Origin of the sequence: Pelagovum sp. HNIBRBA483, from assembly GCF_040931995.1 — a bacterium.
GTDB lineage: Bacteria > Pseudomonadota > Alphaproteobacteria > Rhodobacterales > Rhodobacteraceae > JAEPMR01.
In genome coordinates, this window is the sequence record NZ_CP162412.1 from 395,326 (window position 1) to 450,449 (window position 55,124).

The window sequence follows — 55,124 nt, forward strand, 5'->3', positions numbered from 1 at the left end:
CCAGAAGTCCAGCCCCCTTTCCCGAAAGGCAACATGGCATTCGCGGGGGGTCATGTGCGGGTAAAACGGTGTTTGCGGCGTGGCATTGCGAAAGGGGACGATCGGTTCGTCCGCCCACGGCTCGAAAACGGCGCGGACCGTTTCGGACCCAGTGCGGGGGTTGGAAAAGAGGATCAGGGAATGGCGGTGCGAAATGATCATGACAAAACGCTAGATCGAAATGGTTAATAGCCCGTGCGCAGCGTTAGAAATCAAAGATAAAATCATCGACATCCAATTGGGCGACTTGCAGGGTATCGCCCGCAGCTTCGAGGCGAATGCGCTCGTCGCCCGCGGTGATCAGGACGCCATAGAGCTTTTGCTGAAAATCAAGGGACTCGATTCCCGATATATGTGACATGCCGCTGAGGTCGATGCGGTCCTCGCCAACTGTGAAGTCGGTGATCCTGTCGAGGCGTCTGTCATCTATGAATACAAAGGTATCGGCACCTGCGCCGCCGGTTAGGATGTCGCTCCCCCGCCCGTCGATCAGCCTGTCATCGCCGCCAAGACCTTGCAGGAGGTCATTGCCGTCTTTGCCGTGAATCAGGTCACGCCCATGATGGCCGCGCAGGGTTTCGCCGGTGCGGGTGCCGAGGTGGGTCTGGCCGAGGTTGGTGAAATCGAGGTCAAAACGGGTAAAGCCGGTTTCGGATCCTGCGGCGACGAGCGTCACGGTGCTGCCCGAGGTGGTAGCGGCAATACTGTTGATGTTTCCAAGCGTCGTCTGAACGCTGTCGGCGATTGACTCGATGTGGCTCAGAATGCCGCCTGGTTGGATTTCGAACAGGCTCAGGCCATCATCTGCACCTCCGGCGATGAGGAAGCTGCGACCGGCGACTGAGAAGCTTTCGACTGCTGTTACCCCATCGAACCGAGTGTCTCGGGTGTCGAGATAGGTGGCGACGGGGAACAGACCGCCCCATTTGTTGATTCGCAGTACCGAGAGTGACCCAGAACCCGCGGCACCGAGAATGAGGTAGGATTTACCATCGACCTCGGCAGTTGTGAGCGCGCTGGGGGCATGAACGGGCAGGCCTTCGTCCACACCGAGCGAGTCGCGGGTGCGCATGTTACCCCATTTACCCATCCAGAAGCTGGTAACGCCGTGATCCCCAGCGGAGGCGGTAAAGAGGAAGGTGCGGCCAGAAATCTCGGTGGTGGCGAAGTCGGCCACATCGCGGAGATAGCTGTTGGTTGTATCGGCGCGGTGGATGTGGGTCTTGAGCGTGTCGTCGGCAGTCCATTCCTGAACTGTCGCGCCGGACTTGCCCCAACTGCGGGTGACGAAAAAGCTGTGGCCGTCGACGGTGTAGGCGCAGGTGGATTGCACCATACCGGGTGCCTCTGCCGGCGTGTGGCGGGTGCCGAGGGTGCCGTCGCTCGGCAAGTTATAGAGCGCCATTGCGTCGTCAAATCGGCCCGAGGGCACGAGCAGGCGTTCGCCAGATGGGCTGGTGAGGAGATCAAGGTCGCTCAGGCCCCATGTGCCGCGTTCGGGCCCGCCGGTCATCTGATCGACAAGGGCGGTATAGGTTGCCGCCAAGGTGAAGCTGGAAATCGTGCCGTCGATTTGCGAACCGACGAAGAGAACTGGCAGCATGCCGCTATCGTCGATCACCAGCGTTGTTATCCCGTCCAGATGGGGAAGGGTTGAGATAGTCTCGATATCTTGGAAATAGCCCATCTTTGCCCCCAAAGCGCTGCCAGTTCCGGCGAAGTGCTTTCAGGGTGTGGAGACGATGCGGAGCTGGCGCGACGAGATTGCGTCAGTAGCGGGGAGACTGCCGCGATTTTTAGGAAATCTGTTGGTGTTTAGCGTGGGCCTGTCAGCGCGATACGCAGCAGGGCACGCTCGACAAGCGCTTGTTGTGGCGCGCGCGATGCGGAGCGGAGTTGCAGATCGGTATCAATCAGCGTTTGTAATGCGCGCTCGGTGCTGCGGCGGCCCCAGCGCTCGGCTTGCCGGACCAGCTTGTCACGCCGCGGGCCGAAGAGCGGCGGGCGCATGCGCGACGCGCCGGCAGACGGGCCGCCGGGATCGGAGGCAAGGGTGTGCAATGTGCGGAAGAAGCGTGTTGCGCCGATGCACAGGGTCACAGGGGTGACGCCTTGCGCGTAGAGGCGGCTGAGGACAGGCGCAATTTCCTGTTTGCGGGCCTCTGCGACCACGGAGAACAGATCATCGAGGTCAGCTTCCGTGGAGCGGGGTGCGGATTCGGCGACTTCGTCGGCGCTGAGAGGGGTGTCGTCGCCACGTTTGTAGAGAGCGACTTTCTCGAGCGTCTGGCGGAAATCACCCGGTTCCAGTGCGCGGGAGAGGGCGTTGAGCGCGTCAGTGGCGGCTGGAGAGACATTGCGAAGGCCGGCTTCTGCCAGCATCTGCTCGACTTCCTGCCGTGAGGGGGGATCATCGTAGATGCCTGCTGCATAGGCGGTGCGGTGGCTTTCGAAGGTTTTGCGCAGGGCGGACTTGGCATTGAGCTGGCCGGCCGTGGCGATGATCTGCGCGTCACCGGGTTTCCAGTCTGACAGGGCTGCGCTGAAGATCGGGGCGAGGCCGTCTGTCGCGCCTTCGACATGGACGGCGCGGGGGCCGGGAAAGAAGCCGACAGCTTTGACCGCATCCAGCAAAAGCGCGGGCTCTTTGCGCAAATCGCCGCCGTCGATGCGGCTGAGGCGCATTTCGGCTTCAGCATCAGGACCGACAAGCGCGGTAAGCACCTGCTTGCGGCGTTCGGCGACGCGCATGGCGTCGGCTCCGAAGATCAGAAGCCCTGTCGCCTCTGCATCGGGTTTGCGGAAATAGGCCGCCGCATCGCGGGTGGAAAGCTTCATGGCGCGACCGCTGCGGGATCGGCCAATAGGCGGGTGACAACGAGATCGGCCAAATTGATCATCAATCGTTCCGACGCATCGCGTTGGGCGGCGCGGGTGGCGACGGTTGTTCCGGTTGTCGAGTAGCTGGTGAAGTTGGTCACGGTGCCGGTGGAACGTGTGTTCCCACCGAGATCGGTGAGCGTATAGCTTGCAGAGCCGAGGAGATTGACCCGAGAGGGGGCGTTATCGCTGCCGATGCCGATGAGGCTTTCGCTCACATCGATAGAAACAGCGAGGCGAAAGCGCGTTTCTTCGGTTTGGCCGAGGCGCTCTTCGAAGCGGTTGCGTAAGTGAAAGCCCGAGGGTGTGTCGGGCATATCGTAAGCGATAGAGCCGCGCAGCGTGCTGGCGCTGCTGTCGGTGCCGTAGACCGGCGCGAAACCGCAGCCTGCCAAGACCGACAGCCCAAGCATAACGAGGCTGCGGCGCAACAGGCTGTGGGGGTTTCTAGATGACAAGGTTTACGATCCGACCGGGAACAACGATGACTTTTTTAGGTGTGGCACCATCAAGTGCACGTTGAACAGCCTCCAACGACAGGGCAAGCTTTTCAACCTCTTCTTTCGGCATATCCTTGGCGACGGTGATTTCCGCGCGGCGCTTGCCGTTCACCTGAACGGGCAAGGTGACGGTGTCTTCAACCAGCATCGCCGGATCAGCCACGGGCCAAGGGGCTGTGGCGACGAGGCCTTCCCCGCCCAGAAGCGCCCAAAGCTCCTCGGAGAGGTGCGGCGTCATTGGTGACATCAGCTGTGCCAGAGTGCGGGCGGCGGCTTTCTTGGCCGCGCCGCCTGCCTTGGATTTGGCCAACATGTTGGTGAAGGCGTAGAGCTTGGCGATGGCGGCGTTGAAGCCGAAGCTCTCGACGCCTTTGGTCACATCGTCGATTGCCTTGTGCATGGCGCGAAAGAGATCCTGATCGCCGTCACCGCTGGCATCGTCCATCGTGGCGATGTCATTGGCGATGCGCCAGACGCGGGCGAGGTGCTTGGCCGTTGCCTCGGCGCCGGAGGCTGTCCATTCCACGTCGCGCTCGGGCGGACTGTCGGAGAGGACGAACCAGCGGGCGGTATCGGCGCCGAATTCGGCGATGATGTTCACCGGATCGACGACGTTTTTCTTGGACTTCGACATCTTGGCCGAGGGGATGATCTCGACTTCGGTGCCGTTGGCGAGTTTGCCGTCAGTCACTTCTTCTGGGAGGTGGTAGACGGGGCGACCGCTGGCGTCGCGGGTCTGGTAGATCTCATGTGTGACCATGCCTTGGGTGAAGAGCGCATCGAAAGGCTCGATGGCTTTTTCTGGCAGGTGGCCGCAGATCTCCATCGCGCGGGCGAAGAAGCGTGAATAGAGCAGGTGCAGGATCGCGTGTTCGATACCGCCGATATACTGATCGACGTTCATCCAGTATTCGGCCTCTTCCGCGACCGTTGGGGTGGTGGCGCGTGGCGCGGTGAAGCGGGCATAATACCACGAGGAATCGACGAAAGTATCCATCGTATCGGTTTCGCGGCGGGCTGGTTTGCCACAAGACGGGCAGGCGCAATCGCGCCATGTGGGGTGGCGATCCAGCGGGTTGCCGGGGATATCGAAGCTCACATCATCGGGCAGGGCGATGGGGAGGTTCTCTTTCTTCTCCGGTACCACGCCGCAGCTTTCGCAATGCACAACGGGGATCGGGCAGCCCCAGTAGCGCTGGCGGGAGAGGCCCCAATCGCGCAGGCGGAATTTGGTGACGCCGGTGCCTACGCCGTTGGCCTCGCAATGGTCGATGGCGGCATTGACGGCTTGTTCGCCGGTTTGCTGGCTGTCCCCTGCGAAGCCGCGAACATAGTGCACTTTTTCCGCCTTTGTCGGGACGTAGGCTTCGCTCAGTTCGGCATCGGTGCCGTCTGCTGAGAAGACAGGGATGATCGGCAGGTCATATTTGGTTGCGAAGTCGAAGTCGCGCTGATCATGGGCGGGGCAGCCAAAGATGGCGCCGGTGCCGTAATCCATCAGGATGAAATTGGCGATGTAGACGGGCAGCTCCCAGCTATCATCAAACGGATGCTTGCAGGTCAGGCCGGTGTCGAAGCCGAGCTTTTCGGCCTTTTCCAATGCTTCTTCGGTGGTGCCGCCTTTGCGCGCTTTGGCGCAGAATTCGGCAACATCCGCGCGTTGTGCTTCAAGCTCTTTTGCCAGCGGATGATCGGGGGAAATACCAACAAAGCTCGCGCCCATGAGCGTATCAGGGCGGGTGGTGTAAACCTCGATCTCGCCGCCATCGGTACGGGAGAAGCTGAACTGAAGGCCACGGGATTTGCCGATCCAGTTGGCCTGCATCAGCTTCACTTTGGCGGGCCAGTTATCCAGCCCGTCGATGGCGGAGAGCAGCTCCTCGGAGAAATCGGAGATTTTGAAGAACCATTGGGTGAGTTCGCGGCGCTCCACATCGGCACCGGAGCGCCAGCCTTTGCCGTCGATCACCTGCTCGTTGGCGAGAACGGTCATATCGACCGGATCCCAGTTCACCACGGCGTTTTTGCGGTAGACGAGGCCTTTGTCGAGGAAGTCGATGAAAAGCGCTTGCTGCTGGCCGTAGTATTCGGGGTCGCAGGTGGCGAATTCGCGGGTCCAGTCGAGCGACCAGCCCATCGGTTTCATCTGGGCTTTCATGTCTTCGATGTTCTGGTAGGTCCAGTCTTTCGGGTGGCCGCCGGAGGCCATCGCCGCGTTTTCGGCGGGCATACCGAAGGCGTCCCAGCCCATCGGGTGCAGCACATTATGGCCTATCGCCAGTTTATAACGCGCGATGACGTCGCCCATTGTGTAGTTGCGCACATGGCCCATGTGGATGCGGCCCGAAGGGTAGGGGAACATCTCGAGCACATAGTATTTGGGCTTGTCGGCGGTGCGGGTGGCGCGGAAGACACCGGCCTCTTCCCAAGCGGCTTGCCATTTTGCTTCGATCTCGTTGGCGGCGTAACGGGACATTCTTATTTCCTTGCGCAATCGGACAGAGGGCAGGCGCCGCACGGTGGCGTTGCCCGGGGCGGGTTTAGACCGTTTGTGGCCGGGAATCTATAGGCCGCGATCGGCAATCCGCAGTTGGCGCGCGCGATCGAGGATGGCATCTTCGACGGCTTTGCGGGTTGCTTCGCTGGCGGAGCCGTTACGGGTGGAAAGGGAGACGGAGAGAACGCGGGCTTCGAGTGCGCCGTCAGAGATCACGACAGTCGCGCGGTAGGCGCGGTTGCCGCCCGGGGGTGTGCCATAGCCAAATTCGATGACGCCGGTGAAGGGATCGGCGCTCTCGACTGGCAGGAAGTTCAGGACATCGAGCGCGGCGAACCAGAGGTACTTATTGACCGAGGTTTCTTCGGCGGCGCTATCAGCAGTTGCTGGGCTTGTAACGGGTTCACCACGAGAGAATGGGTTAAGATTGGACAGGGTGTAGCCAATGCCGCCGGAACAGCCCGCGAGCACGAGGCTGGCCGCAAATAGGGCTGCGAGGCGGGTTTTAGATGTGGTGTTTGTCATGGCCTGTCCCCCCTGATGACATGATGCGGTCAGGTGTAGCGAAGCCGTGATTGGGGGGCAAGTTTCCTGCGCTGTTGTTTGACAGGCGTACAAAAAGAAAGAGCGGCGCCGAAGCGCCGCTCAAACTTAAGCTACTTTCAGGTTCGATTAGAACGTGAAGGTAACTGCAACTTCGGTGCCTGTGCCGTAGTCGGCAGCGCCGGAGTCGGTGCCGTCGAGTGCAGCGCCGGTGTTGTTGAAGGAACCGCGGACGGATGCACCGCTGCCGAGATCGTACTCAACACCAACGTAGTAGGTGGAAGCGTTAGCGAACGCACCAGCGTAAGCAACGAGACCGCCGCCGAGGTCGTAGGAACCTTCAACGTCGAAGTCGGTGCCGTCGTAGGAGGTCAGAACCTCAAGAGCGCCAGCTGCATAGTCAGCGGAGATGGTGTATGCGCCGCCGTTTGCGTAGGTGAAGCCCAGAGTGAACGGAGCCATTGCGTAGGTTGCGCCGACTTCCCAAGCGTTGGTGTCGCCGGTGGATGCAGTCAGGTCGATGCCGCCAACGGTGGTGCCAGCAGAAACACCCCAGCTGGAGCCGGAAGCGAAGTTAGCCGTTACGTCGAGGCCAGCTGCTGCGCCGGAAACGTTTACGCCCCAAGCGTTGGTGTCGTTAACGTAGCCAACAGCAACGTCGAAGCCGCTCATTGCGGTCGAAACGCCAACCTGCAGGTTGGTGCCGTCGCCGTTCATGGACGCGCCGAGAGTGAAGCCGGACATGGTCACGGAGCCAGCGATTTCAGCTGCTTCTGCGTCGGTGTGGACGCCAGCAACTTCGGTCTGACCGGTGATTGCGTCAGCAAGATATGCAGCTTCGCCGAGGCCTGTGCCGAAAGTGATGCTTGCGGAGTCGGTTGCCAGCGTGATGTCGCCGGTTGCAACGCCGGTGTCGTCGAGCGTTACGGAAGCAGTGGCGGTGATGCCATTGTTCAGCATTGCGGACGCGGAAGCGGTCAGCTCAGTGGTGGTTGCCAGAGCGCCAGCGTCGGTGTTGTACGTGGCGGTTGCTTCACCTGCCCAAGAGATGGTGCTGTGGCCAGCGGCGGAAGCGGCGCCGGCGAAAGCTACGACAGATGCCGAAGCGAGAAGGATGCTTTTCATGGTTTTTTCCCTCGTGTTTGCATTCCCGAGAATGCCAGTTGGACTAGCATTGAGCATGTCTTTGCTACTTAACCTCCGAACACTCAAGCAATTTGGCCTCCATTTTTTTGACTGCGCCAAAAATGATGCATGAAGGTCACACCGTGGGACAGTGGTTTGGGCGGTGACAAAGGCACGTTCACCAACTATTTGGGGGCGATAAGCGAAAATACCCCTGAAAACAGGAGCCTGACATGTCCTTAAAAGAAATACGCGCTCGCGTTCAGGTTGCCGCGGAAGCGCATGGACGACGCGCGGAAAGTGTAACCTTGATCGCGGTCTCCAAGGTGCAGCCCAATGCGCGGGTCGAGGCGATTCTGGAAGAAGGGCATCGGGTGTTCGGCGAGAACAAGGTGCAGGAGGCGGCAGGGAAGTGGCCGGATTTCCGTGAGCGTTATGAGGGGATCGAACTGCATTTGATCGGTCCTTTGCAAACGAACAAGGCCCGCCAAGCGATGGGATTGGCGCAGGCGATCCATTCATTGGACCGCCCAAAGTTGGCGAACACGATTGCCCGTTTGGCGCAGGAGCTGGGCGCGTGCCCTGACCTTTTCATACAGGTGAATACAGGCGAGGAACCGCAGAAGGCAGGGATTCCGCCATTGGAACTGGACGATTTCGTGGCGGAGTGCCGCAAGATGGATTTGCCAGTGAAAGGGCTGATGTGCATTCCGCCGGTGAATGAGGAGGCGTCGCTGCACTTCGCGCTGCTCGCAAAGATGGCCGCGCGAAACGGGCTTGATGGCTTGTCGATGGGGATGAGCGACGATTTCGAGAAAGCGATTTCGTTCGGGGCGACCCATGTGCGGGTCGGCTCGGCCATTTTTGGTGCGCGGGATTATAGCGCCGCTGGCTAGAGCAGGTGGCCCGACTTTTTCGCCTTGGTCGCAAGGTAGTGGTGGTTGAAGCGGTTCTCGCCAACCTTCAAAGGTACCCGTTCAACGACTTCAATGCCGGTTTCATGCATGCGCGTGACTTTGGCGGGATTGTTCGTCAGCAGCCGGACTGCTGAAAAGCCCATCCGCTTCAGGATTTCAGAACCGATCCGGAAATCGCGCTCGTCGTCTTCAAAGCCGAGGCGGTGGTTTGCCTCGACCGTATCGAAGCCCTGATCCTGAAGTGAATAGGCGCGCATTTTGTTGGCAAGGCCGATGCCGCGCCCTTCCTGATTCAGATACAGAAGAACACCAGACCCTGCGCTGCCCATTTGGGCAAGCGCACCGCGGAGCTGCGGGCCGCAATCGCACTTGAGACTGCCGAGCAGATCGCCGGTGAAGCAGGCCGAGTGGAGGCGTGCGAGCACTGGCGCGCCACGGTCGGGGCGGCCGATTTCGATGGCATAATGCTCCTCTGCGCCATCTTCGGGGCGGAAGATATGCAGGCGGCCTGCTTCGGAGACGTCGAGCGGCAAGCGGGCGGAGATGATCGGGTTGAGTGGCGCGAGGTCTTGGGTCAGCGCGGTTGCGGCATCTGCTATGGTGAGCTGGTTCTCCTCCGCGAAGCGTGCGGGGTCGACAAGCGGCATGACCACAGCCGCGGGCAACAGCCGCGCGGCTTTGGCAAGGGCGATGGCAGCACGGTGCAGATAGGTGTCGCCATCGCGCATAGTCGCAAGCGGGCCTTTCATCGGTGATTGCAGATCGTCAGCGGGATCAGCGATGGAACGTACCCAGTGCAGGGAAGCGTCCGGGGGCAGCTTGAGGCGGGCAATGTCGCCGTCGTAGGCGCGTGCCTTCAGGGTTTCGGCGCGGCGGGCGGTAATCGTGAGCGCGGCGTCGCCATGCATCGCAAGAAGTGCGGCCAATCGCGCGGCGGTGAGCGTTTCAGCCGCGAGTACCAGAGCGCCTTTGGCACCTGACATCAGAACAACGGGCACGCCCATGCGCAGATCCGCGCGGGCGCGGGCGAGGCTTTCGGTGCTGTCAGGGGCGAAGCTCATTATGGGGCTCGGATGCTGTTTCAGGCTGTCAGATAATGCCATCTGCACCCAAAGTGAAACATTTCCCGTCAAATTGACACGAGCGCGTGAGAGAAATGTTGCAGTCCTTGCCTATTCGCCTCCTGCGCCCACATCATGCTGAGGAAGAGGATGGAGATCATGGGACAACTTAAAAGAATCCTTTTGGTGGATGATGACGAGGATCTGCGCGAGGCGCTGGGCGAACAGCTCGTGCTGACCGAGGACTTCGATGTGTTCGAGGCTGGAGATGGTTCTGAAGCGCTCGCGCGGGTCAAAGAAGGGCTGTACGATCTGGTCATTCTGGACGTTGGGTTGCCGGATACAGACGGCCGCGAACTTTGCCGCCTGATGCGCAAGCAGGGCGTGAAAAGCCCGATCCTGATGCTGACGGGGCAGGACTCTGACAGCGACACGATCTTGGGTCTGGATGCGGGCGCGAATGATTATGTGGCGAAGCCATTCAAGTTTCCGGTGCTGTTGGCGCGTATTCGGGCGCAGCTGCGGACGCATGAGCAATCCGAGGATGCGGTGTTCCAGCTGGGGCCATATACGTTCAAGCCTGCGCATAAGGTGCTGCTGACGGAGGATGATCGCAAGATCAGGCTCACCGAGAAGGAAACGAATATCCTCAAGTTCCTTTACCGCTCGTCGGAAGGGGTGGTGGCGCGGGATGTGCTGTTGCACGAGGTCTGGGGATACAATGCGGGTGTCACCACGCACACGCTTGAAACCCATATCTATCGGCTGCGGCAGAAGATTGAGCCTGACCCGTCGAATGCGCAAATTTTGCTGACCGAAAGCGGCGGCTACAAGCTTGCGTCGTGACATAAATCAAATTGGCACAGTGTTTGCTGTGTTATGAAACCCGAGAGACCCCTTGATGGCGGGGTAATGCCATCACCTCCCTGTTGGACTGCCCGGGCTTAGGCCCGGGCTTTTTTTGTGCTAAGTTGTCCGTATGGGGGATTAGGGATGCATGCGGAATTCAGGCAGGAAGAGGTTCTGGAGCTTTGGTTCCCCGATAGCGGGCATCAGGCGACCAACGAGAGCCATGCTGCTTTTTGGCAGGAGCGGATGCAGGGTGGGATGGATGCGCGGATTTGTGAGCGGTTTGCGGATGTGACGCTTGCCGCTGCGCGGGGCGGTTTGGATCATTGGGCGGAAAACCACTATGGGCGGTTGGCGCTGATTTTGGTGCTTGACCAGTTTTCGCGCTCATTGTGGCGGGATAGGTCGGAAGCTTTTGGGCAGGATATCAAAGCGACGCGCTTGGCACTTGAGGGGATCGAGAACGGTCACTATGCCGCGCTCAAGAATGCGTGGGAGAAGCAGTTCTATCTGATTGCGATTTTGCATTGCGAGGGACCGGATCATCTGGCTCGTTCCGAGCGGGCCGTGGCGATGAATGAAGAACTTGTGGAGAAAGATGCGCTGCCGCATCTCGACCGTTACAAGGAACTGGCGGTGGCGCAGAGCAAGCGTATGCGGGATGTAATTGCGCGCTTCGGGCGGCATTCGCACCGCAATCCGATCCTTGGCCGCGTGTCGACCCCCGAGGAAGAGGATTACATCGCTGGGGGCGACTTTCCACATGTGCAAAAAGGTGCACCAGCGCGCGACAGTGCTTGAGGCTGGAGGGGTGGGGCGATAGGGTCCGTCGAACATAAAATTCGCCGGAGCTGCCATGACTTTTCGCCTTGCCACTTGGAACATCAACTCGGTCCGGTTGCGGGCGCCGCTTGTCGCGAAGTTGATGACGGATGAGGCGCCAGATGTTCTGTGCTTGCAGGAATGCAAAAGTCCTGTGGAGAAGATCCCCTGCGAGGTGTTCGAAGCGCTGGGATACCGTCACATGGTTGCGCGGGGGCAGAAGGGATATAACGGCGTTGCGATCCTTTCCAAACTGCCGATTGAGGAAGCCGGATCAGAAGATTTCGCGCAGCTGGGGCATGCTCGTCATATCGCGGCGCGATTGGAAAACGGCGTGACGATCCATAATTTCTATGTGCCTGCGGGCGGTGATGTGCCGGACCGTGAGGTGAACGAGAAATTCGGCCAGAAACTGGATTATCTAACGCAGATGCGGGACTGGTTTCATGCTCAGGCGCCTGAAAAATCCATTCTGGTTGGTGATCTCAATATCGCGCCGCGTGAGGACGATGTGTGGAACCACAAGCAACTATTGAAGATCGTGAGCCATACGCCGGTTGAAGTTGAGCATTTGGCAGAGGTGCAGGAGGCAGGACGCTGGGTCGATGTTACGCGGCAGGACATCCCTGAAGGGCTGCTTTACAGCTGGTGGTCATACCGCGCGAAGGACTGGGATGCAGCCGATAAGGGGCGGCGCTTGGATCACATTTGGGCAACGGCGGATATTGCCAATGCGGGCCATTCCAGCAAAGTCTTGCGGGATGCGCGCGGCTGGGAGCAGCCATCGGACCACGCGCCGGTCTTCGCGACGTTCGACCTCTAATCGCTTATAGGTCCGCGACAGCAGTTGCCACGACCTGCCCTAGAGTTTGATGTGCGGCTTCGTCGAAATGCACGCCATCGACGGGGCTGACAGCGATGTGCTGGCCTGCATCAAGGAAGCCTGCGCCCCATGCATGTGCGAGGTCTTGATAGAGCGGCGCGAGCGCGGCGCTTTTGGCGGCTCCTCCTGCGAAAGTTGCCGCGAAGGGGCCAACCTCGACAACCGGCGGCGGGGCGATGACCAAGACTTTGTAGCCGCCATGGGCAGCTTGGTTTTCGGGCGCGAAAGCGATGCCAAGAAGCCCACCCAATCCTGCGCCGATCTCTTCTGCTGAACCTGCAACTTCGCATTTGGTATCGTTGGTGCCGAGCATGATGGTCAGCACATCAATGGGGCGGTGTGTTTTGAGTGCGACCCGTAGGCCGAGCCAGCCGTTCATCACCGGCCCCATCAGTAGATCATCGAATTTCGTCATGCGCCCGGGAAGGCCCTCTTCGATCAGGTTCCATTCGGGGCCAAGAGCGGCATGGGTGACTGTTGGCCAGCGGACACCGGCCGGATGACGACCGATGAAGTCATGGCTTGGCATTGGCGGGGTGCCGTGGGTGTTGCTGTCGCCAAATGTGAGGAGGGTGGGCATTCTCGAATCCTGCTGTTTGGAGAAGGCTAGGCGAGCTTTGTCCGGCGGGAAAGGAGGAATCACGCTAATCCCCCCTTGGCCTTTTGGCGCATGGCGCACATATAGGGGCAAACCAATATGAAGGAGCGACCCATGCTCGAGCTTGGACAAGGACAAAACGGCGCAGCGGCTGCGCAGAATGCAGAGCTGATCGTCGATGGTAGCGATCAGACCTTCATGGCTGATGTTGTGGAAGCCTCACAGACGGTGCCGGTGATTGTTGATTTCTGGGCGCCATGGTGCGGCCCCTGCAAGACGCTTGGACCGGCGCTTGAGGCGGCAGTGACCCGCGCAAAGGGGGCTGTGAAGCTGGTGAAGATCGACGTTGATCAGAATCAGGCGATTGCCGGCCAATTACAGGTACAGTCGATCCCGACGGTCTATGCCTTCTGGAAAGGGCAACCTGTGGATGGTTTCCAAGGTGCGGTTCCGCCCAGCCAAATCGACACATTCGTTGCCAAGCTGGCAGAGATGAGTGGCGGTTCTGCTGATGGTGGACTTTCAGAGGCGGTTGAAGCTGCGGAAGCGATGCTGGAAGAAGGGGCTGTTGCCGATGCGGCCCAGACCTTTGCCGCGATTTTGCAGGAAGATCCCGCGAATGCCCCTGCCTATGGAGGGTTGGTGCGCTGCCATGTGGCGCTCGGAGAGCTGGATCAGGCTGAGGCTGTCCTGAACGGTGCGCCTGCCGAAATTTCGGACAGCGTTGAACTAGAGGCGGCACGGGCCCAGATCGCGCTCGCGCGGCAGGCCGAAAGTGCCGGCCCTGTTGCCGAGTTGCAGGCGGCTGTTGACGCTGATCCGGCCAATCTGCAAGCGCGCTATGATTTGGCTGGCGCGTTGCAAGCCGCTGGGCGTACGGAAGAGGCAGTTGATCAGCTTCTTGACTTGTTCCGCAGGGATAAGGAGTGGAATGACGGTGCCGCGAAGACCCTTCTTTTCCAGATTTTTGACGCTCTGAAAGCGAATGATCCAATCGTGCTGAATGGACGGCGAAAACTGTCGTCAATGATATTTGCCTAACGCCATGCAGGCGCTACCTTAGGGCTATGTTTTCAGCGGCAGACCTACCAGACACCGTGCCGGTGTTCCCTTTGCCCGGGGCGCTTTTGCTGCCCCGCGCTCGGTTGCCTTTACATATTTTCGAGCCGCGGTATCTGGCGATGCTGGATGACGTATTGAAAACCCCATCGCGGCTGATCGGGATGATCCAGCCGTTCGAGGGGCGTGGTGATGCGCTGCACCTGATTGGCTGTGCTGGGCGGTTGACGGGTTTTTCCGAAACGGAAGACGGACGCTATATGATCACCCTGTCGGGGATTTCTCGCTTCCGTGTCCTCAAAGAGATTGACGGATTTACCCCGTATCGCCGCTGTGCAGTGTCTTGGGACGGCTTTGGTGCGGATCTCGGCCCGAGCGAATGCGATAAAGGATTGGACCGCGAGGCCTTCATGGCGCTGTTGTGGCGTTATTTCGAGGCGCAGGGGCTTTCGACCGATAGGGACAGCCTGAAAGAGGCGGATGATGAGTTGCTTATCAACTCTTTATCGATGCTGTGCCCGTTCGAGCCGGAGGACAAGCAGGCTTTGTTGGAGGCTCCCTCCCTGTTGACGCGGCGCGAAACCTTGGTGACGTTGCTGGAATTCGCGACACGAGCCGGAGAAGGGGGAGATCGCCTGCAATGACCGAAACCACTGTAGAATTCGACAGACGGATGCTGGACGGCTTGGTTTGCCCGCAAACACAGGCGGTTCTGCGCTACAATGCAGAGTCGCAGGAGCTGATTTCGGAAGCAGCTGGTTTGGCCTTTCCGATCCGCGAGGGCATCCCTGTGATGTTGATCGACGAAGCCCGTAAGCTGGACGACTGATCAGCCGCGCATCAGGCGGGGGAGATCGCCTGTCAAACCCGCTGCCTCGCGCACGAAGCTGCGGCGCAGCCACGGCACGGCATTGACGGCACCCATGCCGATGTCTCGAAGTGTCCTGAGGAGCGGATTATCGTTCGAGAACAGGCGGTTAAATGTATCCGTGGCTGTGGCCAGCGTCGCGGTATCGAACCGGCGCCATTCCTGATAACGGGCGAGGGGCGCTTTGCTGCCAATATCTTCGCCACGCTGCCGCGCATCAGAAAGAACTTCAGCAAGCGCAGCCACATCGCGTAGGCCCGCGTTCAACCCCTGACCGGCGATCGGGTGCATACCGTGTGCCGCGTCACCGACAAGGGCGATGCGGTCGGCATAGAAGCTGTTGGCGAGGGTCAGGTTGAGCGGGTAGGTGAAACGGGCGCCTTGCAGCGAGATGTCACCAAGGAACGAGCCAAAGGCGGGACGCAGTGCGTCGAGGAAGTCCGCATCGTTCATCGCGGCCAATTCGGCGGCGCGGCTGTCGGTTTCGCTCCAGACGATAGAGGAACGTTTCCCCGACACCGGCAAAATCGCGAGCGGACCAGCGGGCATGAAAAACTGATGCGCGATGCCATTATGGGGCCTTTCGTGGGCCACCGCGCAGACAACGGCGGTTTGTCCGTAGCCCCAGCCGGTGCGGGAGATGCCCGCGCGTTCGGCAGTGCCGGAACGCCGCCCGTCACAGCCGACGGCGAGGGTGGCGCGGAGGGATTTGCCAGAAGCCAGCGTTAGGGTGATGCCGCTACTGTCGGGTGACTGGGCCACGACGCGTTCTTCGGTGTAAGCAGTGATGCGCTCCTCGGTGTCCATCGCATCAAGGAACGCCCGCCGGAGGTGGCGGTCTTCGAGCATGTAGCCCATTGGGCCTTCTTCCAGCTCGGCGTGGTCGAAATGCATCATCCAAGGGGACTGCCCTTCGCCAGCGCGGCCGTCTGTGACTTTGATCTCGAGCATCGGTGTCGCATTGCCTGAAACCTGCGGCCAAATCCCGATGTTGCGGAGGAGCCGTTGGGAGGAAAGCGCCAAGGCGTAGGCACGCCCGTCAAACTCTGGGTCGGCGCGGGTGTCGCGCGGGAGTGCATCAATCACGCCGACCGAAAACCCGCTTTGTGCGAGCGCGAGGGCCAGTGCGGGACCGTTCAGGCCGCCGCCAATGATGAGAATATCGTGATCCAGAGTCATATCTCCTCCTGACCCAAGACATATGGCGGGAGGGATGGGATTGTCCATGCGCGGAGTGGTCGCTACCGTGGCGAAATTGGTAGGAGGAGCGGGCCGATGGAGCAGTGGAGGTGGATGTCAGCCTCGGATTTGGGGCGTGGGATTGGGCGGGGAGAGATCGACCCTGTGGCGCTGACCGAAGTGTTCCTTCAAGCCATTGACGAAAACCCGCAGTCGCACCGCATCTACGTTACAGTTACAGCTGAGCGTGCACGCGCAGAGGCAGCCGCCGCCGCAGAGCGGGCGCGCTTTTCGCAGCGGCGCGGTCCACTCGATGGGGTGCCGGTTTCGTGGAAAGATCTGTTCGACAGCGCGGGGACGCCCACGGAGGCGGGAACCCTCCTGATGAAAGGAAGGATCCCGCAACGGGATGCAGAGGTCTTGGCGCGGGCGACAACGGCGGGGCTTGTATGCCTTGGTAAAACCCACATGAGCGAGATTGCCTTTTCTGGCCTGGGCTACAATCCGATGGCAGAAACACCGCCCAATGTGCATGACGCGGCCTGCGCGCCGGGGGGCTCCTCGTCTGGGGCGGCGGCATCAGTGGCGTTTGGTCTGGCGGCGGCAGGCATCGGCTCTGATACGGGTGGATCGGTCCGGATTCCGGCGGCGTGGAATGATCTGGTAGGTTTGAAGACAACGCATGGATTGGTGTCGCTTGATGGTGTCGTGCCGCTTTGCCCGTCTTTCGATACGGTTGGTCCGCTTTGCCGGACGGTTGAGGACGCGGCAGCGCTGTTGAGCGTGCTCACCGGCGATGTGGGATCGGACTTGCATAATGCATCGCTGCAGGGTGTGCGGCTCCTTTGCCTGTCGGGACTGCCGGAAACGGATATCGCGCCGGAAATTCGCGCGGGCTACCGCTCAGCGGTTGAGCGACTGAATGCCGCTGGCGCAGAAATTCATCGAGCTGAGGGGCCGATGGTGCAGGCGGCGATGGAGTTGTCGCCTGTGCTCTATGCCGCTGAGGCCTGCGCGCATTGGCGAGACGCTGTCGAAGCGGATCCTGAGGCGATGTATTTCCAGATACGGGAAAGGTTGATGGCGGGCGTGCAGTTTGCGGCGGTCGATTTTGTCAAAGCCTGGGATCAGCTGCGCGGCCTTCGCAAGGAGTGGCAGGCGTTCGCGGCGGGTTATGATGCTGTTTTGATGCCGACAGCGCCGATCAAAGCGCCGATTGTCGCGCGGCTTGAAACCGATGATGTGTACTACAAAGAGGCGAACCTGATGGCGCTTCGAAACACGCGCATTGGCAATTTGATGGGGTTGTGCGGTCTGACACTGCCAACGGGTGTTCCGATGTCGGGTGTGATGATCTGCGCCGATGCGGGTGCTGACCGGCGGCTTTTGCGACTTGGGCATGCCGCCGAAAGGGCGCTGGCTTGAAGCCAGAGGCGGCGGGAAAGCCACAACTCCCCGAATCTGCTCGGCTTTCGGCGCACAGTTTTCTGGACAGGCGGCGCTGCTTCGCGCTAGATTGAGAGAAAGCGGGGCGCAATGATCCCGTAAATTGAGGCAGATATGGACTTTCCCGAGCGGTTTTCGAACCTACCGGAATACGCGTTTCCGCGCCTGCGGACGTTGTTGGATTCGCTCTCTCCCGGGGGCGAACCTATCGTCATGACTATTGGCGAACCGCGCCACGCTTTCCCTACTTTTGTCAGTGAGACACTGGCAACCGCCACGGAAGAATTTGCCAAGTATCCGCCCAACGAGGGGTCGCCCGAACTGCTATCCGCAATCGTTGGCTGGGTATCGCAGCGCTACGGTGTATCGCTGACGCCGGATCAGATCATGGTGCTGAATGGTACGCGTGAAGGGCTTTACAACGCTGCAATGGCGCTTTGCCCCGAGGCAAAAAACGGGAAGAAGCCGATTATCCTGACGCCGAACCCGTTCTATCAGGTTTATGCAATCGGCGCGGTTTCGGTTGGGGCTGAGGCGGTTTTTGTGAATGCAACCGCCGAAACGGGGCATTTGCCTGACTTTGCCGCGCTCCCGAAAGATGTGCTGGAGCGGGTGGCGATTGCCTATATCTGCTCGCCTGCAAATCCACAGGGTGCGGTGGCGACCGAAGATTATTGGCGTGCGCTCATCACGCTTGCGGAAAAATACGATTTCCGGATTTTTGCAGATGAGTGCTATTCGGAGATTTATCGCGATACGCCACCTGTAGGTGCGTTGGAAATTGCCGCGAAAATGGGTGCTGATCCCGAACGTGTGTTGATCTTTCATTCGCTCTCAAAACGCTCGAACCTGCCCGGGCTGCGTTCCGGTTTTGTGGCTGGAGGCCGGAAATCGATCGCTGCGGTGCGCCAGCTACGGGCCTATTCGGGGGCGCCGTTGCCTTTGCCACTTCAGCGTGTGGCAGAAAAGGTCTGGGCCGATGAGGCGCATGTTGAAGAGAGCCGCGGCCTTTACCGTGAGAAATACCGGATCGCCGACAAGATTTTTGCCGGTGTCGAAGGGTATGAGAGCCCGCAGGCGGGGTTCTTCCTTTGGTTGCCGGTTGCGGATGGCGAGGAGGCGGCCGTCAAGCTCTGGACGGAGACGGGTGTACGGGTGCTCCCGGGAGCCTATCTGAGCCGCGACACAGACGCCGGAAACCCCGGAACAGGATTTATCAGGGTCGCGATGGTGGCCCCAAAAGAAGAAATGCAGCGCGGGCTGAAATTGATCCGTGACTGTTTGTACGATTGAGGACCAGACGTATGGCTTTTCAGACACGACTTCGCGATCCACTACTCGATAGCAGCACGCAGGCCGCATTGGAAAAGCGGGGACGGGAGCTTTTGGGCCTCGCGGTAATGGCATTGGGGATCGTGCTGGGGCTGATGCTGTTTACGCATAGTCCTGATGACCCGTATTGGATGTTGTCCTCTGATGCCCCGGTCCAGAATGCATTTGGGTCGCTCGGTGCGACGGTTTCAGCGACGTTAATGCTGGTGCTCGGACTGGCGGCATGGGGTCTGCCGACTGTTATCATCACTTGGGGTGCGCGTTTTGTGCTGCATCACGGTACCGCGCGCCTGTTTGAGCGGGTGATTTTTGCGCCCATCGCGATTGTGCTGATGTCGGTTTATGCATCGACTTTGGTTCCCGGAAATGGCTGGCAGCAGAGCTATGGGCTGGGCGGGATGTTCGGTGATATGGCTGTCGGCATGTTGATGGGGCTGGTCCCAGCGGGGCAGGCACTTTCTGTCAAGATTGTAAGTGCGGGTGCTGGTCTGTTCACGCTTGCGGCTGGTTTGCATGCGCTGGGCTTTACCCTGCGCGAAGTTGGTAATGGCGGTCGCTTTCTCGTGTTTGGGACAATCGTTCTCTATTCCATGATCTTAAAACTTTTGGGCCGCAGCGCCGCGATGTCATTTTCGGCGGCGAGCGGTTTGCATGCGACTGTTCAGGCGCGACGGGATGATGCCCGTGTGACGCCGGAAACAGCGAATGATCCGCGCATCAAGGAGCGCGTGGCGGCAGTTGTGCGGTCAAACCCAGCGATGCCGCTGGCAGAGCGCGCGGTTGCAGAGCCGCCGCTGCACGCCAAACATCCGGTTGGCGCTTCGCAGCCTGTGGCGACCCCGGAACTAGAGCATATGAAGGCTCCTACAGCGCAGAGTGGTGGGCTTTTCGGGATGTTCCGACGCGTACCGGAACCAGAGATGCCTGCGCCGGAGCTGATTGATTACGATGATCATGGGGATGCAGCGGCAGAAACGCCTGACGGCAGCCGCATCCGCGACAAGATCGCCAGTGCTATCCGCAATCGCAATACTGCCCCCGAGGTGGAAGCCCAAGTCGAGGAGCCGCCTGTTACGGGTTTCCGTATTGAGCCGCGCTTGACCGAAGGCAAAGGCCCGCGCCCACTCGTTTACGCTGATCCTCTTGCGACCCCGCAGCCGCAGGAAACGCTCGTGCCTGACGTGGCGGAAGCCGTTGAAGATACGGTTGCAGAGGTGGAAACGCCGCCGGCTGCGCCTGCGGCGGTACCTACTGCCGAGCGTGATGCACCGCTGCGGCGTGTTGTGCAGCCTGCGGTGAAGCGGACACCGGCCCCCTCACGACAGGCGCAGGCCGAAGCGCAGCCGAGCTTGCAATTCGAAGAAAAACACAGCGACTACGAGCACCCACCGCTGAGCCTGTTGACCAGCCCCGTATCGATTGAACGCCACTACCTGAGCGACGAAGCGCTGGAAGAAAATGCGCGGATGCTGGAGAGCGTTCTGGATGACTACGGTGTGAAGGGCGAGATTGTGAGCGTGCGCCCTGGCCCTGTTGTGACGATGTACGAACTTGAACCGGCGCCAGGCTTGAAGGCCAGCCGCGTGATCGGGTTGGCGGACGATATTGCGCGTTCGATGTCGGCGCTTTCAGCGCGTGTTTCCACTGTTCCGGGCCGTTCGGTTATCGGGATCGAATTGCCCAATGCCAGCCGTGAGAAGGTGGTGCTGCGGGAGATCCTTGCCGCGCGCGGGTTTGGTGACAGCAACATGCGCCTGCCGCTTGCGCTGGGCAAAGACATCGGCGGCGAGCCAGTGGTGGCGAACCTTGCGAAGATGCCGCATTTGCTGATCGCAGGGACGACGGGATCAGGTAAATCGGTGGCGATCAATACGATGATCCTATCGCTGCTGTATAAGCTGACGCCGGACGAGTGCCGCCTGATCATGATTGACCCGAAGATGCTGGAACTCAGCGTCTATGATGGCATTCCGCATTTGCTGAGCCCAGTTGTGACCGATCCGAAGAAAGCGGTTGTCGCGCTGAAATGGGTCGTGGGCGAGATGGAAGAGCGCTATCGCAAGATGTCAAAGATGGGTGTGCGCAACATCGAAGGTTATAACGGCCGCGTGGCGGATGCGCTGAGCAGAGGGGAGTTGTTTAGTCGCACCGTGCAGACCGGATTTGATGATGCGACGGGCGATCCGGTGTTTGAAACGGAGGAGTTCAAACCCGAGAAGATGCCCTACATCGTGGTCATCGTCGACGAGATGGCCGACCTGATGATGGTGGCGGGCAAAGAGATCGAGGCTTGCATTCAGCGCTTGGCGCAGATGGCGCGGGCGTCTGGTATTCACCTGATCATGGCGACGCAGCGGCCGTCTGTCGATGTGATCACCGGCACCATCAAGGCAAACTTCCCGACGCGGATTTCGTTCCAAGTGACATCGAAAATCGACAGCCGCACGATCTTGGGCGAGCAGGGTGCTGAACAGCTTCTTGGCATGGGCGACATGCTTTATATGGCGGGCGGCGCACGGATCACGCGCGTTCATGGGCCTTTTGTCAGCGATGAGGAGGTCGAGGAGATCGTCAACTACCTCAAGAGCTTTGGCCCGCCGGAATATATGTCCGGCGTCGTGGACGGCCCCGATGATGAGAAAGAGGCGGATATCGATCTGGTCTTGGGTCTTGGCGGCAATACCGACGGTGAAGACGCGCTATATGATCAGGCGGTGGCAATTGTGATCCGCGACCGCAAATGCTCGACTTCTTACATCCAGCGGAAACTGGCGATTGGCTACAACAAGGCAGCCCGTTTGGTGGAGCAAATGGAGGATGAAGGCGTGGTCAGCGCCGCCAACCACGTTGGCAAACGTGAAATACTCGTACCGGAACAGCACTGATGGTGACTGTACGACCCGTTGTGGAGGCGGACCACGCAGAGTGGAGTCGTCTCTACGAAGGGTATGCGGCTTTTTATGGCGTTCCACAGACACCCGAAATGCGAGCGCTTGTCTGGGAGTGGATTTGGGATCCGGACCATGAGGTTGAGTGCCGTGTTGCCCTCAATGAGTCGGGCAGGGTGATCGGGCTTGCGCATTTCAGGGAATTTGCCCGCCCGCTGGCGGCGGCAAAGGGCGGCTTTCTGGATGATCTTTTCGTTGACCCAGACGCACGCGGCAGCGGTGCTGCAGATGCGTTGATCGACGCAGTGCGGGAGGTTGCAGTAGCACGCGGTTGGAGCGTGGTGCGCTGGATTACGGCAGAGGACAATTATCGCGCGCGGGCTGTGTATGACAGGGTGGCCGTCAAAACACGCTGGCGGACCTACGACCTGGCACTTTAGCGGGTGGCTTTGCTGCGGATATCCGCTGACAGGGGTGTTGATATCGCCTAGCCGCTTGTTTGCGGGCATCAAGCACCCATGTCAGGCGGTAGAGACGGAGAGACGAGATGTGGGACCAGATTTTCAAGCTAGCGCTGCGGGGGATGCTGCTTGCGACACCTGTGCTGGTCGCAGGGTTTGCGGGGCGGGCCGAGGCGGAGCAGGTTTCGCTGGCGGAGGTGTCGCGCTACTTCAACGAGATGCAAGCACTGGAAGCCAAGTTCACCCAGATCAATGATGATGGCACACTTTCGACCGGCACCCTCTTTATCCATCGGCCCGGGCGGATGCGTTTTGAGTATGACCCGCCGGAGCAAGCGCTTGTTATCGCGGCTGGTGGCTCTTTGGCGGTGTTCGACCCCGGTTCAAATACGGGTCCAGAGCGCTATCCGTTGGGTCGGACTCCGCTGAATATCATTTTGAAGCGGGATGTGGACTTAACCGCGGAGCGGATGGTTGTTGACCACAGCTATGATGGCACAGTGACGCGCGTAACGGCGCAAGATCCTGATAATCCCGAATACGGGTCGATCCAGCTTGTTTTCACCGACGCACCTGTCGAACTACGGCAATGGGTAATTACCGATAATTCCGGTTCCTTGACCACGGTGATCCTCTCCGAGACGGCAGAGGGCGCGCGGCTGCCGTCGCGTTTGTTCAGCATCATTTCTGAAACTGAAAACTGGCTTGAGCGCCGCTGATCAGAGACGCACGCCGCGACAGGAGGCGAGCTGACGCTCGTAAGTCACAGCGCGACTGCGGACATTGGCGGCGACATTGAGGAGCCATGCTTTGCTGCGGTAGGTACCGCGACGGTAGCCAGCATGCCCTTCGTGATAAGCGAGGTACTGGTTATAGACATCGTTCATGGCAATGCCGTTGACGCTGTTGGTGCGGCGCATGTACCAGCCGATGAAATCTGTGGCGTCGTCGACATTGTCTCGGCGCGCGAAGCGGCGGCCAGCATCGGCTTTGTAATCGTCCCAAGTGCCATCGAGTGCTTGCGCGTAGCCGTAGGCGGAGGATGCGCGGCCGCGTGGGATGATCCCGAGGAAAAACCGCCGCGGGGGGCGATTGTTGGCGATGAACTTGCTTTCCTGATGGATGATCGCCATGAGCACATGCGGTTCAACACCCCAACGGCGCTCCGCGCGCTGGAAGGCGGTAACGTAGTGCGGTCGTTCCGTTACAATCGCGCAGGCATTCTCGACCTGCTCCGGGGCGCGATATTCACGCGATCCACAGCTGCCAAGGGCCAATAGCAAAAGCACGGCGATTAGGGGTCTGCTCATCTGCCTCTCGCCTTTTATTCCCCCTAGTTTAGCAGGAGGGGCGATTCGGGGGAATGAAATTTCGGTTAATTTACAACGCAAATGCCAGAATGAGCGGTAATCCGACCACCGACAGGAGAGTGGAGACAACAACCATACCCGCCACCGATTGCGCATCGGCGCCGAACTTTTCCGCCAGCAGATAAGAGGTCACGGCAACGGGCGTGGCCAATTGTAGAGTCAAAACGGCCAGCGGAAGGGAAGCAAGCCCGAACCACAATCCGACGCCGAGGCCGATAGCAACGCAAACCGCGAATTTTATAACCGACAGGATTATCGCCAAGCGCACCTGTTTCGGTTGCAGGCGGGCAACGGCGACGCCAAGGGTAATCAGCATCACAGGAATGGCGATCTGCCCGAGGAGATCGAGCGTGTTGGTGAGGAATATTGGCGTCTTCCAGCCCTGCCAGAGAAACAACACACCAAGGAACAGCGCCCCCATCAGGGGTTCGCGGATAATGCGGCCAAGGGATCCGCGCCCTGCGATCATCCAGATGCCGATGGAAAAAGATAAAAGCATCATCACGGCAAATGGGACGAGCGCATAGCTGAAACCTGCCTCGCCAAAGGCGAAGAGCGCCAGAGGCAGGCCCAGATTGCCGGTATTGCCAAAGATCAGCGGGGCGAGAAAGGTCCGGCTATCGAGCCGCATGATGCGGATCAGTGCGAAGAGAGCTGCGCCAATGCCCGCATAGGCAACGAGGCTGGCGACGGAAAGACGGGCAAGCGCTTCGGGCTCGATTTCGGTATTCATCAGCGCCACAAAGACAAGTGCGGGCAGTGAAACTGTCATTGCCAGCCGCGTCACGAACTCAAGTTTGTATTCGAAACCGAGCCGAACCCAAGTGAACCCGATGGCCGCCAAAAGGAATACCGGAGCGGTGATTTGAATAACTGTCAGAGCAAGGTTCACAGACTGTTTCCTGTCGAATCACTGATGTTTCATGGACATGAAGCGGTTGCGGGATTACTAAAGGCGTGGGAGTAAGAGTGCTATGCTAAAGACACGGGCAAAATATTATTTGGGCCAGGTAGTGCGGCACCGCAAGCATCCTTTTCGGGGGGTGGTTTTTGATGTTGATCCCCAATTCAACAATACCGAGGAATGGTATCAGGCGATCCCCGAAGAAATTCGGCCGTCGAAAGACCAGCCCTATTATCACCTCCTCGCAGAGAATGATCAGAGCTATTATGTGGCCTATGTGTCGGAGCAGAACCTGATCGCGGACTATTCTGGCGTGCCCGTCAAACATCCTGACCTAGAGGATTTCTTTGGCCCGTTTACGGATGGCTACTACCCGCTCGAAGTGGCGATGAACTAATTTTCTAGGTTAATAGCCGAGTGCGCATCCGTCTTTGCGCGGGTCGGACGCACCGATGAGAACGCCATCCTCTCTGATTTCGATTGCCTGAGCGCCTCCGATTGGGCCTTCGTTCAGGCGGAGTTTGTGGCCTTTGTCGGCGAGCGCTGACCGAACGTCGGGTGCATAGCTGTTTTCGATCCTTAAGGTGTCATCTTCGGCAAAGCAGCGGGGTCCGTCGATCGCGCTTTGGGGGTCGAAGCCGAAATCAGCGATGTTGGTGAGGAAACGGGCATGTCCGCAGGCTTGATAAGCGCCGCCCATGACGCCGAAGGGCATTGAGGCGCGGCCGTTTTCACGGACTATTGCGGGAATGATCGTATGCATCGGACGTTTGCCTGCGCCTGCTTCGTTCGGATGGCCCTCGGTCAGGTTGAAGCCTTGTCCGCGATTGTGGAACAGGATGCCGAAACGATCCGAAGCGATGCCAGAGCCGAAACCTGAGAAGATCGAGTAGATCAGGGAGACGGCCATACGGTCACGATCTACAACGGTGATGTAGATGGTATCGCGATGGACCTCCTCGGTGAGTTTTGTTGCAGAGGCTAATGCTTGGTGCGGGTCGATTAGAGCTGCGAGCTTGTTTGCTGTCTCCTCCGAGAGGAAGGTGTCGAGCTTGGTCGTGTGCGCGGGGTCAGCGATGAAGCGATTGCGTGCGTCGTAGGCAAGTTTGGTCGCCTCGGCTTCGATATGGGCACGTTCTGCGCCGAACGGATCCATCGAGGCGAGATCGAAATTCCGCAGAATGTTCAGAATGAGATGTGCTGTTGCGCCCTGACCGTTAGGCGGATGTTCGAGCAGTTCACGGCCCGCATATTGGCCGGATACCGGATTGGTATATGTGGACGCTGTTTGCTCGAAATCCTCTAATGTGTGGCTGCCGCCAAACGCTTGCAGGGTCGCGACCATATCGTCGGCGACCTCGCCGGAATAGAAGCCATCCCGCCCTTCGAGCGCGATGCGGCGGAGGACTTCGGCTTGATCGGGTGCGCGAAATAGCGTGCCAGCTGAGGGCGCCTTGCCTTGGACATTGAAGCGGTTTCGTGCGCTCTCATTAAAAACTGCGCCTCCTTCGTTCGCCCAATCGAAAGCGACGCGGGGGGCGACGGGGATGCCTGCGTCGGCGTAGTGGATGGCCGGTGCCAAAGCGGCCTTGAGGCCGAGGCGACCGTGATCCCGCGCCAAGGTGCAAAAGGCATCGACTGCGCCAGGGATTGTAATGGCAGCGGGGTCATGGCGCGGGATGCGCGTGTGACCGGCAGCGCGCAATGGTTCGGGATCGAACCTTTTTGGCGCGCGGCCTGATCCGTTGAGCGCGATGACCGGCGCGTCAGGCGATGGAGCAACAAGCGCGAAGCAATCGCCGCCGATCCCTGTCATCTGCGGCTCGCAGAGGCCAAGGAGGACTGCGCCAGCGATTGCTGCGTCAACGGCGTTGCCGCCTGCTTCGAGCATTTGAATGGCGACCTTTGCCGCAAGCGGATGCGAGGTGGCGCACATACCATTGGTGGCGTAGACCGCCGAGCGGCCGGGGCGTTCGAAATCGCGCATGGGAGTCCTCCTGCCGCGAACGTATCGTTTGAACGCGGCGGTGCAATATGGGAAATGGGCCTGAGAATTGGAGGGCGAGTTAAATGCGCGTCGATTATGCCGAATTAAGGCAACGGATCATGGCGGTTGCCGAAGGGGAGCAGGACGAAACTGCCCTGATGGCGACACTTGCGTGCGAGATCCATCATGCGGACAGTCGGTTTGATTGGACTGGGTTCTATCGCGTGGTGGGGCCAGAACTACTGAAGATCGGACCCTATCAGGGCGGACATGGCTGTCTGACGATCCCGTTTTCACGCGGAGTATGTGGCGCCGCGGCACGGACGCAGGAAACGCAACTCGTTCCGGATGTTGATGCCTTCCCCGGGCATATTGCCTGCGCCAGTTCGACTCGATCCGAGATCGTTCTGCCGGTGTGGAATGGTGCGGGTGAGTTGATTGCCGTGCTGGATATCGACAGCGACGAGCCAGACACTTTTGATCAGCGAGATGCAGATGCGCTGGCGGATATTCTGAAAGCGGTGTTTGGCTAGGTCGCTGCGCGCAGGATGCCCTGCGCGCAGCGTATTTTGGTTTAGGCGACGTCGAAGGTCAGCGGCTTGATCTGGTTGAACAGGCCGGTGTCGTTCAGTGCCTTTATCGCGGAGGCAGGTACGGGTTCGTCGACATAAAGCAGCGCGATGGCCTCCCCCTTTGCGGTGGCGCGGCCGAGGGTAAAGTTCGCGATGTTGACGCCGTTGGAGCCCATCGTGGTGCCCAATGTGCCGATGATGCCGGGGACGTCTTCGTTGGTCGTGTAGAGCATGTGCGAGCCGACCTCGGCGTCGATGTTGATGCCCTTGATTTGGATGAAGCGCGGTTTGCCATCAGAGAACACCGTGCCCGCAATCGAACGCTCACGCTTACTGGTGACGACGGTGACCTTCATGTAGCCCTCGAATGCGCCCGATTGATCCTGACGGGTGGTCGAGACTTTGATGCCACGCTCTTTGGCGATCACGGGGGCGGACACCATGTTCACGTCGGGGTTGGCCTTTTTCATGATCCCGGCGATTGCGCCGCAGTTCAGCGCTTCGAGGTTCATTTCGGCGACCGAACCGTCATAGAGAATATTGATTGCCTTGATCGGCTCGTCGGTCATTTGGCCGATGAAGTTACCGAGGTGATCTGCCAGCTTGATCCACGGGCCCATGACTTTGGCCTCTTCTGCCGTCACCGATGGCATGTTCAGCGCGTTCTGGACAGCGCCGGTAAGCAGGTAGTCGGCCATTTGCTCGGCCACCTGGAGGGCGACGTTTTCCTGTGCTTCGGTCGTAGCAGCACCGAGGTGCGGGGTGCAGACGACGTTGGGCAGGTTGAAGAGTGGGTTTTCGGTTGCCGGCTCGACAGAAAACACGTCAAAGCCAGCGCCAGCCACATGGCCGGATTTGAGCGCTTCGGCGAGAGCTTCTTCGTCTACCAGTCCGCCGCGCGCGCAGTTGACGATGCGAACGCCTTTCTTGGTCTTGGCGATGTTTTCTGCCGAGAGGATGTTGCGGGTCGCATCGGTGAGCGGGACGTGCAGGGTGATGAAATCGGCGCGCGCTAGGAGTTCGTCCAGTTCGACTTTGTCGACGCCGATTTTGTCCGCGCGTTCTTGGCTGAGGTAGGGGTCGTAAGCGACGACCTTCATCCGAAGGCCTTGAGCACGGTCGATCACGATGGAGCCGATATTGCCCGCGCCAATAACGCCGAGGGTCTTGCCGGTGAGTTCAACGCCCATGAAACGCGACTTTTCCCACTTCCCAGCGTGGGTGGAGGCATTGGCCTCGGGGATCTGGCGGGCGACGGCCATCATCATGGAAATCGCATGCTCGGCAGTGGTGATCGAGTTGCCGAAGGGCGTGTTCATCACGATGATGCCCTTTTTCGATGCGGCGGGGATATCGACGTTATCGACACCGATACCGGCACGACCGATGACTTTAAGGTTGTCGGCTTTCTCGATCAGCTTTTCAGTCGCTTTCGTAGCCGAACGGATGGCAAGGCCATCATAATCGCCGATGATGGCGGCAAGGGCGTCTTTGTCCTTGCCCAATTCTGGGCGGAAATCGACTTCAACACCGCGATCGCGGAAGATCTGGACGGCGGCTTCGGATAGTTTATCGGAAATTAGAACTTTGGGAGCCATGGGTTTTGTCCTCTTGGCAGAAGTAATGGCGGGGTATACCCCGCCAGAATGGGATAAAATCAGGCGGCGGCCTGTTGAGCGATCTCGGCTTCGAACGCCCATTCGAGCCACGGCAGCATGGCTTCGATGTCGGACGTTTCGACCGTGGCGCCGCACCAGATGCGCAGGCCCGCCGGAGCATCGCGATAGGCGCCGATATCGAGCGCTGCGCCTTCGGCCTCCAGCCGCTTGGCGACGGCTTTGGCGAAGGCGGCACCATCGGTGATCCGCGAGTCGGTGAACTTCAGACAAACGCTGGTGTTGGAACGGGTCGCCGGATCGTTGGCGAGGTTGTCGATCCAGTCGCGCGAGGCGCAGAAGTTCCAGATTGCACGCGCATTGGCATCGGCACGGTGGCGCAGTGCGTCGAGGCCGCCGATTGACTTCGCCCATTTAAGCGCGACGAGGTAATCCTCGACCGCCAGCATGGAGGGTGTGTTGATCGTCTCGCCCACGAATATGCCTTCGATCAGCTTGCCGCCTTTGGTCAGGCGGAAGATCTTGGGCAGGGGCCAAGTAGGCGTATAGCTTTCCAGCCGTTCGACGGCCCGGGGGCTGAGGATCAGCATACCGTGCGCAGCTTCGCCACCCATGACCTTCTGCCAAGAGAAGGTGGTGACGTCGAGCTTCTCCCACGGGAGATCCTGCGCGAAGGCGGCGGAGGTTGCGTCGCAGATTGTGAGCCCAGCGCGGTCAGTGGGGATGACGTGACCACCGGCGACACGGACGCCGGAGGTGGTGCCGTTCCATGTGAAAACGACATCTTTATCATAGTCGAGCGCGGCCATATCGACGATAGCGCCGTAGTCGGCGGTATGCACAGTGGCATCGAGCTTGAGCTGCTTGACGGCGTCAGTCACCCAACCGGCGCCAAAGCTTTCCCAAGCGGCCATTTCGACAGGGCGTTCGCCCAGAAGGGACCACATCGCCATTTCGACAGCACCAGTATCGGAGGCCGGTACGATGCCGATGCGATAGTCTTCGGGAACGCCGAGAATTTCGCGGGTCAGATCGATTGCTTCTTTAAGCTTTGCCTTACCAACCGCAGCACGATGGCTGCGCCCGAGTGCGGCATCAGAAAGCGAATCAAGTGTGAAAACGGGGGGTTTGGCACAAGGGCCAGACGAAAAGCGCGCATTGGCCGGGCGCTTGGCCGGCTTGGTCTTGGTCATTGGTGTTATCCTTCCAGATATACGCCCCTCGTTGGGGAGGGGTGTCCCACGGATGGAGATACGGGGATACTGCGGGTGCAACAAGTGCGAATATGATCGGAATGCGCCCGTTCAAATCTTTTTTGCGACGGTTTTGTCCACTATCGGAAACAAACGCTAAAACGCTACGAGATGGCTGGAACCTTGTGGTTCATTGTGCTTTGAGCGTCAAAAGCGGCCTATTTCGGGAGTTGAAATGCATTTTGTGACCCTTATCGCGAACCCGACCGTGCGCCCATTGGATGCCGCGCTGGTAACAGCGCTGCGCGATGCGTGGGGCGGTGGGGAGGCGACTTGGCTCAGCCCTGATGAAGTGGCGGAGTTTACGATTCCGGCCTTGGCAGAGAATGCGGAAACGGTGTGGAGTGACTTGCAGGTGCAAGGTGTGGATCTGGTCATTCGCCCTGATGAGCCGCGCCGCAAGCGGATGCTGTTGGCTGATATGGACAGCACGATGATACAGCAGGAGTGCATCGACGAGTTGGCGGATGAAGCAGGCGTTGGGCCGCGTGTGGCCGACATCACAGCGCGGGCGATGAACGGTGAGTTGGATTTTGAAGGTGCGCTGATAGAGCGGGTGGGATTGCTGCGGGATCTGGACGAGGCGGTGATTGGCAAGGTTCTGGAAAGTCGCATCACCTTTATGCCGGGTGGGCGGGAACTGGTGCAGACGATGAAGGCCAATGGCGCTTATGCCGCGCTGGTTTCAGGGGGCTTCACCGGTTTCACGGCGCGTGTAGCCGAGGCGCTGGGCTTTGACGAAAACCGCGCGAATACCTTGCTTGCCGAGGATGGTAGGCTGACGGGGGATGTCGCTCGGCCGATCTTGGGGCGTGAAGCCAAGGTGCAGGCGCTGGAAGAAATTACCAGCCTTTTGGGGATTTCTGAGGCCGACGTGCTGGCAGTGGGCGACGGGGCCAATGACCTTGGGATGATCCAGCGGGCGGGGACAGGTGTTGCACTGCATGCGAAACCGTCGGTGCAGGCTGAGGCAAAAATTCGTATCAACCACGGCGATCTGACGGCGCTGCTGTTCATTCAGGGCTATGCGCGGAGTGAGTTTGTTACCTGATGTCGTCTATCGCAGCGCGTTGGCGGCACGAATCTCCCCCGCCAACAGGCCGCGACGTGACAAGATCGGGACATCGAGCCATCGGTGCGTAATCGGGTGATCGTAGGCCAGCACTCCGAGCCGCACGAGCAGGGCGGCAATCGCGCATTGGCTTGCAGTTTCCGAACCATCGGTAATTTTTAGCGCGATGCCGATCTTCCTCTCGGGTAGGATCGCGATGTAGACTCCATCCGCACCGAACTTAAGCACGGCCTGCCCGCCAGTGGCGCGGGCGAGTTCTGTGCAAGGGCTGCCTTCCCCTGCGACGAGTTCCGGATAGCTGCGCATTGCGCGGGTCAGTCGCGCGGCAGCACGCTCGCGGGAAGAACCAGCGTCGCGGGCGGCGGCGAAACTGGCCATGGCGCGAGCCAATGCGTGGGTTGTGGTGGCGAAATTGGGGGCGGAGCAGCCGTCAATGCCGGTTCCAAGGATATTGTGCTGCGTGACCTCTTCAAAGGTTCGTTTGAACGCTTGCTGAACTGGATGGTCCAGCGCCACATAATCAGCACCGGCGCCGATATGTTTGCCGAGCGTCAGGAAACCTGCATGTTTGCCAGAGCAGGTGTTATGGATCTGGCAGGGGGTTTCACTGTTACGGATCATTTGGTGGCGGGTTTCACGCTCGCGCACTGTTTGCGGACCGCAGAGGAGATCCGGCTCGCCAAGCCCGAGATCGGAGAGCCAGCGGCTGACTTTATCTGTATGGACCGGCGCGCCGTCATGCGACGCGCAGGCGAGCGCCAGATGAGCGTCAGTTAAATTATAGGCGTCTGCGGCACCGCTTTCGACCAAGGGCAGGGCTTGGATCATCTTGCAAGAGGAGCGGGGATAGAAGACGGCCTGAGGGTCGCCCCAGCTTTCCATGATGTCTCCGTTGCCGTCGCAGATGACAGCGTGGCCCATGTGCAGACATTCGAGAACGTCGCCGCGCCAGCGTTCGACCAGTGGTGATCCGAGCGAGTGCAAAAGATTTCCTCCGAATAATGTCCTAATCCGCGCGATCTTGCGCCGAGGGGCTTTTCCATTTGAGCGGAATTTTGCTATGAGTTGGCCTATCGAGTTGAAAGCGATCCCGCCAGTGTAAAAAGTACAGCAAAATTGCTGCATGCTGGGACAATTGAGGCAAAAACAGCTTGGAGGCTGTAAGATGATTTCAGGAATTCGAACCACTATGATCGCCTTGGCTGCAATTGGCGCGGCGAGCGCTGCTATTGCACAAGAAGAAACAGACAACCGGGTCGCCGCCGAGGCGGATTGGGGCGTGTTCGTGAGCAGTGATCCGTTGGAGTGCCTTGCGGTTTCACGACCCGAAGAGATGGTGAACACCCGCAATGGCGAAGTCGTCGAAGTGCGGCGGGGTGAAACGCGGCTCTTCGTCTTTTACCGTCCTGGCGCGGATGTGAATGGTCAGGTAGCCTTTACGGGTGGGTATCCGTTTGCGGGTAACTCCACCGTCGAGATGGAAGTTGATGGCAAAACCTTTGAGCTGTTTGTCGAGGGTGAATGGGCTTGGCCGGCACCTGAAGATGACGCGCCGATCGTTGCTGCGATGAAGGCAGGCAGCAAGGCTTCGCTTTCTGGGCGGTCTGGACGCGGCACAAACACCAAGGATACATTCTCGCTGATCGGGTTCACCGCAGCGGTTGAAGAAGCGGCGCGGCGCTGTAACTGATCGTCAAGGGCGCGGCGACAACGGATTGGTCCGGTTTCCTTTGAAACCGGACCTTTTTCCTGTAAGGAGCGGCTCTCCGATGAAAGAGACTCAGATGACTGCAACGGCTCCGATAACTCAAGACGTCCTAACGATCCCTCGCAAGCTTCCCGAGGGGCCGCAGAACCTTGTTGGAATGACGCGGGATCAAATGCGCCTCGCCTTGATCGAAGCGGGCACACCTGAAAAGCAGGCGAAGATGCGGGTCAACCAGATCTGGCAATGGATCTACCATTGGGGCGTGCGGGACTTTGCGGCGATGACGAACCTCGCCAAAGATTATCGCGCGATGCTGGCTGAGCGGTTCGTGGTTGCGGTGCCGGAAATGGTGTCGCGCCATGTGAGCGCCGATGGGACGCGCAAATATTTGGTGCGGATATCCGGTGGTCATGAGGTGGAAGTTGTTTATATCCCCGAGACCGACCGCGGGACGCTGTGTATTTCAAGCCAAGTGGGTTGTACGCTGACTTGTTCTTTCTGCCACACCGGCACGCAAAAGCTGGTGCGGAACCTGACGGCGGGAGAGATCATCGGTCAGGTAATGATGGCGCGCGATGATTTGGGCGAATGGCCTGAACCGGGGCAAGGCACGGGGGACAATGGGCCGCGCCGTTTGTCGAATATCGTGCTGATGGGCATGGGTGAGCCGCTTTATAATTTCGAGAACGTGCGCGACGCGATGAAGATTGCGATGGATGGGGAAGGAATTTCCCTTTCGCGCCGTCGGATCACGCTTTCCACCAGCGGCGTTGTGCCGGAGATCGCACGGACTGCCGAGGAAATCGGGTGTCAGCTTGCTGTCTCTTTCCATGCGACCACGGATGAAATCCGGGACAAGCTGGTGCCAATCAACAAGCGGTGGAACATCGAGACGCTGTTGAAGGCACTAAAAGAGTATCCGAAGGTATCGAATTCCGAGCGGATCACGTTTGAATATGTGATGCTGAAAGATGTGAATGATAGCGACGCGGATGCGCGGCGGCTGGTGAAGCTGATCGAAGGGATTCCTGCGAAGATCAACTTGATCCCGTTCAATGAATGGCCCGGCGCGCCTTATGAGCGTTCGGATTGGAGCCGGATCGAGGAATTCGCCGACATTATTTACAAAGCGGGATTTGCCAGCCCGATCCGAACGCCGCGCGGCGAGGATATCATGGCTGCCTGTGGCCAGCTGAAATCCGCGACCGAGCGCGAGCGGAAAAGTCGCCGCCAGATTGAGGCCGAGGCTGGATTGGGCGAGGCCTCTTAACCCGTCTTTGAGGAATTCATCCTAGCAATCGGGTATGAAACATTTTGTACCCGATACCCGCTTGCCAGCAATTCCTATCGACCCCGATCCGAGGGATGAGGGGCTAAAGCGCCATTTGAAGCGGTGTGCGGAGGCGCGGGCGCTCCGCCGTGCTGAGATGCGGATCAAACATCTTGAAAGAAACAGGGCGCTCTCGGCAGCGCAGCGGAGAATGCCGCGTCACGACGATAGCTCTTCTAAAAGCTGACTGATGATTGCAGTTACTGAGTGCGCAACATCAATGTGGATGGGGTTTTCGTTTGGGGATGGTGGTTCGAGCGTGGCAAGCTGGCTGTCGAGAAGGCTGGTCGGCATGAAGTGATTTGCGCGGGCAGTCATCCGGTTTGCGAGGAGATCATATGCGCCATCGAGAAATATGATCCGGATCGGACCAAGACCCGCGCGCAGATGATCGCGATAGGCTCTTTTGAGCGCGGAGCAGCTCAGGACCACTGAAGTACCTTCGTCGATTGCGGCATTGCATGCAGTGATCAACGCATCGAGCCATGGCCAGCGCATGCCGTCCGTTAGGGCGTGACCAGCGGCCATATGCGTGACGTTCTCGGCGGGATGATAATCATCGCCTTCGATGAACGGGACCGCGAGCGCGCTGGCCAGTGCGGAAGCAATTGTGGATTTGCCCGTGCCGGACACACCCATAACGAGGAATACGGTAGGTGCGCTTGTCCGCATCGGCTAGCGCCCCGGGAGAGAGGAGCGTTTTTGCCCAGAACGTTCCCAGCTTCGAATAGCATCCATCGCTTCTTCGGCGGTTTCCACGTAACGGAAGAGTAAGAGATCCTCGTCAGATATTGTTCCGGCATCTGCGAGTGCTTCCCAGTTGATTATCTTTTCCCAGAAGCTGCGCCCGAACAAAAGAAATGGAATCTCTTCCATCCGGCCGGTTTGAATCAAGGTCAGTGTCTCGAACATCTCATCGAGTGTGCCGAAGCCGCCGGGAAAGACGCAGATCGCCTTCGCCCGCATCAGGAAATGCATCTTGCGGATCGCGAAGTAATGGAAATTAAAACATAATTCGGGTGTGACATATTCATTGGGGGCTTGTTCGTGTGGAAGCACGATGTTCAGCCCGATTGACTTTCCGCCCGCTTCCGCGGCGCCACGGCTGCCAGCTTCCATCACGCCGGGGCCGCCTCCGGTGGCAACGACGGTATCCAGTCGCCCGTCCTTTTGACCCTCTTGGGTGATCATGAACGCGAATTTGCGGGCTTCTTCGTAGTAGCGGGAGAGCTGCTTTAGTGTTTCGGTGCGGGCGCTTTGGGCATTTGCCGGATCGGGGATACGGGCGCCACCGAACATGACAACGGTTTGGTTTACGCCTGCTTCGTCCATCGCCAACTCGGGCTTGAGGAGTTCAAGCTGCAAGCGAACAGGGCGCAGCTCTTCGCGGCACATGAAATCGGGATCGGCGAAGGCGAGCCGGTATGATGGCGCGCGGGTCTGCGGTGTGTCGGGGATCTGCCTTGCTGCTTCGCGGTCCTCGTGGCTGTCGCGGAAAGGGTTATGCCGGAACTCGTCGTTCATCTGCCGTTGCCTCGCATTGCGCTGAATGGTGTTTTTAGTCTATAGCCGCCCGAACCCAATGACGACTGCCAATCCGGAGAAATCATGTCAAACGCGCAACTTGAAGCTGCCATCGAAGCCGCGTGGGAAACCCGCGATCAGATCACACCCGCCACAACTGGCGAAACCCGCGAAGCTATTGAGGATACGCTTAATGCCCTCGACAGCGGAAAGCTGCGCGTCGCCGAGCGCCGCGAGACAGGCGAATGGCACGTTAATCAATGGGCCAAGAAGGCCGTTCTGCTTGGTTTCCGTATCAAGGATATGGAGCCACATGAGGGTGGCCCACAGGCCGGTGGCTGGTGGGACAAGGTTGACAGCAAGTTCAAGGGCTGGGGCGAAAATCAGTGGAAAGCCGCCGGTTTCCGTGCAGTTCCTAACTGCGTGGTGCGCAAGTCTGCCTATATCGCGCCGGGCGTTGTCCTGATGCCGTCATTTGTCAATCTGGGCGCCTACGTCGATGAAGGAACGATGGTCGATACATGGGCAACTGTCGGCTCATGTGCCCAGATCGGCAAAAACGTCCATCTTTCGGGCGGTGTTGGCATCGGCGGTGTGCTGGAGCCTATGCAGGCGGGGCCGACGATCATTGAAGATAACTGCTTTATCGGCGCGCGTTCTGAAGTTGTGGAAGGGTGTATCGTTCGGGAAGGCTCTGTTCTTGGCATGGGCGTGTTCATCGGCAAATCCACCAAGATCGTGGACCGCGAAACCGGTGAGGTCATGTACGGCGAGGTGCCGCCATATTCGGTCGTCGTTGCGGGGTCGATGCCGTCCAAGAACAACATCAACCTTTACTGTGCCGTGATCGTAAAGCGCGTGGATGAGAAGACGCGCTCCAAAACTGGCATCAACGAGTTGTTGCGCGACTGAGGTTGTTAGAAAATCAAGCCCCGGCAAAGGGAAATGCCGGGGCTTGAGATCTAGCAGGTGACCCTGCTTTGGGGCGGAAGGCTCGGGTCCTTCCTCGGGGGAACTTAGGCTGCAGCTTGAAAGGTTTCGCTGCCGACCAGCAGTTGCGCTTCATGTGCTTCGAGTACCGGACGCGGCGGAAGGGGCATGCCGGAGACTGTTAGGCCGAGGCGAGACATCAGTGGGTCACCTGCCCATTCGAATGATGTGAGGGCGCTGCTTTCGATCTCAAGGCCATCGGCATAGATGATTTCAGGTGTGTCGAATTCAAGCCGGACGAAGCCGAACGAAGGGGCTTCGGTTGTTTCAATCGAGCGGAAACCGACTAGATCTTCGGCGTTGACGAGTACCTCGCTCTCACCGAAGTAGAGCTCCGCCTGTACGTTGCGCAGTAAAATGCGCTGTGAAGGGGCGACGATGGTTCGGGTATTGTTGCCGATCGCACCTGCAGGGATGGCGATAGCCGTGGAGCCCTGCGGGGCGGCAAAAAATTCGATGTCACGCAACGTCTGTGCGCCGTGATCGCGGGTGATTACCCGATCGCCGGGGCGCAGGTCACGGGCGGCGACACAGCCAGCGAGGGTCAGAATTGTCGATGATGCGGCTACGGCGCAACCGGTAATCGATACAAAGTCACGAGCCATTTGCAGATACTCCCCCCTCAGATCGCCTTGAGATTTAATTTAGAGGAAACGCTCGCCCGAGTCCGTTACCGGAAGGATCGTTTTGGGTTCCTAAGGGTTAATCAAAATATACTTATGGAGTGTATTTGCGCTTAGGCTGTACTTGACGGCATTGAAAAGGACGGGCAGGGCAGGTGCAAAACGGGAGAATGCACATGGCCGAATCCACAAAAAACAAACAACAGGTGTATACTTTGCTCGTTGAGGTTGGGCGCAAGCAAGGGGATGGCCTTCCGGATGGGGCGACCGGCGCGGCATTGATGTGTTACGCAAGTGGTGTTGATGAAGCTGAGGCCGTTCGTGAAACCGTTGCCATTTTGAAGCAGGCGGATTTGGCTCCGTTGGATGTTTCCGGCTACGGGACGTTGGAAGAGCGGCTTGCCGAAGGACATGACATCAATGACGAAGAGCAGGAGCTTATGAAGCGCGCGCTAGAAGAAAACAGTGTGATCGTTGCGCAGATGACCCCCTTCTACGACGACCAAGACGGGGCAGTTCAGTAAGTTACGGCTGGCGCCTCGTATTGGCGGATCGTTCGCCCTGCCATTTTGCGGCGCGGTGGGAAGAGTGCTTGAGGTAGTGTCGAGATTAAGGAGTTGGCCAATGCTTGTTGGCCACCGATCAGGACGCGATAGGGATCAAAGGCTTCAAGCTCGGTACCTGACACGCGCAAGAGGGCGCTACGGTCGAGGACAAGCTGGGCATAGTCCACCAGTAACCGCTTGTTGGCGCGGACGATGGATTTGCCGTCTAGGAGATAGCGTGCTTCAGCGCGCACCTCTTCGTCACCGAAGTTATATTCAACCCGTGAGCCTGTAAGCCGCAATCCTTGAGAGGGCGCGATTAGCAGATCCTCCCGAAGGCCGCGGTAGGGTGCGCGCATCATCAACGGTGCGAATGCGCCACGCGCAGGCAGCTGTTGCTGCCCAATCCAGCGAACGGTGGCGATGTCACCTTCCGCTGTAAAGATCGGATCACCAGCTTTGAGATCAAGAATCCGGCTATGACCGGAGGGAGTTTCGATAATACCCGTCGTGCCGATGGTGGCGATTGGCCCGCAGGGTTCTACAGTGTCAGCGAGCGCTGCAAAGCGGGTGCTGGCCCCTAACTCCAGGGCGGAATGCCTGAAAAGACTTTCAGCGGTGATGATCGCAAGTGGGAAGGGATTGGCGAAGGTTTCTTGCATCAATCTACCGCTTTCCCGACACATCACGGATACAAGTCCCGCTCGGGCGGGAGCATTCCAAACGATTGCAATCGTGAGGGTTTCGCTGACTTTGTCGAAGCCGGTGGCCAGATGTACATGGCGGGTTTCTGTTTCTCGCCGCCAAAAGAGATCCAAATCGCCAGAGGGGGACATCTGTAACGAGAAACTTTCACGCCAAGGCGCCGCAAGGCTGAATTTGGCGATCGGTGAAGCGGTGTTTTCTGGGTCGAAACGGTGTTCGAACAATAATGTTCCGCTGGTCAGAAGCGTATTTGTGGCGTTTGGCCGGCGTGGCTGGGCAGTGCTGTCCAGCCCGCGCACACTGAAAAAGGATGCGAACTCGTCGCTTAGACCAAGCCAAGCCATCATACGCGCCTCCCTGATGCGGGGGCGACCAAAGGTGCAGCAACGGTGCGGGAACCGGTTATTCTGCTCTTCAACTCTGCCTCGTCTGGCGCTTCGGCGCACTTTGATGCTTGTTTATACCCATTTTCACGCAAAAGTTGAGTGATTTTTTCGCTTGCGGGACTGAGTGCAGGCGCGTTGCATCGGGGCGTCTGTGCAGGTAACTCGATGGACAAAGGAGACGCATATGAACAAACCCGTTGATCCCGTTGAGCTTACGGCTGCTTTGGTCCGCTGCCCATCTGTTACGCCGAATGAGGGCGGGGCGCTTGTGCTACTTGAGGCGCTGCTATCGGAAGCTGGCTTTGAGTGCACGCGCGTCGATAGGGGTGGGGTTAGCAACCTCTTCGCACGGTGGGGGCGGAGGGGCGCAAACCGTAGCTTCGGGTTTAATGGCCACACAGATGTCGTGCCCTTGGGCGATGAGGCGGCATGGACGGTGCCGCCCTTCGGCGCAATTATTAAGGACGGCTATCTTTATGGCCGTGGCGCCACTGATATGAAGTCCGGCGTAGCGGCATTCGCTGCTGCCGCGGTGGATTTTGTACGAGAGATGCCACCGGATGGGGCGGTCATCCTCGCGATAACGGGGGATGAAGAGGGTGATGCTATCGACGGGACGACCGCGCTCCTCGACTGGATGGCGGAAAATGGCGAGAGCATGACCGATTGTCTGGTTGGCGAGCCGACTTGCCCTGATGAAATGGGTGACGCCATTAAGATCGGGCGCCGCGGATCGATGACAGCATGGTTTACGGTCACTGGGGAGCAGGGGCACTCCGCCTATCCGCATCGCGCTAACAATCCGCTCCCCGCGATGGCACGATTGATGGACCGGTTGGCAAGCCATCCGCTGGATCAGGGGACAGCGCATTTCGATCCGAGCACTTTGGCAGTGGTGACGATTGATACCGGCAATCCGGCAACGAACGTGATCCCCGCCAGCTGCCGCGCAGCGGTCAACATTCGGTACAATGATCTGCACACCGGAGCGTCGTTGACGGACTGGATGCAAGAGGAAGTCGATCGGGTCGCCGCGGAATTTGCGCTTGATGTTTCAATGCGGGTCAAAATCTCGGGTGAGAGTTTCATTACACCACCCGGTGAACTATCGGAACTGGTGATCAACGCCGTTGAGGCTGAGACAGGACGGCGGCCCGAAGCGTCGACGTCTGGCGGCACGTCGGATGCCCGTTTTGTAAAGTCGCATTGTCCAGTTGTTGAATGCGGCCTTGTGGGCAAGACCATGCATCAGGTCGACGAGCGGGTGAAGGTGGAGCAGATTGCGCAATTGAAGTCGATTTATACGCGCATTCTTAGGGAGTATTTCGCATGAGCGCGTCAAAGATCGTGGTTGAAGTGACCAAAGACCTCGACGCCTGCCTGATGTTGCGGCGCAAGGTCTTCATCGAGGAGCAGGGCGTCTCGGAAGAGGAGGAAATGGACGGGCTTGATGATAGCTCCATCCATTTACTTGCCACAGTAGACGGAAAGCCGATGGGATCCGCGCGGCTGCGCTGCGACGGGCATACTGGCAAGGTGGGGCGTGTTTGCGTGTTGCGCGAGGCGCGGGGTACGGGGCTTGGCGCTGCGGTGATGCGCAAGGCAGAGGAAGTGTTTCGCGGAATTGACGGTATTCGCGAGATGAAGCTCGGTGCGCAGGTGAGCGCGATCGGTTTTTACGATAAGCTCGGGTACACCGCTTACGGGCCCGAGTTCGACGATGCCGGTATCCCCCATGTGATGATGCGGCTGCCGCTCTTTACCGCATGACCTTGGCGCTGGCCCGTGATACGGCAGCACTATGACACGCATTCCTTCCAAAGCCGAAATCCTGCAATGGATTTCCGATAATCCAACCCAAACCGCAAAGCGCGATATTGCCAAGGCATTTGGCATCAAAGGTGCTGCGCGCATTGATCTGAAGCGTGTGCTCAAGGAAATGGAGGAAGAAGGGCTGTTGGCCAAGCGGCGTTCCTCTTACAGGGATGCGGATGAATTGCCGCCCGTTGCGGTGCTTCAGGTGGAAGATGGCGATGCCGATGGCGACCTTTTTGCCCGCCCGTTGGAATGGGGTGGAAAGGGAGCAAGGCCGCGCATTCTGATGATTTTGCGCGAGAGTGACCCATCTCTGGGGCAGAGTGATCGCATTCTGGCGCGGCTGACGAAGGTTGAGGATGAGGATCATGGCTATCAGGGGCGGTTGATCCGGAAAATTGGTGGCGGTCCGCAGCGGAGCCTTGGGATCTTCCGCGCAAGTTCCGAAGGCGGGCGTATCCTACCGATTGATAAGAAAGAGGACCGCCAGTGGGTGGTTCCCGCTGGTGCGGAAGGTGGTGCCAAGGACGGCGAGTTGGTCGAGGTTGAGCAAGTAGGCCCCAAGGGGCGGCTTGGTTTGCCGAAAGCTCGTGTGGCGAACCGGCTCGGCGATCCGACGGCGCCCAAAGCGGTATCGCTGATTGCGATTCATCAACATGGCATCCCTGATCACTTCCCCGAAGAGGTGTTGGCCGAGGCCGACAAGTGCAAACCTGCTGGTTTGAAAAGGCGCGAGGATTTGCGCGATCTGCCCTTTGTGACGATTGATCCGGCCGATGCCCGGGATCGGGACGACGCGGTGCTGGTGCAGCATGATGACGATCCGCGTAATGAGGGTGGCTTTGTCGTTTGGGTCGCGATTGCCGATGTCGCGCATTATGTGCGATTTGGCGGCACGCTGGACCGCGAGGCCCGAAAGCGGGGTAATTCGACGTATTTCCCTGACCGGGTTGTGCCGATGTTGCCGGACAGACTTTCAGGCGATCTGTGTTCGCTTCACGAAGATGTTCCGAGGGCCAGCATTGCCGTCAGGATGCGGATTGATGCCTCTGGCAACAAGATTGATCATCAATTCTTGCGTGGTCTGATCCGGTCGCGGGCGTCGTTGACCTATCAAGAGGTTCAAGCCGGTATGGTCGGTGCGCCAACGGACCGTTTAGCGCCGATGATGGAGCCGGTTATTCGCCCTCTTTTTGCGGCATATGAGGCGCTCAAAAAAGCGCGGAGCCGCCGCCAGCCGCTGGAACTGGATCTGCCTGAACGCAGGATCGAGATTGACGACGCTGGCGTCGTGCAAAGTGTGAATTTCAAAGAGCGGTTAGATGCCCATCGCTTGATCGAAGAGTTCATGGTGTTGGCGAACGTTGCCGCAGCAGAAACATTGATCAAGAAACGGACGCCTTTGCTTTTCAGGGTGCATGAGGAGCCCAACCCCGACAAGCTGGATGCTCTGCGAGAAGTGGTGCAAGCGGCCGGACTTACATTGGCTAAGGGGCAGGTCTTGCACACCAGCCATTTGAATAAACTGTTGCAGCAGGCGGAGGGCACGCCGAATGACGAGCTGATCAACCTGCAAACGCTGCGGTCGATGACGCAGGCTTATTACAGCCCTGAGAACTATGGTCATTTCGGGCTGGCGCTGCGCAATTATGCGCATTTCACCTCACCTATCCGGCGATATTCGGACCTGATTGTGCATCGCGCATTGATCACGGCGCATGGATGGGGCGATGATGGGCTTGCCCCAGAAGAGATCGAGAGACTGGCCGACACTGCCACTCATATCAGCAATACCGAGCGCCGCTCTATGATGGCCGAGCGGGATACGACCGATCGCTATCTCGCGGCGTTCCTCTCTGACAGAGTAGGCACGGAAATGCCTGGCCGCATCAGCGGGATTGCCAGATTTGGCGTGTTTGTGAAGCTCGATGATACCGGCGCGGACGGTATGATCCCGATGCGCAATCTTGGGGATGAGTACTTTCATTTCGATGCTGAAAGCCTGACACTGATCGGCAATTCCAGCGGGACCGTTATTTCAATTGGCCAGCGTGCAACTGTGAAGATCGTGGAGGCCGCGCCGGTGACGGGTGGTCTTATCGTCGAGCTTGTCACGCTGGATGAAAAAGCGATTCCGGCAGGCAGCGCGCGCGGACGCGGGCGGGGCAAGCCAAGGCGGGCGAAGGGTGCGCCGCCTAAGCGCAAGCAGGCAGTTGCCAAGAAGAAAGCGGAGAAGACCGCGCGAAAGGTAAAGCGGACGCGGCGCTAAGGCGCTGTACATTCCCCGCCGGTGGCGCATGTGGCGATGCTATCCAATATTGCGCGCGGCGGGTTTGAGAAAAGCCAGAAAGGGCAGGCCGCGAGCGTGACGCGCCAGCCTTGTTCCGTCACCTCAGCGAAGATGAGGCTGGGTGTTGCGGGTTCTGTCCCTCCACACCAGTTGGCGGCGCATTCGGGGATGAGGGTTATTGGGTGTTCGCTGATAACATGTGTGAAACCGTCCTGCCCAAGGATGCGACCGGAAAACGTTGCGGCCACTGGCTCGGGTGCTTCGACTGGTGCGCCCGACAGGTACGGCGGCATCAGCGCGGCATCAAAATCAAGCGTGCCGTACAGGGCTACATACGGCTCGGGAGCGTCTTGCGCGGCGCGTAGGGTCGCAAGTGGATTAGGGCGGAGACAACTGAGGGCACTGGCCGGAAGTGTTTGGGCCAGAAAGAGCAGCGCCGTCGCCAGCAGCCTGATCAAATCAGATCACCGAATTCGGCGATGACCTTTTCATAAACTGCGCGTTTGAACGGAACGATCGAACCCACGAGCGCGTCCTTTTCGCACCATTTCCAGCGGGAGAATTCGGGGTGTTCTGTGGCGATGTTCACATCGTCATCCGTGCCGTGGAAGTGGAGCAAGAACCATTTTTGTTTTTGTCCGCGAAAGCGCCCATTCCATATCGTGGGCACCACGTCATGCGGCAGGTCATAAGGTATCCAGTCGGCTGTCTCGGCTTCGATGTTGGCGAGATCAGCCGTTACGCCGGTTTCTTCCCATAGCTCGCGCAAGGCTGCGTCGCGTGGGTTTTCGCCTTCGTCGACGCCGCCTTGCGGCATTTGCCATGCGTCGGTGAAGCGATCACGGCGCTGACCGACGAAAATCTGCCCCGCCGCGTTGACGAGCATCACACCCACGCATGGGCGGTAGGGCAGATTGGCAATTTCTTCTGGCGACATTAGGATCAGTTACCCGGGCCTAGTGCGCTCAGGCCGCGCAGAATGTCGATTGCATATGCGAGTTGATAGTCCTCTTCACGAAGGGCGGCAGTAGCCTCGGCACGGCTGGCGTCCTCCTCGATCTGACGGCGCTCGTCTTCTGAAAGGCTGTCATTGTCAAGCGCGCCGCGGAGATCAGCCTCGGAGCGGCGTTGGGGTGACTCTTCCTCCTCGGCCACGTTGCGGTTACGCGGTTGCTCGACGATGATGTCCGGCTGGATACCCAAGGACTGAATCGAGCGGCCTGACGGCGTGTAGTACCGCGCTGTTGTAAGACGCATTGCGCCATCGCCCCGCAAGGGCATCACGGTTTGAACCGACCCTTTACCAAAGGATTTGGTGCCGACCACGATTGCGCGGCGGTGATCCTGAAGCGCGCCGGCCACGATCTCGGATGCGGAGGCGGAGCCGCCGTTGACAAGGATCACGATCGGTTTGCCCTCACTGATATCGCCGGGTGTGGCGTTGAAGCGTTCGCCATCCTGCGGATCGCGGCCACGGGTAGAGACGATCTCGCCCGCGTCGAGGAAGGCGTCTGAGACAAAAACCGCCTGATTCAGAAGGCCACCGGGGTTATTGCGCAGATCAAGGACGATGCCGTTGATCGCATCCATGCCGCCTGCTGCTTCGACCTGTTCGTTGAAGCCATCTTCGAGGTTGCTCATCGTTTGATCATTGAACGTGGTGATGCGCAGGATGACCGAACGGTCCTCGGTGCGGGCACGCACGGCGGTCAGCTTGATCGTGTCCCGGATGATCGAGACATCGAACGGCTCGGTTTCACCGTCACGCACGATTGTAATGATGATCTCGGACCCGACCGGCCCGCGCATCATTTCGACGGCATCGTCCAGTGTCAGGCCGAGGAGGCTTTCGCCGTCAACAGCGGTGATGAAGTCACCTGCGAGAATTCCGGCGGCGTCAGCTGGTGTGCCATCCATCGGGGAAACGACCTTTACCCAGCCGTCTTCTTGGGTCACTTCGATACCGAGGCCGCCAAACTCGCCGCGCGTTTGCACGCGCATGTCTGCGGCGTCTTCCGGCGATAGGTAGCTGGAATGCGGGTCGAGCGAAGTGAGCATGCCGTTAATTGCGGCTTCGATCAAATCGGGGGCGTCAACCTCTTCGACATATTGGGCGCGGATGCGTTCAAATATATCACCGAAGAGATCAAGTTGTTCGTAAACAGTCGAGTTGCTGCGATCCTCTTGCGCAATCAAAGGACCGGCAATCTGCGTTGTTACCAACAGCCCGAGGATCGAGCCTGAAATGGCGGCGATGGCAAATTTCTTCATCAGATTTCCTTACTCGAATGCAAACCAGAGAGCGGGATTGACCGGACCATGCCCCTCCCTGACCTCAAGATAAAGGGTTTGTGTGGAAGGGACAGGTGCGAGAACCGAATTTTCAGTCAAATTTGCGTTTGTTGCTTCGTGATCGGTGCCCATCAGACCGATGGGAGCCCCTTGCGGCAAGACTGTGCCGACCTCTGCATAGATGTCGCCAAGGCCCGCAAGGACCATCAGGACATCTGGCGCAGGTTCAAGTATCACGACATTGCCGTATGTGAGCAGTTCGCCATAGAAACGCACTGTAGCTGCGGTTGGCGCGGTGACGAGCGCCTGCGGGCGTGCTGCGATGACAATGCCCGGTCGGATATTTCCGGCAGCATCGGCCTCGCCGGATTTGCGCAGGACGGTTCCGTTCACTGGCAGCGGGAGGGTGCCTTTGAGATCGGCGGCGTTGGGCGTTTCGGATTCGGGGCTTGGTAGGGACAATTCAGCAAGACCCGCTGCAAAAGCGTCCAATGTTTCGGTCGAGGCCAAAAGAAGCGCTGTTTTGATCGGATCCTCCAAATACCGCCTCGGCAGATCGCGGCGGTCAGCGAGGGCGTCACTCAATTCGGCGCGTGCTTGTTGAACCCCGGTTAAGCCATCAAGGACGGTTGTCTCGGCGTCACGCTGGAGTGCCTGAAGGATTTCAAGCTCTTCGAGTGTTTGAGTGAGAGTGTTGATTTCCTGTTGTATCGCTGGGGTGACGTCTGCGAGGAGCAATCCGGAGCGGGCAGTCCCAGCGGGGCCGTCAGGGTGTAAGAGCAGCGCAGATTGGGGTGTGCGGGAAAGGGTCTGCAATACGCCCAACAAGCGGGTCACATCTTGTTCGCGGGCGTGGAGATCAGCTTCGAGCGTTGCTTGGCGCGTTGCGGCGCGGCGCACGCTGTCGCGTAAGGCTGCCAAACCGTCCTCATAGGCACGGATTGCCTCGGTAAGGGCCTCGACACGCTCCGATCCAGTTTCAGCCCTATCGAGAATCTCGGATGCATTTTTTAGCCGATTTGATGCCTCGGCTGCCATCTCGGCAGGATCAGCACCCTGCGCAAAAAGGGGGCCGGATAGCCCGACCGCAGCCACGATCGCGGTTATTTTTCTCATTTTTTCATTAGGCTGCGGCCGGTCATTTCTGGTGGTAGGTCGAGGCCCATAAGATCCAGAACTGTCGGAGCGAGGTCTGCCAGAATACCGTTGTGAAGTTCTGTACCCTCTGGAGCCCCTATGACGGCAACAGGAACCGGGCTGAGCGTATGCGCCGTGTGGGGGCCGCCGGTTACGGGATCAACCATAACCTCGCAGTTGCCATGATCGGCGGTGATGATCATGGCACCGCCTGCCTTTTTCAGCGCTGCAAGGACACGGGAAAGGCCTTGGTCAACCGCTTCGCAGGCTTTGATCGCGGCCTCGAGATCGCCGGTGTGACCGACCATGTCCGGATTGGCGTAGTTGGTCACGATCAGGTCATAGCCCTTTTCGATTGCAGCAACAAAATGGTCGGTGACTTCTGCGGCGGACATTTCTGGCTGCAAATCATAGGTGGCAACCTTCGGGGATTTGGGCATATGCCTGTCTTCGCCCACTTCGGGGGTCTCTTTGCCGCCGTTGAGAAAGAACGTGACATGCGGGTATTTCTCGGTTTCAGCGAGGCGGAATTGGGTGAGGCCATGCTGTGCCACCCACGAACCGAGCGTGTTGTTGATTGCGCGCTTCGGGAAAACGGTCGCGAACCAGTCATTATGACGGTCAGAATATTCGACCATACCGAGATGGGCGGAAAATGCCGTGACATCGCCGCGTTCGAAGCCGTCGAAGTTAGGATCCGCGATTGCTGCAAGCAGTTCGCGCGCACGGTCGGCGCGGAAATTCAGGCAAAAGAAACCATCGCCTTGTTGGACGCCTGCGTAGGTGCCGATGCACGTTGCCTCAATGAATTCGTCTGTCTTTCCTGCTTCATATGCTTGCGAAATCGCAGATTGCGCGTCCTGTGCAGATGTGACGCCTGCCCCTTGCATGATGGCCCTATAGGCGGTTTCGACCCGTTCCCAGCGATTGTCGCGGTCCATCGCGTAGTATCGGCCAATGACCGTTCCGATAGTCGCGTTCTCGGGGAGGGTGGCGACCAGTTCAGCCATGAATTTCTTGGCGGAGCTGGGCGCAACGTCGCGGCCATCGGTGATAGCGTGTAAAATGACAGGAATGCCCGCAGCGGTCAGTTCAGCGATAGCTGCGCGAATATGGGTAATGTGACCGTGGACCCCGCCATCGGACACCAAACCCATAAGATGTGCCGTACCGCCAGTCTCTTTGAGCGTGGCGATGAAGCTTTGGAGCGCGGGCATTGCGCCGAAGCTACCATCTTCGATTGCGAGATCAATTTGGCCGAGATCCATCGCAACGGTCCGACCGGCGCCGATATTAGTATGACCGACCTCCGAATTACCCATTTGACCGCTGGGGAGGCCAACGTCGGGACCATGAGTGATAAGTTCTGCATTGGGGCAGGTGGCCACGATCTTATCAAAGGTGGGCGTATTGGCCAATAGAGTGGCGTTGGCGATCTTGTCCGCGCGCTTGCCCCAGCCATCAAGAATGCAAAGAACAACTGGCTTCGGGATGGTCATCTGGGTGGCTCCTTAGAGTTTGGCGCAGTTCTACAGTGGTTACGCGCTGCTTGGAACAGGGAGCACAGAAAATTGTACCCCTAACCGCCGCCGATGAGGGCGCCTGCAGCAAAGACCAACGCGCCGCCAAGAACGACTTGGAACGTCGCGCGGAGGAAGGGCGTATCCATATATTTGTTCTGAATCCAGACAATCGCCCAAAGTTCGATGAAAACAACGATGATTGCGGTGATCGTCGCGGTCCAGAAATCAGGAATGAGGTAGGGCATGGCATGGCCCAGCCCACCGAGGGTCGTCATAACGCCTGCGGCAATGCCGCGCTTGGTCGGGCTGCCGCGACCGGAAATCTGCCCGTCATCTGAAGCGGCTTCGGTGAAGCCCATTGATATGCCCGCGCCGATGGAGGCCGCGAGTCCTACGAGGAAGGTCGTCTCGGTGTTTTGGGTGGCGAAGGCCGTGGCAAAGATCGGGGCGAGCGTAGAGACAGAGCCGTCCATCAACCCCGCAAGGCCGGGTTGGACCCATGTTAGAACGAACTGGCGATGCGCTGCCTTGTTTTCATGGTCGATGGCATCGTCATCGATAAGTGATTGCTCCATTTCTTGGGCGGCCTTCTCGTGCCCTGCTTCGGCGGCAGCAAGGTCACCAAGGAGTTTACGGGTGTCTGTGTTGCTGGTGCGGGCTGCGGCTGCACGGTAGAATCGCTCGGCGTCGCGCTCCATTTGCGCGGCCTCTTCGCGGATGCGCTCAAGGCCTAGGTTTTCGATCAGCCAGACAGGACGGCGAGTGTGAAAGCCGGAAACGTGCTCGCGCCGGATCAGGGGAATTACCTTCCCAAAGCGTTGGTCATGCAACTCGATCAGGCGGCGGCGGTGTTCGTCTTCTTCCTTGGCCATTCCGTCAAAGATATTGGCGGTTGCGGGAAACTCCGCGCGCAAGCGTTCGGCATAAGAGCGATATATGCGGGCGTCGTCCTCTTCGGAAGAAATCGCAAGCGCAAGGATTTCCTGCTCGCTCAAATCACCGAAATTCCTGCGGTTTCCGATACCAGGGATCATGTTACACTCCTTAGAATAATTCTAAACTATTCAATTTTTTGATTGCTTCAAGTGGGGATTCGAATTGCTTGCTGGGGTAACGCTGTTGCCGGTAGGTTGTGGCTAAAGGAGATCAAATGCCACACAGCTCAGAACAACCGAAACGCGGGCGCAAATTTGACGAGGTGCTCAATGGCGCGCGGGAGGTCTTTCTTTCGCGAGGCTTCGAGGGGGCTGGCGTGGATGAGATCGCACGCGTTGCGGGGGTTTCGAAGGCAACGCTATATAGCTATTTTGCCGACAAGGAGCAGCTATTCGTCGAGGTGGTGCGCAGCGAGTGCAAGCTTATGGCTGACGGTGCTGCGGCCAGCATTGATGTGGGCGCGCCGGCTGCTGATGTTCTCTACTTTGTGGCGGAGCAGATTTTGCGATTCACGCTTTCTGAGTTCTCGATCAAGATCTTTCGCATTTGTGTGGCGGAAGCGGAGCGGTTTCCTAAACTGGGGCGGGAATTTTATGAAGCGGGGCCGCTCATGGGACAGCGGCGCCTTGTGGAGTTCTTCAAAGCGGCGGCGGAGCGTGGCGAACTGCGCATAACGAATTTTGAATTGGCGGCAGATCAGTTTTCGGAGCTTTGCCAGGCGCTACTGTGGCCGCAACTGGTTTTCGGCATTCGAACCGATTTCACGGACGACGAAATTGCTGAGGTATCGAGCGAAGCTGTGAAAACATTCTTGGCGCGTTTTGCATCCTGAAACGAAAATTCGGGGCCGATGGCCCCGAATCGCAAGACGTGTATCAGTCGGTGCTTAGTAGACGACGACCGAGCGGATCGACTCGCCGGCGTGCATCAAATCGAAGCCCTTGTTGATGTCATTTAATGACAGCTGATGCGTGATCATCGGGTCGATGTCGATCTTACCTTCCATGTACCAGTCGACGATCTTAGGCACATCGGTCCGGCCTCTTGCGCCGCCAAAGGCCGTGCCGCGCCAGCTACGCCCCGTCACAAGCTGGAAGGGGCGTGTGGAAATTTCGGCTCCGGCGGGTGCAACGCCGATGATGATCGACTCGCCCCAGCCTTTGTGGGCGCTCTCGAGTGCGGTACGCATCACTTGAACGTTGCCAGTGGCATCAAACGTGTAATCCGCGCCCCCTTTAGTGAGGTTGACAAGATAGGCGACAAGATCGCCGTCAACCTCTGTCGGGTTGACGAAATCGGTCATGCCGAAACGTTCTGCCATCGGCTTTTTGTCGGCGTTGATATCGACGCCGACGATTTGATCAGCGCCTGCAAGGCGGAGGCCTTGAATGACGTTCAGGCCAATACCGCCGAGGCCAAAGACGATCGCGCGGCTGCCAATTTCGACTTTGGCGGTGTTGATAACCGCCCCGATGCCGGTAGTGACGCCACAACCGATGTAGCAGATTTTGTCAAAAGGAGCGTCCTCTCGCACCTTTGCCAAGGCGATCTCCGGCAGGACGGTGTGATTGGAAAAGGTCGAACAGCCCATGTAGTGGAGAATCGGATCGCCATCGAGTGTCGAAAAGCGCGAGCTGCCATCAGGCATCAAGCCTTGGCCTTGGGTGCTACGAATTGACTGGCAGAGGTTCGTTTTGGGGTTGAGGCAATATTCACACTCGCGGCACTCGGGCGTGTAGAGCGGGATGACGTGATCGCCGGGCTTCAGAGATGTGACCCCGGGGCCGACCTCGACCACCACGCCAGCACCTTCGTGCCCAAGAATGGCTGGAAACAAGCCTTCGGGATCAGCACCTGAGAGCGTGAATTCATCTGTGTGGCAGATGCCTGTGGCTTTGATTTCCACGAGAACCTCGCCTGCGCGGGGGCCGTCCAGATTGACCTCCATGACTTCCAGCGGTTTGCCAGCGGCGAGTGCGACGGCGGCTTTTGTACGCATAAAACTTCTCCCTCGAATAACTATGGTAAGGTCGCTGAAACGGATAGCGCGATCAACCATAGAGTTTCTACCTTGATCGCATATTCGTTCGCGGAGGAGATTGGAAATGCGCCGTTCACTACAGATAGTTTCATCAATTTGCATTTTGATAATGTTGGCCGCATGTCAGACCATGGCGGTGCTTCCGGCGCTACCGAGCGCGGAGCAGGACACTTGTAATGCGGCACAGCACTCATCATTGATAGGCGCGCATGCGACTGACCTTGAGCGAACGCTCATTCTTCAGCCGGTGCGCGTGATCCGCCCTGATTCTCTTGTGACGATGGATTTTCTGCCGACGCGCCTGAACTTTCACATCAACGGGCAGAATGTGATTGCGCGCATTTCTTGTGGTTGAAAAAGCTTCGCCTCCGCGTGTTGGGGCGCGGAGGCTAGCATTTTAGCGATATCTCGACGAGGCGCACTGGGTGGGGGCAATGATGACGCCCCGCCGAGTAAGCATATCGCTCGACTCTCTTGCTAAAGATGTATTGCGGCAGGGCTTGGAGCGGATCGGGGCTTGATTGTGAAAAAATTAAGGCGAGCTTGAGGCGGCTTGATTTGTCTGGTCATCGGCGCAAGTCTAGGGGCATGACTGTACAGATGGTACCTCCTTTCACTGGCCGACATGAGCAGGTCGCGTTTCATCGGACCGAATTGGCGATCGTGCTCGGCCTCTATGGCAGGATGGTCGCTGCCGGTGAATGGCGCGACTACGGTATTTCGTGCTTGCGGGACGTAGCGGTTTTCTCGGTGTTCCGGCGCACAGCGGAGCATGCTTTGTACCGCATTGAAAAGCGCCCGAAACTACGCCTAAGACAGGGCCAATACGCGGTTATTGGCATGGACGGGCAGGTACTTAAGCGCGGGGATGACTTGCGCCAAGTTCTGCGTGTCTTGGAGCGCAAGTTGATCCGTGCGGTAGAGAATTAACGCCTCCTTCTCAACCCTTGGCCATACCCTCCAAAAAGTCGAGAAGTGCCCGCGCGCCTTGGCCAAAGCCGCCTTTCGGCCTTGAGGGTGCGGGGGCTTGCTGCCAGCCAAAGATATCGAAATGAACGTAGCGTGCATCGACAAAGCGCCGGAGGAAAAGAGCGGCCGTGATTGCGCCTGCTTTGCCGCCGGATGGTGCATTGTCGAGATCGGCAATACCGGGTTCGATCATGCTCTCATAGGCAGGGTGTAGTGGGAGCCGCCAAACGGGATCGAGGCTCTGCGCTCCTGCGGTGCTAATTTCGGCTGCGATTTGATCATCGTCAGTGAAAAATGGTGCGATATCTGCGCCGACGGCGACCCGAGCAGCGCCTGTCAGCGTGGCCATTGAGATCACCAGATCGGGGTCGGCTTCGTCTGCGAGCGCCAATGCATCGGCCAGAACCAAGCGCCCCTCGGCATCGGTGTTATTGATTTCGACTGTCAGACCCTTGCGCGAGGTCAGGATGTCCTGTGGTCGGAAGGCGTTACCTGCGACACTGTTTTCGACGGCTGGGACAAGGACGCGCAGGCGTATCGGAAGGGCGAGTGCCATGATCATGTGCGCAAGACCGAGGACCGTTGCTGCGCCGCCCATGTCCTTTTTCATCAACCCCATCGATGAGCCGGGCTTGAGGTTGAGGCCGCCGGTATCGAAACAAACGCCCTTTCCAACAAGCGTAACAGCGGGGCCGGTGGAGCCCCAATTCAATTCGATAAGCCGAGGCGCCCGATCGGCGGCGCGCCCGACCGTGTGGATCATTGGAAAGTTCTGTTCAAGCAGATCATCCCCGCGAATGGCTGAGAAACTCGCCCCGAACTTTTCAGCCAAGCATTGGGCAGCGGCTTCCAATGCGTCTGGTCCCATGTCCGAGGCAGGTGTGTTGATCAGATCTCTGGTTAGAAATTCGCCTGCGGCAATGGCCTCGAGCCGGTCACAGTCAATGCCGATTGGCCTTGCGAGGCGGGCTTTGGGCTTCTCCTGATCGTGGTAGCGGGAGAAGCGGTATCCTTCAAAGAGCCAGCCGAGCGCGATTTCGGTCGTTAATTCCTGCGAGATGTCGCCAGAAAGCGCATAGGTGCCGGCAGGCAGATGCGACGCAGCCTTTGCGGCGCCAAACTTTGTTCGGAGGCGGGCTTTGGCATCGCCCAATCCGACTACAGCGGCGGAGACGTTTCCGTGAGCATCCGGGATAGTGATGGTTTGACCCAGACGTGCGGTAAATCCGTTCCCCTGAATCCACGCCATTTGCCGGCTCGGCAAAGCCGCGAAGAAACTTTCGAGATCAGCGGATTGAACGGCGTGGAGAGGGATGTCGTTGGCAGAAGGAGCAGCGAAGGTCGCAATCATGATAAGCCTTGAAGGAAGAAGTTTCGAGTGACGAGAGTAACGACCAATTAGATGGTCGCAAGAGCTATACGGCGTGGGAAAGCTCTCGAAATCGAGAAGAAAGCTGCGTATCAATTGGAAAAGCACAAAGTTGGATGTTGAAATGAAGAATGCCAAACCCCTTCCCGACTATTTGGCGAAACGCTATCTGGGCTGGCGGGCAACGAATTATTCGGACAATCGCGCATGGTACAAGCGCTTGGCCGAGATCGGACAACATCCGCGCGCTATGGTGATTTCCTGTTGTGATAGCAGGGTTCATGTGACGTCGATCTTTGGCGCAGATCAAGGGGAGTTCTTTATTCACCGCAATATTGCGAGCCTCGTTCCGCCTTATAACCCTGACGGCGAGTACCACGGCACTTCTGCGGCGGTTGAATATGCCGTCAATTCATTGAAGGTCGCGCATTTGATCGTGCTTGGGCATTCAAGCTGCGGTGGCGTGCGGGGATGCTACGAGATGTGCTCAGGCCGCGCGCCGGAGCTGGACGAAAAAACAAGCTTTATCGGGCGCTGGATGGATATTTTGCGGCCAGGTTATGAGCGCCTTCCTGAGGGTGACGATGAGATGAGGCAAAGCACGTTGGAAAAAGAAGCTGTTCTTGTGTCCCTCGAAAACCTGATGACTTTTCCGTTTGTCAGAGAAGCCGTGGAAAACGAAATGATGAGCCTGCATGGGCTTTGGAATGATATCGGGGAAGGCACGGTGGAGTGCTATCAACCGGAAACTGGAAAGTTCGAACCGGTTCATTAATGCACAAGGCCGCGCATTTAGCGCGGCCTTGTTGCAATATATTTCTGGCTAATTTTATGCTTTGAGAAGGCGCAGGTTGCCGCGCCGCGCGACTGTTTTGAGTGGGCGCGCTGCCAAAGTCTTGAGTGCGTGAACGCGGCCGTTGCGCGCTTTTTGGGTCAAGGACATCGGATCATTCCATTTGTTGATCCCGGGCCACCACTCACCTGCAGGGAAAGTTTGGGGGGGCAAGCAGCAGGCCCGGGACTTCGACTTAAGCGTGATTTGATCTGGGTTGGGGGAAGATCATCTCACCCTTAAAATGTACCCGAGTTCGAGCGGCGCTGTCTTTTCCTCAAAGGAATGTTTTTTCGAACATTCGTATCGCAAACATATTCTAAAGATGTATTTTTTAGGGTCTTTTGCGGGTTGAGTAGGGTCATTTTAGAGATTCCATCTTCGGGGGGCGCCAATTGATTCTCGTAAAAAGTGTTTTTGGCGACTCGGCATCGCGGAATCAAAAACGCCCGCCATTTGGCGGGCGTTTCGTATTTCGTGGAAGGGTCGCTTAGCCCTTTTGCAGTACTTTCTGGCCAAGCACCTCAGCGATTTGGACGGCATTCAGCGCCGCGCCTTTGCGGAGGTTGTCGGAGACGCACCAGAGATTGATACCGTTTTCAATGGTGCTGTCCTGGCGAATCCGGCTGATGAAAGTTGCGAAATCGCCAACACATTCTACTGGCGTCGCGTAGCCGCCGTTTTCCCGCTTGTCGATTACCATGATTCCCGGAGCTTCGCGCAGGATGTCACGGGCTTCTTCTTCATCGAGGAAATCCTCGAACTCGATATTGATCGCTTCCGAGTGGCCGACGAACACCGGAACCCGCACGCAGGTTGCTGTGACCTTGATCGACGGGTCGATGATCTTTTTGGTTTCGGCGACCATTTTCCACTCTTCCTTGGTGGAGCCATCGTCGAGAAAAACGTCGATGTGCGGAATGACGTTGAACGCAATCTGCTTAGGGTAAACGGAAGGTGCAAGTTCCTGACCCGGGACATACATGCCTTTGGTCTGATCCCAAAGTTCGTCAATCGCCTCTTTTCCTGAGCCGGACACGGACTGATAGGTCGATACGACGACGCGCTTGATCTTGGCGCGGTCGTGCAGCGGCTTGAGAGCCACTACCATTTGTGCGGTCGAACAGTTGGGGTTGGCGATGATGTTCTTCTTCGAATAGCCGTGAATCGCATCTGCGTTAACTTCGGGAACGATAAGAGGCACATCGGGGTCATAGCGGTAGAGCGACGAGTTATCGATCACAACGCAACCTGACGCCGCTGCTTTCGGGGCATAGGTCTTGGTTGCATCAGAGCCGATGGCAAAAAGCGCGATATCCCAGCCCGTGAAATCAAATGCATCGAGATCAAGGGTTTTAAGGGTTTTGTCGCCAAAGCTGACTTCAGTG

At 58.5% G+C, this 55,124-nt stretch carries 55 protein-coding genes (2 of these 55 only partly in view); 26 read left to right on the forward strand and 29 right to left on the reverse strand.

What is annotated here, in order from left to right:
• The 7 genes from AB1E42_RS01975 to AB1E42_RS02005 all read right to left on the reverse strand — a co-directional run.
• Positions 1 to 201: the start of a sulfotransferase family 2 domain-containing protein gene (locus tag AB1E42_RS01975; protein WP_368345326.1), read on the reverse strand. 456 nt of this gene lie to the left of the window's left edge; the window shows 201 of its 657 coding nt (coding positions 1–201); it begins with the start codon at positions 199 to 201; its stop codon lies beyond the left edge, outside the window.
• Positions 202 to 244: 43 nt separating this feature from the next.
• A complete protein-coding gene (locus tag AB1E42_RS01980; protein ID WP_368345327.1) occupies positions 245 to 1,726 on the reverse strand; it encodes a calcium-binding protein in 1,482 nt (493 codons plus the stop codon).
• Positions 1,727 to 1,854: 128 nt separating this feature from the next.
• Entirely contained in the window at positions 1,855 to 2,877 is a 1,023-nt protein-coding gene (gene holA, locus AB1E42_RS01985; protein WP_368345328.1) for a DNA polymerase III subunit delta, read from the reverse strand.
• Positions 2,874 to 3,377, reverse strand: coding sequence for an LPS assembly lipoprotein LptE (lptE, locus tag AB1E42_RS01990; protein WP_368345329.1), 504 nt, complete (start codon positions 3,375 to 3,377; stop codon positions 2,874 to 2,876). The genes holA and lptE overlap by 4 nt, the downstream gene beginning before the upstream one ends.
• Positions 3,367 to 5,895 (reverse strand): leucine--tRNA ligase, encoded by a 2,529-nt coding sequence (gene leuS / locus AB1E42_RS01995; RefSeq protein ID WP_368345330.1) that lies wholly within the window; start codon positions 5,893 to 5,895, stop codon positions 3,367 to 3,369. The genes lptE and leuS overlap by 11 nt, the downstream gene beginning before the upstream one ends.
• Positions 5,896 to 5,982: 87 nt before the next feature.
• Positions 5,983 to 6,441, reverse strand: a complete 459-nt coding sequence (locus AB1E42_RS02000; protein ID WP_368345331.1) for a DUF3576 domain-containing protein — start codon at positions 6,439 to 6,441, stop codon at positions 5,983 to 5,985.
• A gap of 147 nt (positions 6,442 to 6,588) precedes the next feature.
• Positions 6,589 to 7,584, reverse strand: a complete 996-nt coding sequence (locus AB1E42_RS02005; RefSeq protein ID WP_368345332.1) for a porin — start codon at positions 7,582 to 7,584, stop codon at positions 6,589 to 6,591.
• Positions 7,585 to 7,817: 233 nt separating this feature from the next.
• Between AB1E42_RS02005 and AB1E42_RS02010 the strand changes: the two genes are divergently transcribed.
• Positions 7,818 to 8,480: a YggS family pyridoxal phosphate-dependent enzyme gene (locus AB1E42_RS02010; protein ID WP_368345333.1), complete on the forward strand. Its 663-nt coding sequence runs from the start codon at positions 7,818 to 7,820 to the stop codon at positions 8,478 to 8,480.
• Here AB1E42_RS02010 and ribA read toward each other — a convergent pair.
• Positions 8,477 to 9,562, reverse strand: coding sequence for a GTP cyclohydrolase II (gene ribA, locus AB1E42_RS02015; RefSeq protein ID WP_368345334.1), 1,086 nt, complete (start codon positions 9,560 to 9,562; stop codon positions 8,477 to 8,479). The genes AB1E42_RS02010 and ribA overlap by 4 nt on opposite strands.
• A gap of 159 nt (positions 9,563 to 9,721) precedes the next feature.
• On the opposite strand from ribA, the gene AB1E42_RS02020 reads away from it, so the two are divergent.
• The 3 genes from AB1E42_RS02020 to AB1E42_RS02030 all read left to right on the forward strand — a co-directional run bounded on the left by AB1E42_RS02020 (position 9,722) and on the right by AB1E42_RS02030 (position 12,056).
• Positions 9,722 to 10,408, forward strand: a complete 687-nt coding sequence (locus AB1E42_RS02020) for a response regulator transcription factor (protein WP_368345335.1) — start codon at positions 9,722 to 9,724, stop codon at positions 10,406 to 10,408.
• Positions 10,409 to 10,555: 147 nt separating this feature from the next.
• Entirely contained in the window at positions 10,556 to 11,212 is a 657-nt protein-coding gene (locus tag AB1E42_RS02025) for a DUF924 family protein (RefSeq protein WP_368345336.1), read from the forward strand.
• 55 nt (positions 11,213 to 11,267) lie between these two features.
• A complete protein-coding gene (locus AB1E42_RS02030) occupies positions 11,268 to 12,056 on the forward strand; it encodes an exodeoxyribonuclease III (protein ID WP_368345337.1) in 789 nt (262 codons plus the stop codon).
• Positions 12,057 to 12,060: 4 nt separating this feature from the next.
• On the opposite strand, the gene AB1E42_RS02035 is transcribed toward AB1E42_RS02030, so the two are convergent.
• Entirely contained in the window at positions 12,061 to 12,696 is a 636-nt protein-coding gene (locus tag AB1E42_RS02035) for a GDSL-type esterase/lipase family protein (RefSeq protein WP_368345338.1), read from the reverse strand.
• A 132-nt stretch (positions 12,697 to 12,828) separates the two neighbouring features.
• Here AB1E42_RS02035 and trxA point away from each other — a divergent pair, with 132 nt between their 5' ends.
• The 3 genes from trxA to AB1E42_RS02050 are packed head-to-tail and all read left to right on the forward strand — an operon-like array spanning position 12,829 to position 14,602.
• Positions 12,829 to 13,755 (forward strand): thioredoxin, encoded by a 927-nt coding sequence (trxA, locus tag AB1E42_RS02040; protein WP_368345339.1) that lies wholly within the window; start codon positions 12,829 to 12,831, stop codon positions 13,753 to 13,755.
• 26 nt (positions 13,756 to 13,781) lie between these two features.
• Complete coding sequence (locus tag AB1E42_RS02045; RefSeq protein ID WP_368345340.1) at positions 13,782 to 14,417, forward strand: LON peptidase substrate-binding domain-containing protein; 636 nt, start codon at positions 13,782 to 13,784, stop codon at positions 14,415 to 14,417.
• Positions 14,414 to 14,602 carry a Trm112 family protein gene (locus AB1E42_RS02050; RefSeq protein WP_368345341.1) on the forward strand — a complete coding sequence of 63 codons (189 nt, stop codon included), beginning with the start codon at positions 14,414 to 14,416 and terminating at the stop codon, positions 14,600 to 14,602. Before AB1E42_RS02045 ends, AB1E42_RS02050 begins: the two co-directional genes overlap by 4 nt.
• Here the strand turns inward: AB1E42_RS02050 and AB1E42_RS02055 are convergent, their stop codons facing one another.
• A complete protein-coding gene (locus AB1E42_RS02055; protein ID WP_368345342.1) occupies positions 14,603 to 15,820 on the reverse strand; it encodes a UbiH/UbiF/VisC/COQ6 family ubiquinone biosynthesis hydroxylase in 1,218 nt (405 codons plus the stop codon).
• 96 nt (positions 15,821 to 15,916) lie between these two features.
• On the opposite strand from AB1E42_RS02055, the gene AB1E42_RS02060 reads away from it, so the two are divergent.
• From AB1E42_RS02060 to AB1E42_RS02080, 5 genes are all read left to right on the forward strand, one after another.
• A complete protein-coding gene (locus tag AB1E42_RS02060) occupies positions 15,917 to 17,245 on the forward strand; it encodes an amidase (RefSeq protein ID WP_368345343.1) in 1,329 nt (442 codons plus the stop codon).
• Positions 17,246 to 17,380: 135 nt separating this feature from the next.
• A complete protein-coding gene (locus AB1E42_RS02065; protein ID WP_368345344.1) occupies positions 17,381 to 18,559 on the forward strand; it encodes an aminotransferase class I/II-fold pyridoxal phosphate-dependent enzyme in 1,179 nt (392 codons plus the stop codon).
• Positions 18,560 to 18,570: 11 nt separating this feature from the next.
• Positions 18,571 to 21,483, forward strand: coding sequence for a DNA translocase FtsK 4TM domain-containing protein (locus AB1E42_RS02070; protein ID WP_368345345.1), 2,913 nt, complete (start codon positions 18,571 to 18,573; stop codon positions 21,481 to 21,483).
• Positions 21,483 to 21,926, forward strand: coding sequence for an N-acetyltransferase family protein (locus AB1E42_RS02075; RefSeq protein WP_368345346.1), 444 nt, complete (start codon positions 21,483 to 21,485; stop codon positions 21,924 to 21,926). The genes AB1E42_RS02070 and AB1E42_RS02075 overlap by 1 nt, the downstream gene beginning before the upstream one ends.
• Positions 21,927 to 22,033: 107 nt before the next feature.
• Positions 22,034 to 22,666: an outer membrane lipoprotein carrier protein LolA gene (locus AB1E42_RS02080; RefSeq protein ID WP_368345347.1), complete on the forward strand. Its 633-nt coding sequence runs from the start codon at positions 22,034 to 22,036 to the stop codon at positions 22,664 to 22,666.
• Here AB1E42_RS02080 and AB1E42_RS02085 read toward each other — a convergent pair whose 3' ends face one another.
• Positions 22,667 to 23,257: a transglycosylase SLT domain-containing protein gene (locus AB1E42_RS02085; protein ID WP_368345348.1), complete on the reverse strand. Its 591-nt coding sequence runs from the start codon at positions 23,255 to 23,257 to the stop codon at positions 22,667 to 22,669.
• A 70-nt stretch (positions 23,258 to 23,327) separates the two neighbouring features.
• Positions 23,328 to 24,209, reverse strand: a complete 882-nt coding sequence (locus tag AB1E42_RS02090) for an AEC family transporter (RefSeq protein ID WP_368345349.1) — start codon at positions 24,207 to 24,209, stop codon at positions 23,328 to 23,330.
• An 82-nt stretch (positions 24,210 to 24,291) separates the two neighbouring features.
• On the opposite strand from AB1E42_RS02090, the gene hspQ reads away from it, so the two are divergent.
• On the forward strand, positions 24,292 to 24,618 hold the full coding sequence (hspQ, locus tag AB1E42_RS02095; RefSeq protein WP_368345350.1) for a heat shock protein HspQ: 327 nt from the start codon (positions 24,292 to 24,294) through the stop codon (positions 24,616 to 24,618).
• Positions 24,619 to 24,627: 9 nt separating this feature from the next.
• Here the strand turns inward: hspQ and AB1E42_RS02100 are convergent, their stop codons facing one another.
• Positions 24,628 to 26,208 (reverse strand): gamma-glutamyltransferase family protein, encoded by a 1,581-nt coding sequence (locus AB1E42_RS02100; protein WP_368345351.1) that lies wholly within the window; start codon positions 26,206 to 26,208, stop codon positions 24,628 to 24,630.
• Positions 26,209 to 26,291: 83 nt separating this feature from the next.
• On the opposite strand from AB1E42_RS02100, the gene AB1E42_RS02105 reads away from it, so the two are divergent.
• On the forward strand, positions 26,292 to 26,741 hold the full coding sequence (locus AB1E42_RS02105) for a GAF domain-containing protein (RefSeq protein ID WP_368345352.1): 450 nt from the start codon (positions 26,292 to 26,294) through the stop codon (positions 26,739 to 26,741).
• Positions 26,742 to 26,782: 41 nt separating this feature from the next.
• Here the strand turns inward: AB1E42_RS02105 and serA are convergent, their stop codons facing one another.
• Both serA and AB1E42_RS02115 read right to left on the reverse strand, forming a co-directional pair.
• The gene (gene serA / locus AB1E42_RS02110) at positions 26,783 to 28,378 is read right to left on the reverse strand and encodes a phosphoglycerate dehydrogenase (protein ID WP_368345353.1); all 1,596 of its coding nucleotides are present in this window, start codon (positions 28,376 to 28,378) and stop codon (positions 26,783 to 26,785) included.
• 59 nt (positions 28,379 to 28,437) lie between these two features.
• Positions 28,438 to 29,589: a phosphoserine transaminase gene (locus AB1E42_RS02115; protein WP_368345354.1), complete on the reverse strand. Its 1,152-nt coding sequence runs from the start codon at positions 29,587 to 29,589 to the stop codon at positions 28,438 to 28,440.
• A 235-nt stretch (positions 29,590 to 29,824) separates the two neighbouring features.
• Between AB1E42_RS02115 and serB the strand changes: the two genes are divergently transcribed.
• Positions 29,825 to 30,700, forward strand: coding sequence for a phosphoserine phosphatase SerB (gene serB / locus AB1E42_RS02120; RefSeq protein ID WP_368345355.1), 876 nt, complete (start codon positions 29,825 to 29,827; stop codon positions 30,698 to 30,700).
• Between the two features lie 6 nt (positions 30,701 to 30,706).
• Here the strand turns inward: serB and AB1E42_RS02125 are convergent, their stop codons facing one another.
• Entirely contained in the window at positions 30,707 to 31,642 is a 936-nt protein-coding gene (locus AB1E42_RS02125) for an asparaginase (RefSeq protein WP_368346348.1), read from the reverse strand.
• A 244-nt stretch (positions 31,643 to 31,886) separates the two neighbouring features.
• Here AB1E42_RS02125 and AB1E42_RS02130 point away from each other — a divergent pair, with 244 nt between their 5' ends.
• Positions 31,887 to 32,411, forward strand: a complete 525-nt coding sequence (locus AB1E42_RS02130; protein ID WP_368345356.1) for an invasion associated locus B family protein — start codon at positions 31,887 to 31,889, stop codon at positions 32,409 to 32,411.
• 94 nt (positions 32,412 to 32,505) lie between these two features.
• Positions 32,506 to 33,699 carry a 23S rRNA (adenine(2503)-C(2))-methyltransferase RlmN gene (rlmN, locus tag AB1E42_RS02135; protein WP_368346349.1) on the forward strand — a complete coding sequence of 398 codons (1,194 nt, stop codon included), beginning with the start codon at positions 32,506 to 32,508 and terminating at the stop codon, positions 33,697 to 33,699.
• A gap of 219 nt (positions 33,700 to 33,918) precedes the next feature.
• Here the strand turns inward: rlmN and AB1E42_RS02140 are convergent, their stop codons facing one another.
• On the reverse strand, positions 33,919 to 34,431 hold the full coding sequence (locus AB1E42_RS02140) for a gluconokinase (protein WP_368345357.1): 513 nt from the start codon (positions 34,429 to 34,431) through the stop codon (positions 33,919 to 33,921).
• Positions 34,432 to 34,434: 3 nt separating this feature from the next.
• Positions 34,435 to 35,283 carry a TIGR00730 family Rossman fold protein gene (locus tag AB1E42_RS02145; RefSeq protein ID WP_368345358.1) on the reverse strand — a complete coding sequence of 283 codons (849 nt, stop codon included), beginning with the start codon at positions 35,281 to 35,283 and terminating at the stop codon, positions 34,435 to 34,437.
• A gap of 84 nt (positions 35,284 to 35,367) precedes the next feature.
• Here AB1E42_RS02145 and dapD point away from each other — a divergent pair, with 84 nt between their 5' ends.
• On the forward strand, positions 35,368 to 36,195 hold the full coding sequence (gene dapD, locus AB1E42_RS02150) for a 2,3,4,5-tetrahydropyridine-2,6-dicarboxylate N-succinyltransferase (RefSeq protein ID WP_368345359.1): 828 nt from the start codon (positions 35,368 to 35,370) through the stop codon (positions 36,193 to 36,195).
• Positions 36,196 to 36,299: 104 nt separating this feature from the next.
• Here the strand turns inward: dapD and AB1E42_RS02155 are convergent, their stop codons facing one another.
• Positions 36,300 to 36,878 carry a Hint domain-containing protein gene (locus AB1E42_RS02155; RefSeq protein ID WP_368345360.1) on the reverse strand — a complete coding sequence of 193 codons (579 nt, stop codon included), beginning with the start codon at positions 36,876 to 36,878 and terminating at the stop codon, positions 36,300 to 36,302.
• Positions 36,879 to 37,072: 194 nt separating this feature from the next.
• Between AB1E42_RS02155 and AB1E42_RS02160 the strand changes: the two genes are divergently transcribed.
• Entirely contained in the window at positions 37,073 to 37,420 is a 348-nt protein-coding gene (locus AB1E42_RS02160; protein WP_368345361.1) for a hypothetical protein, read from the forward strand.
• Here the strand turns inward: AB1E42_RS02160 and AB1E42_RS02165 are convergent.
• Complete coding sequence (locus AB1E42_RS02165) at positions 37,414 to 38,493, reverse strand: Hint domain-containing protein (protein WP_368345362.1); 1,080 nt, start codon at positions 38,491 to 38,493, stop codon at positions 37,414 to 37,416. The genes AB1E42_RS02160 and AB1E42_RS02165 overlap by 7 nt on opposite strands.
• 223 nt (positions 38,494 to 38,716) lie before the next feature.
• Between AB1E42_RS02165 and dapE the strand changes: the two genes are divergently transcribed.
• From dapE to rnr, 3 genes are read left to right on the forward strand one after another with little or no spacing between them, the layout of a single operon-like run.
• Positions 38,717 to 39,865, forward strand: a complete 1,149-nt coding sequence (dapE, locus tag AB1E42_RS02170) for a succinyl-diaminopimelate desuccinylase (RefSeq protein WP_368345363.1) — start codon at positions 38,717 to 38,719, stop codon at positions 39,863 to 39,865.
• A complete protein-coding gene (locus AB1E42_RS02175; protein ID WP_368345364.1) occupies positions 39,862 to 40,302 on the forward strand; it encodes a GNAT family N-acetyltransferase in 441 nt (146 codons plus the stop codon). The genes dapE and AB1E42_RS02175 overlap by 4 nt, the downstream gene beginning before the upstream one ends.
• Before the next feature lie 31 nt (positions 40,303 to 40,333).
• Entirely contained in the window at positions 40,334 to 42,616 is a 2,283-nt protein-coding gene (gene rnr, locus AB1E42_RS02180) for a ribonuclease R (protein WP_368345365.1), read from the forward strand.
• On the opposite strand, the gene AB1E42_RS02185 is transcribed toward rnr, so the two are convergent.
• The 6 genes from AB1E42_RS02185 to mbfA all read right to left on the reverse strand — a co-directional run bounded on the left by AB1E42_RS02185 (position 42,613) and on the right by mbfA (position 48,623).
• Positions 42,613 to 43,095: a hypothetical protein gene (locus tag AB1E42_RS02185; RefSeq protein ID WP_368345366.1), complete on the reverse strand. Its 483-nt coding sequence runs from the start codon at positions 43,093 to 43,095 to the stop codon at positions 42,613 to 42,615. The two genes, rnr and AB1E42_RS02185, sit on opposite strands and share 4 nt — an antisense overlap.
• Positions 43,092 to 43,574 carry an RNA pyrophosphohydrolase gene (locus tag AB1E42_RS02190; protein WP_368345367.1) on the reverse strand — a complete coding sequence of 161 codons (483 nt, stop codon included), beginning with the start codon at positions 43,572 to 43,574 and terminating at the stop codon, positions 43,092 to 43,094. The genes AB1E42_RS02185 and AB1E42_RS02190 overlap by 4 nt, the downstream gene beginning before the upstream one ends.
• 5 nt (positions 43,575 to 43,579) lie before the next feature.
• Positions 43,580 to 44,908: a S41 family peptidase gene (locus AB1E42_RS02195; protein ID WP_368345368.1), complete on the reverse strand. Its 1,329-nt coding sequence runs from the start codon at positions 44,906 to 44,908 to the stop codon at positions 43,580 to 43,582.
• A gap of 9 nt (positions 44,909 to 44,917) precedes the next feature.
• Positions 44,918 to 46,045, reverse strand: a complete 1,128-nt coding sequence (locus tag AB1E42_RS02200; RefSeq protein WP_368345369.1) for a murein hydrolase activator EnvC — start codon at positions 46,043 to 46,045, stop codon at positions 44,918 to 44,920.
• Positions 46,042 to 47,565, reverse strand: coding sequence for a 2,3-bisphosphoglycerate-independent phosphoglycerate mutase (gene gpmI / locus AB1E42_RS02205; RefSeq protein WP_368345370.1), 1,524 nt, complete (start codon positions 47,563 to 47,565; stop codon positions 46,042 to 46,044). Before gpmI ends, AB1E42_RS02200 begins: the two co-directional genes overlap by 4 nt.
• An 80-nt stretch (positions 47,566 to 47,645) precedes the next feature.
• The gene (gene mbfA / locus AB1E42_RS02210) at positions 47,646 to 48,623 is read right to left on the reverse strand and encodes an iron exporter MbfA (protein ID WP_368345371.1); all 978 of its coding nucleotides are present in this window, start codon (positions 48,621 to 48,623) and stop codon (positions 47,646 to 47,648) included.
• Positions 48,624 to 48,739: 116 nt separating this feature from the next.
• Between mbfA and AB1E42_RS02215 the strand changes: the two genes are divergently transcribed.
• Complete coding sequence (locus tag AB1E42_RS02215; protein ID WP_368345372.1) at positions 48,740 to 49,357, forward strand: TetR/AcrR family transcriptional regulator; 618 nt, start codon at positions 48,740 to 48,742, stop codon at positions 49,355 to 49,357.
• A gap of 54 nt (positions 49,358 to 49,411) precedes the next feature.
• Here the strand turns inward: AB1E42_RS02215 and AB1E42_RS02220 are convergent, their stop codons facing one another.
• Complete coding sequence (locus tag AB1E42_RS02220) at positions 49,412 to 50,524, reverse strand: S-(hydroxymethyl)glutathione dehydrogenase/class III alcohol dehydrogenase (protein WP_368345373.1); 1,113 nt, start codon at positions 50,522 to 50,524, stop codon at positions 49,412 to 49,414.
• A gap of 106 nt (positions 50,525 to 50,630) precedes the next feature.
• Between AB1E42_RS02220 and AB1E42_RS02225 the strand changes: the two genes are divergently transcribed.
• Together AB1E42_RS02225 and AB1E42_RS02230 are read left to right on the forward strand one after the other, a co-directional pair.
• Positions 50,631 to 50,921 (forward strand): I78 family peptidase inhibitor, encoded by a 291-nt coding sequence (locus tag AB1E42_RS02225; protein WP_368346350.1) that lies wholly within the window; start codon positions 50,631 to 50,633, stop codon positions 50,919 to 50,921.
• 233 nt (positions 50,922 to 51,154) lie between these two features.
• Positions 51,155 to 51,496, forward strand: coding sequence for a DUF2794 domain-containing protein (locus tag AB1E42_RS02230; protein ID WP_368345374.1), 342 nt, complete (start codon positions 51,155 to 51,157; stop codon positions 51,494 to 51,496).
• Between the two features lie 10 nt (positions 51,497 to 51,506).
• On the opposite strand, the gene AB1E42_RS02235 is transcribed toward AB1E42_RS02230, so the two are convergent.
• Positions 51,507 to 52,886: a M17 family metallopeptidase gene (locus tag AB1E42_RS02235; protein ID WP_368345375.1), complete on the reverse strand. Its 1,380-nt coding sequence runs from the start codon at positions 52,884 to 52,886 to the stop codon at positions 51,507 to 51,509.
• Positions 52,887 to 53,028: 142 nt separating this feature from the next.
• On the opposite strand from AB1E42_RS02235, the gene AB1E42_RS02240 reads away from it, so the two are divergent.
• On the forward strand, positions 53,029 to 53,679 hold the full coding sequence (locus tag AB1E42_RS02240; RefSeq protein ID WP_368345376.1) for a carbonic anhydrase: 651 nt from the start codon (positions 53,029 to 53,031) through the stop codon (positions 53,677 to 53,679).
• Positions 53,680 to 54,226: 547 nt separating this feature from the next.
• Here AB1E42_RS02240 and AB1E42_RS02245 read toward each other — a convergent pair.
• Positions 54,227 to 55,124: the 3' portion of an aspartate-semialdehyde dehydrogenase gene (locus tag AB1E42_RS02245; protein WP_368345377.1), read on the reverse strand. It continues 125 nt past the right edge of the window; 898 of the gene's 1,023 nt are visible here — the last part of the coding sequence; its start codon lies off the right edge, out of view; it ends in the stop codon at positions 54,227 to 54,229.

What these genes read in the sequence shown, in the direction of transcription:
- AB1E42_RS02220 (WP_368345373.1), bottom strand. Translation starts at nt 50,524, where the DNA reads ATGCGTACAAAAGCCGCCGTCGCACTCGCCGCTGGCAAACCGCTGGAA.
- rlmN (WP_368346349.1), top strand. Translation starts at nt 32,506, where the DNA reads ATGACTGCAACGGCTCCGATAACTCAAGACGTCCTAACGATCCCTCGC.
- mbfA (WP_368345371.1), bottom strand. Translation starts at nt 48,623, where the DNA reads ATGATCCCTGGTATCGGAAACCGCAGGAATTTCGGTGATTTGAGCGAG.
- AB1E42_RS02195 (WP_368345368.1), bottom strand. Translation starts at nt 44,908, where the DNA reads ATGAAGAAATTTGCCATCGCCGCCATTTCAGGCTCGATCCTCGGGCTG.
- serA (WP_368345353.1), bottom strand. Translation starts at nt 28,378, where the DNA reads ATGGCTCCCAAAGTTCTAATTTCCGATAAACTATCCGAAGCCGCCGTC.
- AB1E42_RS02165 (WP_368345362.1), bottom strand. Translation starts at nt 38,493, where the DNA reads ATGATGGCTTGGCTTGGTCTAAGCGACGAGTTCGCATCCTTTTTCAGT.
- AB1E42_RS02100 (WP_368345351.1), bottom strand. Translation starts at nt 26,208, where the DNA reads ATGCGCGATTTCGAACGCCCCGGCCGCTCGGCGGTCTACGCCACCAAT.
- dapE (WP_368345363.1), top strand. Translation starts at nt 38,717, where the DNA reads ATGAACAAACCCGTTGATCCCGTTGAGCTTACGGCTGCTTTGGTCCGC.
- AB1E42_RS02145 (WP_368345358.1), bottom strand. Translation starts at nt 35,283, where the DNA reads ATGAACGACGAGTTCCGGCATAACCCTTTCCGCGACAGCCACGAGGAC.
- AB1E42_RS02060 (WP_368345343.1), top strand. Translation starts at nt 15,917, where the DNA reads ATGGAGCAGTGGAGGTGGATGTCAGCCTCGGATTTGGGGCGTGGGATT.
- AB1E42_RS02235 (WP_368345375.1), bottom strand. Translation starts at nt 52,886, where the DNA reads ATGATTGCGACCTTCGCTGCTCCTTCTGCCAACGACATCCCTCTCCAC.
- rnr (WP_368345365.1), top strand. Translation starts at nt 40,334, where the DNA reads ATGACACGCATTCCTTCCAAAGCCGAAATCCTGCAATGGATTTCCGAT.
- AB1E42_RS02085 (WP_368345348.1), bottom strand. Translation starts at nt 23,257, where the DNA reads ATGAGCAGACCCCTAATCGCCGTGCTTTTGCTATTGGCCCTTGGCAGC.
- AB1E42_RS01980 (WP_368345327.1), bottom strand. Translation starts at nt 1,726, where the DNA reads ATGGGCTATTTCCAAGATATCGAGACTATCTCAACCCTTCCCCATCTG.
- AB1E42_RS02005 (WP_368345332.1), bottom strand. Translation starts at nt 7,584, where the DNA reads ATGAAAAGCATCCTTCTCGCTTCGGCATCTGTCGTAGCTTTCGCCGGC.
- AB1E42_RS02030 (WP_368345337.1), top strand. Translation starts at nt 11,268, where the DNA reads ATGACTTTTCGCCTTGCCACTTGGAACATCAACTCGGTCCGGTTGCGG.
- gpmI (WP_368345370.1), bottom strand. Translation starts at nt 47,565, where the DNA reads ATGACCATCCCGAAGCCAGTTGTTCTTTGCATTCTTGATGGCTGGGGC.
- AB1E42_RS02065 (WP_368345344.1), top strand. Translation starts at nt 17,381, where the DNA reads ATGGACTTTCCCGAGCGGTTTTCGAACCTACCGGAATACGCGTTTCCG.
- hspQ (WP_368345350.1), top strand. Translation starts at nt 24,292, where the DNA reads ATGCTAAAGACACGGGCAAAATATTATTTGGGCCAGGTAGTGCGGCAC.
- AB1E42_RS02055 (WP_368345342.1), bottom strand. Translation starts at nt 15,820, where the DNA reads ATGACTCTGGATCACGATATTCTCATCATTGGCGGCGGCCTGAACGGT.
- AB1E42_RS02025 (WP_368345336.1), top strand. Translation starts at nt 10,556, where the DNA reads ATGCATGCGGAATTCAGGCAGGAAGAGGTTCTGGAGCTTTGGTTCCCC.
- AB1E42_RS02070 (WP_368345345.1), top strand. Translation starts at nt 18,571, where the DNA reads ATGGCTTTTCAGACACGACTTCGCGATCCACTACTCGATAGCAGCACG.
- AB1E42_RS02225 (WP_368346350.1), top strand. Translation starts at nt 50,631, where the DNA reads ATGCGCCGTTCACTACAGATAGTTTCATCAATTTGCATTTTGATAATG.
- AB1E42_RS02190 (WP_368345367.1), bottom strand. Translation starts at nt 43,574, where the DNA reads ATGTCGCCAGAAGAAATTGCCAATCTGCCCTACCGCCCATGCGTGGGT.
- AB1E42_RS02215 (WP_368345372.1), top strand. Translation starts at nt 48,740, where the DNA reads ATGCCACACAGCTCAGAACAACCGAAACGCGGGCGCAAATTTGACGAG.
- AB1E42_RS02130 (WP_368345356.1), top strand. Translation starts at nt 31,887, where the DNA reads ATGATTTCAGGAATTCGAACCACTATGATCGCCTTGGCTGCAATTGGC.
- AB1E42_RS02105 (WP_368345352.1), top strand. Translation starts at nt 26,292, where the DNA reads ATGCGCGTCGATTATGCCGAATTAAGGCAACGGATCATGGCGGTTGCC.
- AB1E42_RS02230 (WP_368345374.1), top strand. Translation starts at nt 51,155, where the DNA reads ATGACTGTACAGATGGTACCTCCTTTCACTGGCCGACATGAGCAGGTC.
- AB1E42_RS02050 (WP_368345341.1), top strand. Translation starts at nt 14,414, where the DNA reads ATGACCGAAACCACTGTAGAATTCGACAGACGGATGCTGGACGGCTTG.
- AB1E42_RS02075 (WP_368345346.1), top strand. Translation starts at nt 21,483, where the DNA reads ATGGTGACTGTACGACCCGTTGTGGAGGCGGACCACGCAGAGTGGAGT.
- AB1E42_RS02160 (WP_368345361.1), top strand. Translation starts at nt 37,073, where the DNA reads ATGGCCGAATCCACAAAAAACAAACAACAGGTGTATACTTTGCTCGTT.
- AB1E42_RS02010 (WP_368345333.1), top strand. Translation starts at nt 7,818, where the DNA reads ATGTCCTTAAAAGAAATACGCGCTCGCGTTCAGGTTGCCGCGGAAGCG.
- holA (WP_368345328.1), bottom strand. Translation starts at nt 2,877, where the DNA reads ATGAAGCTTTCCACCCGCGATGCGGCGGCCTATTTCCGCAAACCCGAT.
- AB1E42_RS02020 (WP_368345335.1), top strand. Translation starts at nt 9,722, where the DNA reads ATGGGACAACTTAAAAGAATCCTTTTGGTGGATGATGACGAGGATCTG.
- AB1E42_RS02035 (WP_368345338.1), bottom strand. Translation starts at nt 12,696, where the DNA reads ATGCCCACCCTCCTCACATTTGGCGACAGCAACACCCACGGCACCCCG.
- AB1E42_RS02115 (WP_368345354.1), bottom strand. Translation starts at nt 29,589, where the DNA reads ATGACCAAGACCAAGCCGGCCAAGCGCCCGGCCAATGCGCGCTTTTCG.
- AB1E42_RS02080 (WP_368345347.1), top strand. Translation starts at nt 22,034, where the DNA reads ATGTGGGACCAGATTTTCAAGCTAGCGCTGCGGGGGATGCTGCTTGCG.
- serB (WP_368345355.1), top strand. Translation starts at nt 29,825, where the DNA reads ATGCATTTTGTGACCCTTATCGCGAACCCGACCGTGCGCCCATTGGAT.
- dapD (WP_368345359.1), top strand. Translation starts at nt 35,368, where the DNA reads ATGTCAAACGCGCAACTTGAAGCTGCCATCGAAGCCGCGTGGGAAACC.
- AB1E42_RS02045 (WP_368345340.1), top strand. Translation starts at nt 13,782, where the DNA reads ATGTTTTCAGCGGCAGACCTACCAGACACCGTGCCGGTGTTCCCTTTG.
- AB1E42_RS02200 (WP_368345369.1), bottom strand. Translation starts at nt 46,045, where the DNA reads ATGAGAAAAATAACCGCGATCGTGGCTGCGGTCGGGCTATCCGGCCCC.
- leuS (WP_368345330.1), bottom strand. Translation starts at nt 5,895, where the DNA reads ATGTCCCGTTACGCCGCCAACGAGATCGAAGCAAAATGGCAAGCCGCT.
- AB1E42_RS02125 (WP_368346348.1), bottom strand. Translation starts at nt 31,642, where the DNA reads ATGGGCCACGCTGTCATCTGCGACGGCAACGGAGACATCATGGAAAGC.
- trxA (WP_368345339.1), top strand. Translation starts at nt 12,829, where the DNA reads ATGCTCGAGCTTGGACAAGGACAAAACGGCGCAGCGGCTGCGCAGAAT.
- AB1E42_RS02000 (WP_368345331.1), bottom strand. Translation starts at nt 6,441, where the DNA reads ATGACAAACACCACATCTAAAACCCGCCTCGCAGCCCTATTTGCGGCC.
- ribA (WP_368345334.1), bottom strand. Translation starts at nt 9,562, where the DNA reads ATGAGCTTCGCCCCTGACAGCACCGAAAGCCTCGCCCGCGCCCGCGCG.
- AB1E42_RS02240 (WP_368345376.1), top strand. Translation starts at nt 53,029, where the DNA reads ATGAAGAATGCCAAACCCCTTCCCGACTATTTGGCGAAACGCTATCTG.
- AB1E42_RS02140 (WP_368345357.1), bottom strand. Translation starts at nt 34,431, where the DNA reads ATGCGGACAAGCGCACCTACCGTATTCCTCGTTATGGGTGTGTCCGGC.
- AB1E42_RS02175 (WP_368345364.1), top strand. Translation starts at nt 39,862, where the DNA reads ATGAGCGCGTCAAAGATCGTGGTTGAAGTGACCAAAGACCTCGACGCC.
- AB1E42_RS02155 (WP_368345360.1), bottom strand. Translation starts at nt 36,878, where the DNA reads ATGGCTCGTGACTTTGTATCGATTACCGGTTGCGCCGTAGCCGCATCA.